This is a genomic window from Bradyrhizobium sp. 1 (genome assembly GCF_023073315.1).
In the GTDB taxonomy this organism is placed as follows: Bacteria; Pseudomonadota; Alphaproteobacteria; order Rhizobiales; family Xanthobacteraceae; genus Bradyrhizobium.
In genome coordinates, this window is the sequence record NZ_JADPJH010000011.1 from 405,994 (window position 1) to 462,353 (window position 56,360).

Consider the following 56,360-nt stretch of genomic DNA (forward strand, 5'->3'; position numbering starts at 1 on the left):
ATCAAGGTGGAAGGCAACCCACGTCATCCGGGCAGCCTTGGAGCCACTGACGTTTTCGCTGAAGCAGCGGTACTTTCGCTTTACGATCCCGATCGCTCGCGCACGATCCTGCACGATGGCGCGATTGCGCCGCGCGGAGGGTTGTACCGAGCGCTGGTGACCGAACTTTCCGAGGCCCGCAGCAGCCAGGGTAAAGGCCTGCGCTTGTTGACCGGGCGCAGCACCTCCCCGACTCTACTGCGCCAGATTGACGAATTGCTTGAGGCGTTCCCGACCGCATCGTGGCACGCGTACGATCCAACGGACGACGAGAACGCGCGCCAAGGCGCGCAGCTTGCTTATGGCCAGCCTGTGCGCGGCATTGCCGACTTCGCAAAGGCCCGGGTGATCGTCGCGCTCGATGCCGATCCGCTCGGGCATGGCCCCGATCAGATGCGCATTGGCCGCGGTTACGCAACCGGCCGCGGCGACGCGAATGCTTTTTCGCGTCTCTATTGCCTTGAGAGCGCGCTCACGATCACCGGAGCAAAGGCGGACGAACGTCTGGCGCTTCGTCCCGAGGCAATCGAGCGGTTCGCGGCGATCCTCGCGCGGGAGTTCGGCGCGACGACCGGCGCAACCGATCTTCCAGAGCGCGAGCGCCTGCTGCTTCAGAAGATCACGGTCGACTTGAACTCGCACAAGGGTGAGGCGCTCGTCGTCGCGGGCCCGGCAATGTCCAGGGAAGTCCACGCATTGGTGCATTGGATCAATGCCAAGCTCAATGCGCCCATTAGGCTCATCGATCCCGTTGATCGTACGCCTTCCGGCAAGCAGGCGGGATCGCTCGAACAGCTCGCAGGCGATCTGGACGCCGGTCGCGTGCGTCAGCTCGTCATGATCGGCGTCAATCCCGCCTATGACGCACCAGCCGATTTGCACTTCAAGGCCCGGGCGGAAAAGGCGCCATTCCGCCTGCATATGGGGGAGTATGCCGACGAGACGGCGGATATCGCCACCTGGCATGTTCCGCAAAGTCATCGGCTCGAAACGTGGTCGGATCTGCGGGCCAGCGACGGGACGGCAAGCATCGCCCAGCCTCTGATCAAGCCCCTCTACGAGAGCTTCAGCGAGCACGAGCTTCTCGCCTGGCTGACCGGCGCAGAGGACGCGCGCGCTTACGAATTGGTGCGGCAGACCTGGCGGAGCGCGGCCGCTGCGGATTTCGAGGCATGGTGGCAGCGCGTGCTGCACGAAGGGATCATCGCAGCAAGCGGCTCCACTGCTGTTTCTCTCACTGCTCCGCTCCTGCCGCCACTCTCGGTCGCCGAACCCCACGACAAGCCCGATGACGAGATCAGCCTGGTGCTGCGCCCTGATCCTTGCCTGTGGGACGGCTCCTACGCCAACAACGCCTGGCTCCAGGAGTGTCCGAAGCCGCTCAGCAAGCAGGTCTGGGGCAATGCGCTCGCGCTGCATCCGGATGAGGCAACGCGCCTCGGTCTCACATCCGGGGACGTCGCCACGGTCGGCGCGAACGGCCGATCGATCGAGGTGCCCGTGCTGACTGACCCCGGGACGGCCATGGGCGTCGGCGCGCTCACGCTCGGCGGGGGGCGGCAAAAGGCCGGCGCGATCGGCAACGGCGTCGGCGCCAGTGCCTACACGATCCGGACCTCCGACAGCAGCTGGCGCCTTTCGCAAATTGCGATCAAGCAAACAGGACGCCGGGAGCCGATTCTCACGACGCAGAACGTCGTTCGCACGCCAGAGGACGTCCGCGAGCTCTATCCACAATACCGGGTTGGGCAATCCCTGCCCCCGTCGGCGGCCATCACCGATCCTCCAAGCCTGATGCCCCCGGCCGTGAAGTCGGGCGACGGCCATGCCTGGGCGATGGTGATCGACACATCGGTTTGTATCGGTTGCAACGCCTGCGTGCTCTCTTGCCAGGCCGAGAACAACATTCCGGTAGTGGGGCCCGAGCAGGTGGCCATGGGACGCGACATGCACTGGATGCGTATCGACGCCTATGATCATGGCGCGCCGGACAGCCCGCAACTCGGCTTTCAGCCCGTGCCGTGCATGCATTGCGAGCACGCCCCTTGCGAGCCTGTTTGCCCTGTCGCCGCATCCGTCCACGACAGCGAAGGCCTGAACGCGCAGGTCTACAATCGCTGCATCGGGACCCGCTTCTGCGAAGCGAACTGCCCGTACAAGGTGCGGCGCTTCAACTTCTTCGGCTACGCGGACGGCGAGGAATACGGCAATCTCGGCGCGGAATCCTATCGCGGGCAGAAGAACCCTGAGGTAACCGTTCGCGCCCGCGGCGTGATGGAGAAGTGCACCTACTGTGTGCAAAGGATCAGCGGAGCCAGGCGTACCGCAGAACGTGAAAACCGTCCGCTCGGTCCCGACGAAGTCCGAACGGCTTGCCAGAATGCCTGTCCGACCCGCGCCATCAGCTTTGGAGATCTGAACCAGGCGGACGCTGAGATCAACCGCAGGAAGTCCGATGCGCGCCATTATGCCCTGCTTGGCCATCTCGGCACGCGTCCCCGCACCACTTATCTATCCGACGTCCGCAACCCGGCCCGGTCAGATTCGGAGCGGCGGATATGAGCGAGGTCCTCGCTGCAGAGCACCCAGCGGCGCATCGTTGGATTGCGTCCGAACGCGCCGATGACCTCGCGATGACGCAAGCCGTTGCGGATCCGCTCTTCACCGGATTCGGCCGACGATGGTGGGTTGCACTTTTGATAACCCTGCCATTCGTGCTCTGGCTGTTCGGAGCAATCGGCTGGCTGTTCTATCGCGGCATCGGCATATGGGGCATCAACTCCACCATCGTCTGGGGTGTCGCGATCGCCAACTACGTCTGGTGGATCGGCATCGGCAACGCCGGCACGCTGATTTCGGCGATGCTGCTGCTGACACGGCAGAAATGGCGGGCCTCGATCAACCGCTTCGCGGAGGCCATGACGCTGTTTGCGGTTGCGATTGCCGGACTGATGCCGATCATTCATCTGGGACGGCCAATATATGCCTATTGGCTGGCCCCATATCCGAACACGATGGCACTCTGGCCGCAATGGCGCAGCGCGCTGGTTTGGGACTTCTGGGCCATCATCAGCTACCTGCTGTTCTCCCTGTTGTTCTGGTACGTCAGCCTGATCCCTGACCTCGCCACCATGCGCGACCGCACGCCCCATCGGGCGGGCCAACTTCTCTATGGCGCCTTCGCACTGGGATGGCGCGGCTCGGCGCGAGAATGGTCTCGCCTGCAGACACTGCATACGACGATGGCTGCCTTGGGCGTCCCGCTGGTCTGCTCCGTGCACTCGATCGTCGGCCTGGATTTCGCAGCCAGCCTGATGCCGGGATGGCAGGAGAGTATCTTCCCGCCGTATTTCGTCGTCGGCGCGATGTATTCTGGATTTGCCATGGTCGTGGTGCTCGCGGCCGCAATCCGCTGGGGTCTCAGCCTTCAGGCTATCATCACTCACCGCCATTTCGACGTAATGGCCCGCATCCTGCTGATGGCCTCCATCGTCATGTTCTATTCCTATGCGACGGAGTGGTTCATGGGCTGGTACGGCGGTGAACATGCCGAGCGGGAGGCGGTGCGCTTCGAATTCACCGGCACCTACGCGCCGCTGTACTGGGCCTTGCTGGCCTGCAACTGCCTCATCCCGCAGCTGCTGTGGTGGCCCTTCGCGCGAAGGTCGCTGTTCATTCTGCTTCCTGTAGCCATCGCGATCAACATAGGCATGTGGCTCGAGCGCATTCTCATCGTCTGGAACACGCTTTCACACGGCTATATGCCCTCGCTCTGGCGCAATTTCCACTTCACTTTCTGGGATTGGACCTTCCTGATCGCGCCGCTCGGGCTTTTCGCCTTCCTGTTCCTGATCTTCATGAGGCTGATACCGAGCGTATCGATGTTCGACATGCGCGAACTCGCTCATGAGGAGGCCGCCGCATGACAGCGAAGCTTCTGGCAGAGTTCCTCGACAGCGAAGCGCTGCGAGCGGCCTTGGAGCCCATAAGAAGCACCGGACACACCGCGCTCGAGGCGTTCACGCCCTATCCCGTCGAGGGGTTGGCCGACCAACTCCGGCAGGAGCGCTCGCGACTCCGGGTGGTCATGCTGGCCGGTGGGCTCGCAACGGCCGCATTCGCGTTTGGTCTGCAATGGTACAGTGCGGTGATCGACTATCCCATCAACAGCGGCGGCCGACCGCTGAACTCCTGGCAGGTGTTCCTGCTGGTCCCCTTCGAGGTGGGCATCTTCGCTGCCGCATTGGCGGGAGTGATCGGCTTCCTTCGATCGTGCCGTCTGCCTCGACTGCATGATGCATTGTTCGAGATCCCGGGTTTCGAACGCGCAACGCAGGATCGCTATTTTCTGTTGGCCGCTTCCGAGACGGACACTGCGGGTCTGCGGAAGATCCTCGCCCGAGCCGGCGCAGTGACGGTGACGGAGTTGCACGCGCCATGACGCTGCGCTCGCTGTCATCTCTGCTGCTCCTGTCGCTCGCGCTCGCCGGCTGCGGCGATCATTCCATGTCCCAGCAGAACCGTTACAGTACGTTCTCCAAGGCCGGACTGTTCAGGGACGGCACGGAAGCACAGCCGCTGCCGCAAGGAACGGTCGCGCAGGGTGATCCTGAGCGTTCACGGCAGATCACCACGCCGCCTGCGGTTGACATGGCCCTGCTGTCCCGAGGCCGGGAGCGTTACGACATCTACTGTTCACCGTGTCACGGGTTCTCCGGCCACGGCGATGGCATGATCGTGCAGCGTGGCTTTCCTGCTCCGCCCTCCTACCATTCCGCCCGCCTCCGCTCGGCCGATGCTCAGCACTTCTTCGACGTGATCACCCATGGCTACGGCGCGATGTATTCCTACGCCGCACGCGTCGAGCCGCGCGACCGCTGGGCCATCATCGCCTATATCCGCGCGCTGCAGCAGTCGCAACATGCCGACGTCGCCGACGTCCCGGAGCTGAGGAGCAAGCTGCCGTGACCGCCGTGCTCCGCCGCCCTGCCCTGAGAGCAATTGGGACGCCGCGAATTACAGCGGGCCTCGTGTTGATCTTGCTCGCATCTGGCCTCGTGCTCGCGGCCGGGAAACTCCGCCCTTATCCGAGCCTGCTCCAGGGCTGGCTCTTGGGATTTGCGATCTGGAGCTGCGCCCCCATCGGCAGCATGACGCTCCTGCTGATTCATCGTTTGACCGGCGGCCGCTGGGGCTTTGCGGCCGGACCGGTGCTGCGACCCCTCGCGGTCATGATGCCCCTCGTCGCCATCGCCTTCGTCCCCGTTCTCGCCGGACTGACTTACATCTATCCCTGGGCCGCGGATGCCAGCCAGATCAAGCCCGACATTGCGCGCTGGTACCTCGGCCAACCAGGGTTTGTCCTGCGTGCCGTGATCGCACTGATCGGATGGTCCGTGCTCGGAGTGACTTTCGGTCTCGGACGGGGTGGGCGGCTATTGGCCGCGCTCGGGCTTGCGTTCTTCGGCTTCACCATCAGCATGGTTGCTGTCGATTGGTTCCTGTCGCTCGAACCGCATTACGTCTCCACCGCCTTCGCCTCCATGATCGCGATACAGCAGCTGCTGGCCGCGCTTGCAGTTGTCGCTGTGCTTGCAACGACCAATTTCGAAGGTAGAGCGCTGAGCGATATCGGAAACCTTTTGATCGCGACAGTGCTGGGCGTCGTCTACCTCGAATACATGACATATGTGGTGGCCTGGTACGGCGATCTGCCTCACAAGGCCGAGTGGTTCCTGAGGCACAGCACGGACGCATGGATGGGCATTCTGCTCGTGACATTCGTCACCGGAGCCGTTCTTCCATTCGCGATGTTGCTGTTCGAGGGCGTGCGCGGCAGCCCTGCAGGCTTGCGCATCGTCGGCCTTTTGCTGCTCTTCGGGACCGTCATGCATTTCGCTTGGCTGCTAGTGCCTGCATTTTCCGCGCAAGCTCCTGTTGCACTCACGGCTCTGGGCGCTCTCCTCACCTTGACGATTGCTTCTGTCCTCTCTGGGCAGGGCATCGCATCCCCGGAGGTGCGCCATGCCGCATGAGGAGATGGGCAGCCGCGCGCTTCCGCAGCCGGCCGGCGTCCACAACCGTGCCGTTCTCGTCGTCGTGGGTAGCTTCCTGCTCTTCGTGGGTGCCGCGATTGCGGGAATGCTACTATTCCTGAATACGCAAGCGCCGGGCGCATTCACCCCGCGCGCAGAGCGCCGGTTTCCCTCACCCGAACTCCAGACCTCTCCGGAGGCCGACCTGACCCGGTTCGAGGCCGCGCAGCGTGCCAGGCTCACCGCTTATGCCTGGGTCGATCGCGACCACAACATCGCCAGCATCCCGATCGACGAGGCGATGCAGCTCGTCTCTGGACGCGGCCAGCACGCCTACGATGCCCTCGAGGCCGCGCCCGCCTCGACGCCCGGTGCAAGTGGAGGCAATCCATGAGGCTGGCCATCGTTGTCTTGGCGCTTGCGCTCTGGCCGGGCCTCGCGCATGCCGGTTTGACCGAGCAGCAGATCGGGCGCGTCGGCTTCGATCCTCCTCAAGGCGCCCGCGTTCCGCTATCCCTGCAGTTTAGGGCAGTCGGCGGTGACACCGTCCGCCTTCGCGATGCGATCGACGGACGTCCGACCCTGCTTCTTCCGGCGGACTTCACCTGCAAGCAGATTTGCGGGCCTGCGCTGACGATCGCAAGCTCGGCGCTGCAGCAAACCGGGCTTGTCGCAGGACGCGACTACAGCCTCGTCGTTGTCGGCATCGATCCGCGCGACACCCTTGAAGATGCCCGCCGCTTTACCCAGGGGCAGATCGGGGGCGCGGGAACATCGGTCCTGACAGGAGCGCAGGAGACTGTTGCCGCGCTGCTCGGTGCAATCGGATACCATGCCGAAATCGACGACAACCATGACGCGATTGCGCATCCGGCAGCCTTCGTCACGCTCGCGTCCGACGGACGGGTCGTCCGCGCGCTGTCCAGCCTGGCGCTGCAGCCCGGTGACCTTCGCCTCGCTCTGTTGGAAGCCGGTGACGGTCGGATCGGCGGACTTGCCGGCCGCGTCGCGCTGCTCTGCTATGGATATGACGCTGTGCACGGCATCTACACCCGCAGGATCACCGCCATTCTGCAGATTGTCGGGGCCTCCACGGTTGCCATCATGGCCGCCTTCATCGGACTGATGCTGGTGCGCAGCAGAGGTCGCGGAGCGTCGGCATGAACTCGCTGTTCAGGCTGCCGGAAGCGAGTACGCACGCCGCCACGGTGGACCACATCTTCTATCTTCTGCTCGTCCTGTCCGGCGCGACCGTGGTCCTCGTCTTCGGCCTCATCCTGCTGTTTGCCGTCCGGTACCGCCGCGGATCGGCTGCCAAGCGCGGCCCGATGCCTGAGATCCTCAGTCGCGAGTTCGAAATCGGCTGGACGGTCGCGACGTTGCTGACGTTCGCCTTCCTATTCTGGTGGGCATCTTCTGCTGATCTCAGCAGCCTTGCCGCGCCCCCGGGCGCACTGGAAATTCACGTCGTCGCCAAGCAGTGGATGTGGAAGACGCAGCATTCAAACGGCGCGCGTGAGATCAATGCCCTGCACGTGCCGCTGGATAAACCAGTCCATCTCCTGATGAGCTCGCAGGACGTGATCCATTCCTTCTTCGTCCCCGCGTTCCGGGTCAAGAAGGACGTGCTGCCCGGACGGGACACCGATCTCTGGTTCCAGGCCAGCAAAACCGGCACCTTTCCACTGCTCTGCGCCGAGTATTGCGGCACCAACCATTCCATGATGCGCGGCAAGATCGTGGTCATGCGGCAGGATGACTATGCCAAATGGCTGGTGCAGCAGCCGGAGGGCGACGACCTTGCTCATGAGGGCGCCAGGCTGTTCGTATCGCGGGGATGCTCGGGTTGCCACGCGGGCTCCTCGAACGTCCACGCGCCGCGTCTGGCGGGTCTCTACGGCCGCGCGGTGCAGCTGGCGGATGGACGCACCGTTTCCGCGGACGATGCCTACATCCGCGATTCGATCCTGCAGCCGAAGCGCGACGTCGTGGCCGGGTTCGAGCCGATCATGCCGAGCTTCAAAGGGCTGCTCGACGACGGAGAGATCCAGAGCCTGACCGCCTATATCCGCTCGCTCAGGGAGGAGCAGCAAAATGACTGACGCCCTGCTCGCCGGAGAGCTGCCGCTGCCGCCGCGCCCCGACTATCTGCGCCACGGCTCGACGATCTCGTCCTGGCTTGCCACGACAGACCACAAGCGCATTGCAATCCTTTACGCGATCACCATCACGTTCTTCTTTTTTCTGGGAGGCGCCGCAATCACCGCCGTTCGGCTCGAGCTGTTCCAGCCGAACGGATGGCTGTTGACGTCGGACACTTACAACAAGCTGTTCTCGTTCCACGGGATCATCATGGTCTGGTTCTTCCTGGTGCCGTCGATCCCGAATACGTTGGGCAATTTCCTGCTGCCGCTGATGATCGGCGCGCCCGATGTCGCGTTTCCGCGCCTCAATCTCTTCAGCTGGTATTTGACCGTCGCTGCCGGCGCTTTCACCGTTTATGCCCTCGTCGCCGGAGGCGTCGACACCGGCTGGACGTTCTATACGCCTTATTCGTCGATGTTCTCCAACACCCACGTCTTCGCGGCTGCTGCCGGCGTGTTCGTGGTCGGCTTTGCCAGCATCGCCACGGGAGTGAACTTCATCGCGACCACCCATATGCTTCGTGCTCCCGGCATGACTTGGTTCCGGCTGCCGCTGTTCGTCTGGGCGATTTACGCGACGTCGCTGATCATGGTGCTTGCCACGCCGGTGCTCGCCATCTCGCTCCTGCTCGTGATCGCGGAGCGCGTGCTGGGCTTGCCGATCTTCGATCCGGCTCGCGGCGGCGATCCGATCCTGTTCCAGCACCTGTTCTGGTTCTACTCGCACCCGGCGGTTTACATCATGGTGCTGCCAGCAATGGGCGTCGTGTCCGAAATCATCCCGTGCTTCGCGAGGCGGCGCATTTTCGGATACGATTTCATGGTCTATGCCATGCTTGCGATTGCGGGCGTCGGGTTCTTCGTCTGGGGCCACCACATGTTCGTCTCCGGACAGTCGGCGCTGGCCAGCCTCGTGTTCTCCTTCCTGTCCTTCATCATCGCCGTGCCGTCGGCAATCAAAGTTTTCAACTGGACGGCTTCGCTGTATCGCGGCCAGATCAGCTTCGAATCGCCCATGCTGTATGCGCTTGGCTTCGTCGGTCTGTTTACGACCGGCGGGCTCTCCGGGCTGTTCCTCGCCTCGATCCCGGTGGATATCCATGTCACCGACACCTACTTCGTCGTCGCGCACTTCCACTACATCATGGTGGGCGGCTCCGTATCCGCCTTCTTCGCCGGGCTTCACTTCTGGTGGCCCAAGGTTACGGGCAAGCTCTATCCAGAGAGCTGGGCGAAGTTCGCGGCCATCCTGATGTATGCCGGCTTCAATATGACGTTCCTGCCGCAATTCTTTGCCGGGTACCTCGGCATGCCGCGCCGCTATCATACCTATCCAGCGGAGTTTCAGATCTACAATGTCATGTCGTCTGCCGGAGCAGCGGTCCTCGCCATCGCCTACTTGTTGCCTCTGGGATATCTCACCTGGTCCCTGTTCTACGGCGGAAAGGCCGCGAAAAACCCTTGGGGGGCGACAGGCCTGGAGTGGACCACGGGTTCTCCGCCTCCCCCGAAGAATTTTGACAGGCAGCCCCGCGTAGATCGCGGACCGTATGACTACCACGCCGAAGGCATGTCCGCCGGAACCGATCCTCCCGAAATGCAAAACGCAAGAGAAACGCGATGAGCGACCAAAGCGCACTACTGAGAGAACCCTGGTTGGATTTCGGCCGGCAGCGCGAGGCAGGCAAGTTCGGCATATGGGTCTTCCTCGCCAGCGAGACGCTGTTCTTTGGTGCACTGATGCTGACTTACACGGTTTGTCGGATCGAGCATCCGGAGGCGTTCGCTGCAGCCGGGCGGGAGACAAATGTCTGGTACGGCACGATCAACACCGCCGTGCTGTTGACCAGCAGCCTCACCATGGCGATCGCCGCGCAAGCGTCCGAAGCGTCTGCACAGCTGCGACGGCTCGTCCTCGCGTGCCTCATGCTCACCGCGATGCTCGGGCTCGCGTTCATCGTCATCAAGGGCTTCGAGTACAAGGAGGACATTGACAAGCAGCTCGTGCCGGGAGCCGGGTTTGCATTGTCTCATCCCGGAGCGCAGCTGTTTTACGGATTTTATTGGCTGGTCACGGGCGTCCACGCGATCCACCTTTCCATCGGGATTGCTCTCGTGAGCCGCTTGTTCTGGGTGCTGCTCCGGCGCCAACTTCCGGCCAAAGACAATCCCGAGATCGAGGTCACAGCCCTCTACTGGCATCTGGTCGATATCGTATGGATCTTCCTCTATCCGCTGATCTATTTGCCGGGGCGTGCATCATGAACAGGCAAGGTGAATCAGGTGGTGTTGTGCGCCACCTATGGGCGAGGAACCTCTTGATCTGGGCAGCGCTCCTCGCACTCCTCGTGCTCAGCCTCGTCGCCGCCTATGTTCCCATGGGCCGAATGACAACAGCCAGCGGCATCATCATTGCGGGGGTGAAATCGACCCTCGTCGTCTTGCTCTTCATGGAACTCGCCTCAGCGAAGCCGCTGGTCCGGATCGCGGCGATCTCGGGGCTTGTTTTCGTGATCGCGATGTTCGCATTGACCTTCGCTGATGTTCTCGCACGCATCTGACGCACGGGAGCAAAGCGCTCTGATGCAGCCACCTTCGAACGCAAGCTTCGGAGAGGAGAACTTTCGCTGCGTTCAAAGGCGTGACTGCACCAGTTCGCTCGTAAAGCCGCGCCGACCAACGCGCTGAAAACAGCATGACAAACAAGGGGGGCAACAAGGCGGACGCGGTCCAGTCCGACCCTGGTCAAGCGAGCACTCGGCAACAGATGGTCAACGACCTGCAACAGGCAGGTTTCACCGACGTCAAGGTACGGCCGCAGTCGTTCCTGGTGGGGGCCAGGGATCGATCAGGCAATCCGGTGACAATGTTCGTTGGTCCAAATACGTTCGCCGAGGTGAAAACGGTCGGCGCTAACGCGCAGAAGTCCTCTTCGAATTCAAACTCATCCAGCAACAGCGCCGACGCAACTTCGGATCGCCCGGGCGGAGTCTTCACTTCGGTGCCGCCGAAGGACGGCCTGAGCTCGCAGTTGATGGGTCTGCAGGTGTACAACAACGCCAAACAGGACATTGGCACGATCAAGGACGTCGCGCTAAACGAGAACGGCATCGACGGCTATATCCTCTCGGTGGGAGGGTTCCTGGGCCTTGGCGACCACTACGTTGCAGTGCGGCCTTCGGCAATCAATCTGAAGTTCGATCATGCGGCCAACAAGTGGACCGCGACCATGGACACCACGGCCGACCAGTTGAAGTCGGCGCCTGAATTCAAGTACCCCAGCAACGGGTAATCTTCTGAGGTGGAGCGGTTGGGCGGAACCGCTCCACCTCCCGGCTGTTGGTTCCAGGTTCGATGTGGTTATGCGGCTCAAAATATGCTCGCCCGCGCTGAAAAACTGCTGGCTGACCTTGGCGAGACATTCTGGCTGTTGCCTATGGTCATGGTGCTTTGCAGCCTGATCGGCGCCTTCACCCTCGTTCATATTGACCAGAGCAACCCGGTCTCTCTCTCGAATCTACAGGGTTGGCTGTACGACGGCGGCGCGACCGGCGCTCGCACCCTGCTCGGCACCGTAGCTGGCGCGACGATCGGTGTCGCGGGAACGGTGTTCTCGATCACCATTGCCGCGTTGTCTCTCGCTGCAGGTCAGATGGGGCCGCGACTGCTGCGCAATTTCACGCGCGATCGCGGCAATCAACTCACGCTGGGGATGCTGCTCGGCACCTTCTGTTACGCTCTCGTCGTGCTGAGAAGCGTCCGGACAGAGCCGGAAGGCGGCTTCGTCCCTCATCTATCATTGAGCGCTGGAATTCTGCTCGCATTGGCCTGCGTGGCAACGCTCGTCTACTTCGTCGGTCACGTCGCCGGCCGGATCAACGTTGAAACTGTCGTCGAACTCGTCAGTGAAGACCTCCGCAGCGCTATGCGCCAACTAACGGTCCAGGATCCGCAGCCGAAGCCTCCACCGGGCGAGTACTGGATCGGCTCCCTGCCTCTGAAGGACTCGCGGCGCGGTTATCTGCAGCATCTGGACGAAGAGGGCCTGGCCACCTGGGCAGCCAAGCATAGAGCCACCATTCGGCTGTTGATCGGCCCCGGCGACTATGTTTTTCCGGGGGCGACCGTCGCTCTGGTTAATCCTCCCGTCGACGGTGCTGAAGCGGCTATCCGGAATGCGACGGCGCTGGGCGCAACAAGCAGCATCGCTTCCGATCTGCGCTTCGCCGTTCGGCAACTCGTTGAAGTCGCGGTGAGGGCGCTTTCGCCTGGCATCAACGATCCACACACCGCGCTCTCGGTCTTGGATCGGTTGGGTGCGGCGCTCTGCGATCTCGTCCCCCTGCATCTGCCATCAGGAGTGTCGATCAGAGGAAGTCGGCCGGTGCTGGTGGTGCCGCATGTGCAATACGATCAACTGCTCGGGACGATGTTTCATATGATCCGGCAAAGCGCAGGCGCCCAGCCTGCAATATCGATCCGAATGATCGAGGTGATGACCCAGGTCGCAAGCTGCGAGCGCGATGCCACCCGGCTCTCGGCGCTCTCTGACCACGCCGACCTCGTCCTTGCGGACGCTCGTCGCCTGATTGCCGCTCGCAGCGACAGGGAGGATGTCGAACGCCGACATCAGCTGTTTGCTCTAATGGTCCGGGCAGGTCCGATGGGGCAATTCACCGAACAGATCTTGCCTCTGCCGGGTGACGATGAGGCGCCCAAGGCTACCGCTGAGACAGTCGCCTTCCGATCTCAGCGTTAAGTTCAGCGCCCGCCAGGACGGAATAGGCGACCTAGAGCCATGTCATCGACACGGCAACTGGGCCGAGCGAGCCGCAGGTCCTTTGATAGCCAGCGGACGTGTTCTCATACGTTGAGAATGAGCATGAACCCGAAATCAAGATAGCCGACCGAGCGGGCTGCTGAGGGTCGCTTGAGCTCATCGCCTCCCCGAGCCAACGGCGCTCCGTGGTCCGGAAGCGTACCCGCAAATGCAGGAACCAAAGCGGCGGACGCACTTTGGATCTGGAGCAAAGTAATCAACAGATGACGAGTAACCGGCATGGCTCAGAGACATCGCGCAGCAGATTGGGCGGCATTCATTCTCGGAGGAATCATGATTCTCATCGGCCTCGTGCTCGGAGCCGGCGGAGCATGGCTGCTTTGGTTGGGAGGCTCCTTCTATTATCTGCCCAGCGGAATCGTCCTGATCCTCTCGGGTCTCCTGTTGGCCCGCCGGCGCGTTGAAGGCGCATGGCTTTACCTTGTTCTCTTCCTGCTCACCCTCGCCTGGGCGTTCTGGGAAGTTGGCGCTAACGGTTGGGCCTTGGTGCCCCGGACCGTTGGACCGGCCATCTTGCTGATCGCCGTCCTGGCGCTCACGCCGAAGCTTCGCCCCATTCGGCACCAGTATGAAGCTGCGGCCACGATCGCCGCGGGGCTTGTCCTGCTGGTAGCCACAACTGTGTTGATGACCGGTGCTTTTCGGCCGGCAAGCGCCGCTCCTCGCGTCATGCCGTCTCCGACCGTCGCGATGGCCGACCCTTCGCCTCTGAAGACAGGCGCAGATTGGCCTGCCTATGGCGGCAGCTACAGTGCGCGCCGCTATTCGCCGCTCGACGAGATCAACTCGACGAACGTCGCCAAGCTCACCAAGGTCTGGACCTTTCATACCGGCGACTTGCCCACCAAGAACACAAAGGGCACATACGGCGCAGAGAACACCCCGCTCAAGGTGGGGGATAACCTCTACGTCTGCACGCCCAAGAACATCGTTATCGCCGTCGACGCCAAGACCGGCAAGCAGATCTGGCGATTTGACCCGCGCGTCCCGGACGAGTTCATCCCGTACACCGCAGCTTGCAGAGGCCTTGCATATTACGAACTGTCCAATGCCGATCAGGGCGCGGCCTGTGCCAGCCGCATCATCGAAGGCACGCTCGACGCACGCCTGATCGCAATCGATGCGAAAACCGGCAAGCGCTGCGAAGCATTCGGATATGACGGACAGGTCGACACCGCGACGGGCGTTGGCCGGCACGATCCCGGCATGTTCGCGATTACCTCGGCGCCGACGATTGTTCGCGGCGTCATCGTCATCGGGCACGAAGTACTCGACGGGCAAAAACGGGACGCGCCCTCGGGTGTGATCCAGGGCTACGACGTGCAGACGGGGGCGTTGCGTTGGGCTTGGGACATGGTCAAGCCGGATGCAAGCGCGCCACCGCCGGTTGGACAAACCTACACCAGGGGCACGCCCAACATGTGGACGACCGCCTCCGGCGACGAGGAGCTGGGACTTGTCTATCTGCCGCTTGGGCTTTCGGCCGTCGACTACTGGAGCAGCAGCCGCTCTGACCGGGAGAAGGAGTTCGCGACATCGCTGGTCGCGCTCGATGTTACGACCGGCAAGCCCGCCTGGCATTTCCAGACCGTGCACAATGACGTCTGGGACTACGATCTCGGCTCTCAAGCGACACTGGTCGACTTCCCGACGGACAATGGTGCGCCGGTGCCGGCGCTGCTGCTGCCGAGCAAGCGCGGCGACATTTTCGTGCTCGACCGCCGCACGGGCAAGCCGCTCGTCGGCGTTGAAGAGCGACCGGTGCCGCAAGGCGGCGTTGAGCCGGCGCAGCGCGCCAAGACGCAGCCATTCTCGCTTTATCATACCTTGCGAAAGGCCGATCTCACCGAGCAGGATATGTGGGGTATGTCGCCAATCGACCAGATGATCTGCCGTATCCAGTTTCGTCAGGCGAGCTACAAGGGCATCTTCACGCCCCCCACCGCCAGCCCGCACTGGATTGAATATCCAGGCTATAATGGCGGCTCCGATTGGGGCGGCATCGCCATCGATCCCGTACGCGACATCATCGTTGCCAATTACAATGACATGCCGAACTATAATCGACTGGTGCCGCACGACGAGGCCAATCGTCTTGGTTGGGCGCCGCGGGACCAGGCGCGCGGCGAAATCGGCGGGCAAGAAGGCGCCGGCGATCCGCAGCTCGGTTCCCCATATGCGATCAACGTCAATGCCGGCTGGCGGCTGCCGGGCACCGGATTGTTGTGCAAGCAGCCGCCGTACGGCGGAATTCGCGCCATCGATCTGAAGACCGGCAGGACGCTGTGGGATCGTCCGTTGGGTGAAGCCCGGACGAACGGCCCGTTCGGGATCCCTTCGATGCTGCCGATCAGGATCGGGACGCCAAATAATGGAGGTGCCGTCGTGACCGCCGGCGGCCTGATCTTCATCGCAGCGACGACCGACAATCTGATCCGCGCCATCGACATCAAGACCGGAAAGACCGTGTGGGAGGACGTGCTTCCGGCCGGCGGCCAAGCCACGCCGATCACCTATGAGGCCGGCGGCCGCCAGTATCTCGTCATCATGGCCGGCGGTCACCATTTCATGGAAACGCCGATCGGCGATTCCATGGTGGCGTACGCCTTGCCGGCTAAATAATGCTACTACCCTAGTTCACAATCCGCGGCGCTGCAGGGAGGCAAGATCGCGCTCGTTGTGAGCTTTCAGAAAGACGTGGGGACACGCAGCGGCGTTCCGAGCGTGTGAGCCGGCGCTTGGAAACGAAAGCGCGCTCTTGGGAGCGATATCCGATTTGTTCGCCGGGGTACTCTATCCTACGATGACGGCGTAGCCGATCTGCGCCGGCCCGTCTCCCGAGTATATATGTTGGGATGGAAGCGACGGAGGTCATCGTGCTGTACGACGCGATCTAGTTCGGACCGGACCGAGCTCAGAATCCGTATCTCCAAACGGCCCTGAAAACCTTGGCGGAAATGGGCTGCTTAGAAGCGAACTCAACAGCTTACGTGCTGGCTGGGGCGGGAGGGATCGAACCTCCGAATGGCGGAATCAAAATCCGCTGCCTTACCGCTTGGCTACGCCCCATCAGGCGACCGGGTCCGGCGGAAGAATTGGCACCCGCAGATTCCCGATGGTCGCAGCCGGTCTATAGGGAGCGGCGCAGCATTTCAACCGCCTGGAGGGCAAAATACCACAGCCCCAGGGGCGCCCACACCACACCTTATTATGGGTCCGGGCGAACCCGTTCCGGACCGGACCGTCCCGACAGTTGAGACCTCCCCCGTTTCATGGGAATACGGCGCCAATGATGTCCACGGGAGTGAGCCATGACCTACCGCGCGCCGATCTCTGACATGCTGCTGTCGCTCAACCATGGCGCCGGCCTGAAGGCGGCCATGGAGGCCGGCCATTACGGCGATTTCGACGCCGACATCGTCGCAGCGGTGCTGGAAGAGGCCGGCAAGTTCGCAACCGACGTGCTGGCGCCGCTCAACAAGGTCGGCGACGAGCACGGCATCAAGCTTAGCGATGGCAAGGTCACGACCGCGCCGGGCTGGCCCGATGCCTACAAGCGCTGGACCGAGGGCGGCTGGAACGCAGTGTCCGGCCCCGAAGATTTCGGCGGCCAGGGCCTGCCGATCGCGATCAACGCTGCCTGCACCGAAATCTGGAGTGCCTCCAACGTCGCCTTTGGCCTCTGCCCGCTGCTGACGGCATCCGCAATGGAGGCACTTGATGCGCATGGCAGCGACGAGCTGAAAAAGATCTATCTCGAAAAGCTCGTCTCCGGCGAATGGACCGGCACGATGCAGCTGACCGAGCCGCAGGCCGGCTCCGACGTCGGTGCGCTACGCACGCGTGCGGAGAAGCAGGCCGACGGCACCTATCGCATCAAGGGGACGAAGATCTTCATCACCTATGGCGAGCACGATATGACCGACAATATCGTGCATTTCGTGCTGGCGCGCCTGCCCGATGCGCCCGCCGGCACCAAGGGGATTTCGCTGTTCCTCGTGCCGAAATTCATGGTCAATGAAGACGGCTCGCTGGGGCAGCGCAACGACATCTTCGCCTCCGGCGTCGAGCACAAGCTCGGCATGCATGCTTCGCCGACCTGCACCATGACCATGGGCGATCATGGCGGCGCGATCGGCTTCCTCGTCGGCGAAGAGAACCAGGGCATGCGCTGCATGTTCACGATGATGAACCAGGCCCGCCTCGGCGTCGGCCTGGAGGGCGTCGGCGTCGCCGATCGCGCCTATCAGCAGGCGCTGGCCTATGCGCAGGAGCGCAAGCAGGGCCGCGCCATCGGCAAGAAGGGCGACGGCTCGGACGCGATCTTCGTGCATCCCGACGTCAAGCGCATGCTGATGCGGATGCGGGCACAGACCGCCGCCGCGCGCACCATCTGCTATGCGACAGCCGTGGCGATCGACGTCTCGACGCGCGCCAGGGATCCCAAGGTCCGCGCTGATGCGGCCGCGCGCGCGGCGCTGCTGACGCCGATGGCAAAAGGCTATTCCACCGATATCGGCAACGAGGTCGCCTATCTCGGCGTGCAGGTGCATGGCGGCATGGGCTTCATCGAGGAGACCGGCGCCGCGCAGCATTACCGCGATGCCCGCATCACCGCGATCTACGAGGGCACCAACGGCATCCAGGCGATCGACCTCGTGACGCGCAAGCTTGCGGCGAACGGCGGAGCGTCGGTGTGGGCGCTGCTCGACGAGCTCGCGGCGACCGTCAGCCAAGTCGAAGCCTCCAACGATCCCGCATTCGGCACCACAGGCGTGAAATTACGCGAGGCGCTCGAGGCGCTGACGCGCACCAGCAAATGGCTGCTGGAGCGTGTTGCCTCCGCACCGAACGAGGCGCTCGCGGGTGCGACGCCGTATCTCCAGCAGTTCGGCGCGACGCTCGGCGGCTGCATGCTGGCCTCTGAAGCGCTCGCGGCGAAAGCCGACGGCAATACGGACGCCGCACGCTACGTCTCGCTCGCGCGCTTCTTCGCCGAGAACATCAGTGTGCAGGCCAGCGCGCTCGAGCGCACGGTGACGGAGAGTGCGGAGTCGGTCGCGGCGGCGGATGCGGTGTTGTTGTAGGCGGAGCGGGCTCCTAAATCTCCGCTGTCATTCCCCGCGAAGGCGGAGAATCCAGTACGCCGCGGCCTCTCGATAAACAACTGACGTCTCGGAATACTGGATCGCCCGCTCCAGTGCGCAAGTGCGCACAAGGCGGGCGATGACACCAAATGTGCTGGATGCAGCGCCCTTACGGCGCCGCGAGCTTCGCACGCCTTCCCGGCCGCCACAGCACGACGCCCGCGGCCACGAGATCCAGCACGACGCACATCGCGAACGCCGTCGTGTAGTCACCGGTCACGCTGCGCACGAGGCCGACGATGCCCGGGCCGAAGGCACTGACGACGCCGCTGATCGAGGTGCCCAATCCCATCGCGGCGGCGAAGGCGGCAGAGCCGATCTCGCGCTGGATGATCAAGGGCGGGAACGTGATCATGTTGCCGATCGAGAAGCCGTAGATGGCGCAGCACACCAGCAGCACCGTGGGGCTGGTGCTCTGGAGAAGCACGAAGAGCGCGGCCGCCTGGCTCGTCATCGACGCCGCGCAGGCGAGCCTGGGATCGAGCCGGTCGACGAACAGGCCGAGCGAGAGGCGCCCAACCACCGCCATCGCCGCCATGATGGTGACCGCAAGGCCTGCCGCGTAGCGCCCGATCAGCGGCTCGAGGAACGTCACCTGGTGGATGATGAATCCCATCTGCGCCAGCAGCGCGATCGCGATCGGCAGCACCATGGTCCAGAACGCCGCGTTGGCGAGCAGTGTCCTGCGGGATGTCCGCGAGGTCTGCCCGTCGGCGGACAAACGCCCGCCCGATGCCGCCGACATCTGCGTCGGCCAGCCGATGAAGATCACGACCACCGGCAGCACCAGCACCACCATCGCCATCGTCGCCGCCAGCATGGCGGAGCGGAAGCCGATGCTGTCAGACAGCGACAGCAGCAGCGGAACGAGGACGATGCCGCCGCAGGTCGCGCCGTTGAAGGCCAGGCTGAGCGCGAGGCCGCGGCGCCGCTCGAACCAGGCATTCAGCAGGGTCGCGATCACCACCGTGCCCATGCCGGTCCAGCCGACCGACATCAGGGCGTAGGCGAGATAGAGCTGCCAGGGCGTCTGCATCAGCGCCAGCAGCACCGTCGATGCACCGAGCGCCGACAGGCCGCACAGGATCAGCGACCGCAGCCCGATGCGGGCGAGCAGATCGTCGGTGAAGATGACGAGGACGGAGGTCAGGAGAAATGAGAAGGTGCTGGCTGCCGAGACCAGCGTGCCCGGCCAGCCATGCGCACGCTGGAGCTCGGCGAGATAGACGCCCTGGCCGTAGAGGCCGAAGCCGAACATGAAGAAGGCCATCAGGAAACAGGCCAGCACGATGCGCCAGCCGCGATAGTGCAGCGAAGATTCGTCAACGCTCGTTGCGGCAATCATCAATCGAGCAATCGGCCAAATGGAACGGCAGCGGCTGAGATCGTGCCCTACAACCACCGGTTTTTCAAATGAAACATTGTAGCCATTTGTTGCAATGCGCAACTGCATATGCGAAGCGATACAACCGGCATGATCAGGTGCGGCGGTTCCCGGACGAAAGAGGATCGTGACGGCGGCGTCACGCGCCGGGTTCACGGAATCGTCGCCGAAAAGGTCGTGCGGGCAGATTGGCACGCCTGCAAGATGATGTAGGCTGAAGCTTGCGAGACTCGCCAAAGTCAGGCGTCGCGGCGATCTCAGGGGATCTTTATGCCGAGTGGCAATATCGTCGTCACCGAAGAGCGTGGAACGCGCGTGATCACCTTGCGCCGCCCCGGCAAGAAGAACGCGATCACGCAAGACATGTATCGGGAGATGAGCCACGCGATCGACACCGCACAGAACAACCCTGACATCCGCTGCATGATCATCACCGGCGGCTCCGGCGTGTTCACGGCGGGCGACGACATCGACGATTTTCTCCAGGCCGACACGGCGCGCCCGGAGACGCTGTCGAACGGTGCCAAGTTTCTCTATTCGCTCGCCCTCAATGGCAAACCGATCATCGCAGCCGTGGATGGCGCGTCGATCGGCATGGGCACCGTGATGCTGTTCCATTGCGATTACGTGCTGGCCTCGACCGCTGCGACCTTCTCCGCGCCCTACATCCATCTCGGCCTGGTGCCAGTCGGCGCCGCCAGCCTATTGATGCCGAACACGATGGGTTATCAGCGTGCCTTTGCGATGCTGATCATGGGGCGGAGCTTCACCGCCGCGGAGGCGCACGCGGCCGGCTTCGTCAACACCGTGGTCTCGCCGGGACACACCGAGGTCGAGGCGCGCAAGGTGGCGCGCGAGATCTGCCGGCTGCCGGCCGAGGCGGTGGCGACCTCGCGCAAGCTGCTGCGCGCCGCGCCGGAGGAACTCACCCGGCGCATCGACCAGGAGGCGCACCTGTTCGGCGAACGCTTGAAGTCGGACGACGCCATGGCCGCGTTCAACGCATTCGCGAACCGGAAGAAGCGGTAAGGATCTTCCCCTCTCCCCCTGTGTGTTCAGACCGGGGAGAGGTGGCTCGCCGCAAAGCGGCGAGACGGGTGAGGGATATCTCTCCTCGAACTCACACTTTACTTCGCTGAGACAACCCCTCATCCGGCGATTCGCGCCACCTTCTCCCACAAGGGGAGAAGGAAGAGAACTGCGCATTCACGACAATGCTTCGTGAATTCTTCGCGCGGAACGACTAATCTTGTTCCATGCGACATCTGCTTCCCCTGACCGCCCTCACATTCGCGCTCGCCATCCTCCCCGCTGCGGCCCAGACCGCCGCGCCCGTCGAGCTGCGCATTCTCGCCATCAATGATTTCCATGGCAATCTGCGGCCGCCGCCCGGCGGCATCCGCATCAATGATCCCGAGGACAAGGCCAAAAAGGTCATGGTCGCCGCCGGCGGCGCCGAGTACATGGCGACACTGGTCAAGCAGCTGCGCGAAGGACACAAGAACACGATCTTCGTGGCCGCCGGCGACCTGATCGGCGCAAGCCCATTCCTGTCGGCAATGTTTCACGACGAGCCGTCGGTCGAGTCGCTCTCGATGATGGGGCTCGCGATCACCTCGGTCGGCAATCACGAATTCGACGAGGGCAAGACCGAGCTGCTGCGGATGCAGAACGGCGGCTGCCATCCGGTCGACGGCTGCCAGGGGCCGCATCCCTTCACCGGCGCCAAATTCCATTATCTCGCGGCCTCCACCGTAGAGACCGCGACCGGCAAAAGCGTGCTGCCGCCCTATGAAATCCGGGAGTTCGAGGGCATCCCCGTCGCCTTCATCGGGCTGACCTTGAAAGAGACCGCGGGCATCGTCTCGCCATCAGGCATTGCCGGGCTCGAATTCCGCGACGAGGCCGAGACGGTGAACGCGCTCGTGCCGCAGCTGAAGGCGCGCGGTGTGGAAGCAATCGTCGTGCTGATTCACCAGGGCGGCGAGCCCGCCGGCGATTACAATGAATGCCCTGCCATTACCGGGCCGATCGTCGATATCGTCAAGAAATTCGACCGCGCCGTCGACGTCGTCGTCAGCGGCCACACACACCGTGCCTACATTTGTCAAATCGACGGCCGGCTCGTCACCAGCGGCGATAAATACGGCACGCTGGTCACCGCGATCGATCTCAAGCTCGATCCTGTTACGCGTGATATCGTCGGCGCCAAGGGCGAGAACGTCATCGTCGCCAATGCCTCGCTGGCGAAAGATCCCGAGCAGACCGCGCTGATCGATGCCTATGACAAGCTGTCGGCACCCATCGCCAATCGCCCGGCCGGATCGGTAACGCAGACACTGTCGCGCGTACCGAACGAGGCCGGCGAGAGCGCACTCGGCGACGTCGTCGCGGACGCACAGCTCGCCGCGACCAAGGCGGCCCAGGATGGCAGCGCTGTCATCGCGCTCACCAATCCCGGCGGCATCCGCACCGACATTATCCCGAAGGAGAACGGCGCGGTGTCGTTCGGCGAGTTGTTCGCGAGCCAGCCGTTCCGCAACCGCCTCGTCACCATGACGCTGACAGGCAGCCAACTCAAGGACATGCTGGAGCAGCAATGGCTCGATCCGAAGCGCCCGCGGATCCTCCAGGTCTCGAACGGATTCAGCTACAGCTGGGATGCGTCAAAGCCGTTCGGCGAGCGCGTCGCGCTCGAGAAGATGACGCTCAATGGCAGGCCGATCGAAGCCGGGAGCGGCTACCGCGTCACCGTCAACGATTATCTCGCGGTCGGCGGCGACGGCTTTACGGTCGCCAAGCAAGGCACATCGCCGCAATATGGCGGCTACGACGCGGACGCGCTGTTTGCCTTCTTTAGAGCACACGGGCCGATCGGTCCGCTGCCGCCCACGCGCATTCTCCGCGTGAATTGATCTGGCGCAAACGGGCCGGAGCAGGACCACCCTTTGCCATTCCCTAGGGAACGCATAGATTGGGTTTTGCATTGCGTTTTGACGGCGGATGCGCCAACGACGCCAAGAGCCCGTATCCTGTGAGGCCGACCTGATGAGCACGCTTCTCCTCTCCCACAAGGCCTGCCTCGACCACGTCACGCCGCCGGGGCATCCTGAAAGGCCCGACCGCCTGCGGGCGGTAGAGGAAGCGCTGTCGGTTGAGCGTTTTCAGTATCTGGTGCGCGACCAGGCGCCGGAAGGCGATCTCGATCTCGTGACGCTGTGCCACAACGAGCATTACGTCACTGAGCTGCGCCACATCGCGCCGACCAGCGGACAGGTCTATATCGACGGCGATACCTCGATGTCGCCGGGCACGTGGGAAGCGGTGATGCGCGGCGTCGGCGGCGCGGTGGCGGCAACCGAAGCGGTGATGAACGGCGAGCATCGCAATGCCTTCGTCGCGGTGCGCCCGCCCGGCCATCATGCCGAGATCGGCAAGCCGATGGGCTTCTGCTTCTTCGACAACGTCGCGATCGCGGCACGCCACGCGCAGCGCAAATACGGCATCAAGCGCGCGGCGATCGTCGATTTCGACGTCCATCACGGCAACGGCACGCAGGACATCTTCTGGTCGGACCCGACCGTGATGTACTGCTCGACGCATCAGATGCCGCTGTTTCCGGGCACCGGCGCGAAAGGCGAACGCGGCGACCACGACACTATCGTCAACGCGCCGCTGGCCTCCGAGGACGGCGGCCCCGAATTCCGTTCCGCGTTCGAGAATTTGATCCTGCCGCAACTCGAAAAATTCAGCCCCGAGCTTCTGATCATCTCCGCGGGCTTCGATGCGCATTACCGCGACCCGCTGGCCTCGCTGAATTTGCGCGCCGAGGACTATACCTGGGTCACACGCAAGCTGATGGACCTCGCCGACAAGTCCGCTGGTGGCCGCGTTGTGTCCGTGCTCGAAGGCGGCTATGACCTGCAAGGATTGAAAGAATCTGTTACGGCGCATGTCGGCGCCCTGATGGGCGCCTGACGACGCCCGCCACATTAAGCCCGCAAAAACCGCCTTCTCTCCACGGAATGCGAATCGGGCAATCGGAAACGGATATGGCCGAAAATACCCAAGTCGACGTTGGCAAGCTCACGTTCGAACGTGCGATCGAGGAACTCGAAACGATCGTGAAGCGGCTCGAGGACGGCAAGGTGCCGCTCGAGGAATCCGTGACGATCTACGAGCGCGGCGAGGCGCTGAAGCGCCGCTGCGAGGAATTGCTGCGTCAGGCCGAGGCCCGCGTCGACAAGATCACCACCGATGCCAGCGGCCAGGCCACCGGCACCGCGCCGCTCGACGTCCAGTAAGCGTCCGGTCAAAGCCGTCCGTCTCAAGCATCGGCCGCCTGCATTTTTTTCATGATCGCACGCCGCTGATCCCGCTCACAGGCCAAGTGGCCGGGCACGACGATCGTGGAACTCCCTCGCGAGGGCGTCTCGCCCACCCGAATCCGTCCAAAAAGGCCTTGCTCTCGCCCAAAATCCTGCCGAGGAACCGGGCAAGGCTGGAACCTGCGCTCCGGCACCACGGTTAACCAATCTGGCCCGCTGGTTGCACCTGCATACCCGTAATCGGCCCGGCGGGTTGGCTTTGGCCCAAGCTTTGGTGTAAAGCTGCCCGGAGCGTGGCTTTTTGTTAGCCTTGCGTGGGCACCAATTACCAACGACAAGCGCTTCAAATTGCTGATGAAATTAGCTGGGACGGACGAAGCCGATCTAAGTGACAGGGATCACAGAGACTGAACCGGAGCGCACTTAAGCTCACCTAAGCTTGAAGACGGGGCTTTGCCCCATGCAGGTGGCTCCGACGGTTTTAGGACTCGCGCTGCGCCGACATTGTGCAAACCCATCGCGCACCGGAACGATCTTCCGGCGCTGACAAATTGGAAATCGCTGTGAACGAATACAGTAAAACGCCGCTTCTCGACACCATCCGGACGCCGGACGACCTGCGCAAGCTCAAGGTCGAGCAGGTTCGCCAGGTCGCCGACGAGCTGCGTCAGGAGACCATCGATGCCGTCTCGGTGACCGGCGGTCACTTCGGCGCGGGCCTCGGCGTGGTCGAACTCACCACCGCGATCCATTACGTCTTCGACACGCCGCGCGACCGGCTGATCTGGGACGTCGGCCATCAGGCCTACCCGCACAAGATCCTCACCGGCCGGCGCGACCGCATCCGCACGCTGCGCACCGGCGGCGGCCTGTCCGGCTTCACCAAGCGCAGCGAGAGCGATTACGATCCGTTCGGCGCCGCGCATTCCTCGACCTCGATCTCCGCCGGCCTCGGCATGGCGGTCGCACGCGACCTCGCCGGCGGCAAGAACAACGTTATTGCAGTGATCGGTGACGGCGCGATGTCGGCAGGCATGGCCTATGAGGCCATGAACAATGCCGGCGCCATGAACTCGCGCCTGATCGTCATCCTCAACGACAACGACATGTCGATCGCCCCGCCGGTCGGCGCCATGAGCGCCTATCTGTCGCGCCTCTACTCGGGCAAGACCTATCGCACGCTGCGCGATGCGGCCAAGCAGATCAACAAGCGCCTGCCCAAGATCCTCGCCAACCGCGCCAACCGCGTCGAGGAGTATTCCCGCGGCTTCATGATGGACGGCGGCACGCTGTTCGAGGAGCTCGGCTTCTACTACGTCGGCCCGATCGACGGTCACAACCTCGACCATCTCCTGCCCGTGCTGAAAAACGTGCGCGACATGGAGACCGGCCCGATCCTGGTCCACGTCGTGACGCAGAAGGGGAAGGGCTACGGCCCGGCGGAAGCCTCCGCCGACAAGTACCATGCCGTCGTCAAGTTCGACGTCGCCACCGGCACCCAGGCGAAAGCCAAGCCGAACGCACCGGCCTACCAGAACGTGTTCGGCCAGAGCCTCGTCAAGGAAGCCGAGAAGGACGACAAGATCGTCGCCATCACCGCGGCGATGCCGTCCGGCACCGGCGTCGACATCTTCAACAAGGCCTTCCCGGACCGCACCTTCGACGTCGGCATCGCCGAGCAGCACGCGGTGACCTTTGCCGCCGGTCTTGCGACCGAAGGCTACAAGCCGTTCTGCGCGATCTACTCGACGTTCCTGCAGCGCGGCTACGACCAGATCGTGCACGACGTCGCGATCCAGAACCTGCCCGTCCGCTTCGCCATCGACCGCGCCGGCCTCGTCGGCGCCGACGGCGCGACGCATGCCGGCTCGTTCGACAACGCCTATCTCGGCTGTTTACCGAACTTCGTGATCATGGCGGCGGCCGACGAAGCCGACATGGTGCACATGGTCGCGACCCAGGTCGCGATCAACGACCGCCCGAGCGCGCTGCGCTATCCGCGCGGCGAAGGCCGCGGCATCGAGATGCCCGACGTCGGCGTCCCGCTCGAGATCGGCAAGGGTCGCATGATCCGCCAAGGCAGCAAGATCGCCCTGCTCTCCTTCGGCACGCGCCTCGCCGAATGCGAGAAGGCGGCCGACGAACTCGCCGCCCACGGCCTCTCCACCTCGATTGCCGACGCGCGCTTCATGAAGCCGCTCGACACCGAGCTGGTGCTCAAGCTCGCCCGTGACCACGACGTCCTGATCACGGTCGAGGAAGGCTCGATCGGCGGTTTCGGCTCGCATGTCGCGCAGTACCTGACCGACCAGGGCGTGCTCGACACCGGCATGGTGCGCTTCCGCTCGCTGGTGCTGCCCGACGTGTTCCAGGACCACGACACGCCGAGCGCGATGTACGGCCGCGCCGGCCTCGACGCCAAGGGCATCGTCGCCAAGGTGTTCGAGGCGCTCGGCAAGGACGTCAAGACCGAGACGGTCAAGCTCGCTTAATTGCCGAACGGATGCTGCCCCTTACCTCTCCCGCTAGCGGGAGAGGGAGCACAGCTTTCGCCGCGGTTCGCAGCTCGCCTGAATTTCTCCGAAGCAGTCACCCATGAAAATCTATCTGGCAGGTCCCGACGTGTTCCTGCCGGATGCGGTTGAGATCGGCCGCCAGAAGGCCGCGATCTGTGCCGCGCATGGCCTCGCCGGCCTTTATCCTCTCGACAACGCGATCGACCTCGCCGCTCCCGACGCCTCGCGGCAGATCTTTGCTGCCAACGAAGCCATGATGGACCAGGCCGACGCTATCATCGCCAATCTCACGCCGTTCCGCGGCGCAGGCGCCGATCCCGGCACCGTCTACGAGCTCGGCTATATGGCCGGCTGCCGCAAGTTCTGCCTCGCCTATTCCAACGACGGCGCCGTCTATGCCGACCGCGTCCGCCGCTTCACGGACGTGACGTCCGAGGGCGGGCGGCTGGTCGACGCGCAGGGGCTCACGGTCGAGGATTTTAGCCTCGTCGACAATCTCATGATGATCCACGCGCTGGAGCTGCACGGCTGCCCATTGGTGACGCCGGCCACGACGCCAATCGACGTCTGGCACGATCTCGCCGCGTTCGAGGCTTGCGTCCGGATGGCGGCCGCGCGATTGATCGCTACATAAGCGCTAGTCCCTGTTGAGAGAAACGATGCCCCCTGCCCGCAAGCGCGCGGATATATTGCTGGTCGAGCGCGGCCTGTTCGAGAGCCGGGCGCGGGCGCGCGCGGCCATCGAGGCCGGCCTCGTCACGGCCGACGACAGGCAGGTCGCAAAGCCGTCGGAGACGATCGCCGAGGACGCGGTGATCCAGGCCGAGCCGGCGCATCCTTACGTCTCGCGTGGCGGCGTCAAGCTCGCCGGCGCGCTGGAGCGCTATCCGATCGAGATCGAGGACCATGTCTGCCTCGATGTCGGCGCTTCCACCGGTGGCTTCACCGAAGTGCTGCTGGCGAACGGCGCGAGCCTGGTGTTCGCCATCGATGTCGGCACCAGCCAGTTGCACGCCTCGCTGCGCGGTCATCCCAAGATCATGTCGATGGAGGAAACCGACATCCGCGCCTATGACGGCAAGCGGCTGCCGGCGCGGCCCGATGTCGTCGTCATCGATGTCAGCTTCATCTCGCTGAAGATCGTGCTGCCCGTGGCGCTGTCGCTGGCGGCAGCACCCATGAGCCTGCTGGCGCTGATCAAGCCGCAATTCGAGGCCGATCGAAAGCACAACAAGAAGGGCATCATTCGCGACGCCGCCGTGCACAAGGAGATCTGCGAGGACATCGCGGCTTTCGCGACCTCGCTCGGCTGCACCGAGATCGAGGTGTTTCCCTCGCCGATTGCTGGCGGCGACGGCAACATCGAATTTTTCCTGGGCGCGCGCCGTGGTTGAGCGCGTCACGATCGATCATGTCGGCCATCGCGGCGATGGCGTATCGCTTGCTGCGGGCGATGCGATCTATGTGCCCTACACGCTTGGCGGCGAGACCGTCGAGGTTGATCGCGTCGCGGGCAACCATCCCGACCGCCGCAAGCTGCTCGCGGTGGACGTCGCAAGCCCGGAACGCGTCACACCGTTCTGCCCGCATTTCGGCGTCTGCGGCGGCTGCGCGATCCAGCACTGGGCCGCAGAACCCTATCACGCGTGGAAGCGCGGCATCGTGGCCGAAGCGCTGGCGCAGGCCGGCATCGATTGCGAGGTTGCGCCGCTGGTCGATGCCCATGGCGCAGGGCGCAGGCGCGTCACGCTGCATGGCCGGTTCGGCACGCACGACGTGCTCAAGGTCGGCTTCTCGGCGGCGGGCTCGCACGATGTCATTCCCATTCATCGCTGCCCGATCCTCGATCCCGCGCTCGAAGGTGCGCTCGATGCTGCCTGGGCGCTTGCCGAGCCGCTGACGTCGAAGATGCCGGTGACGAAGCCGCTGGACATCCAGGTCACCGCCACCGCCACCGGCCTCGATGTCGATGTGCGCGGCTCCGGCCCGCTGCCGACGCGGCTCGTCACCGCGCTGTCGCGCGTCGCCGAGCAGCATCGGCTGGCGCGGCTGACGCGGCACGGCGAACTGGTGCTGCAACGCCTGCCGCCGACGGTGCAGATGGGACGTGCCGAGGTGACGCTGCCGCCGGGCTCGTTCCTGCAGGCAACCGTCGCCGGCGAAGGGACGCTGTCCGCCCTCGTCGCCGAGCGCGTCGGCAAGGCCAAGGAGGTGCTCGACCTCTTCTGCGGCGTCGGGCCGTTCGCGCTACGGCTTGCCGAGAAGGCCCGTGTCACCGCTTACGACAACGACGCCGGCGCAGTCGCGGCGCTGGCGAAAGCTGCACGCACGCCGGGGCTCAAGCCGATCAAGGCCGAACCGCGCGACCTGTTTCGTCGTCCGCTGGTGCCGCCGGAGCTGCGCGATTTCGATGCCGTGGTGTTCGATCCGCCGCGTCAGGGCGCGCAGGCACAAGCGCTGAAACTCGCGGCCAGCAAAGTGCCTGTGGTGGTCGCGGTGTCCTGCAACGTCGCGACATTCGCCCGCGATGCGCGGCTGCTGATCGACGGCGGGTACAAGATCGAGACCGTCGTGCCGGTCGACCAGTTCCGCCACACGCCGCATGTCGAGCTTGTCGCGAAGTTCACGCGCTAGTCTCTTGTTTGAGCATGACCTCTTCGGGAAACCGCTGCACACTTTCCCGGATCATGCTCAGCGCCGAAGGCCGCTCAGCGCCGGCGACTCGCCGGGCAGCATGTTCGATTTGATATCGCTGTCCATGCGGCCCGAGTCCTGCTGGGTGAATCCGGCACCGAACGACAGGCTGAGGTTGGACGTCGGCTTGAACTCGACACCTGCGAACGCGCCGTAGCCGGGCGCGGCGCCGGAGGTGAGCGGCGCGAGCGAACTGCCGATGCCGTCACCGTATTTCTGTGAGTTGAAACCGGCAAAAAACGAGACGGGCATCCCGCCCGCGGTCTTGGTGTTGTAACCGAACTGCGTACTGTCATAAGAGAGCGCGCTGAAAATTCCAGCTGGCGCGGGCTGGCTGAGCCCGCTCAAACCAAGATTGCCGTGTTGGCTTCCGACAAAGAAGCCGGGACGAAAATCGTAGCCTCCATTGGCATCGCCGGCCCTGAAGCTTGGAAAATTACCGTAGCTGCCGGAGCTCTGGACGGCGCTTCCGCCAAAGCCGAAGGGCCCGCCCGGAACCCAATATTGCAGGGGCGAGACCTGCGCATGCGCCGGCGCTCCGCCGAGGCAGAGCAGCGCCAAGAGAGTTGCGAGACCGCAGAAACGTGCAAGGTTGGGCATTCGGCTGACCGTCAAAAAAGCTCGTAAATTATACGCCGGGGATCGTGCGAATGCCAGCGACGCGATGGCTTTGACCGCGCCATCCAGTTCCCCGATCACCTCTTCCTGACGCGTTGAACCTCCTCCGCGTCGGATTGACCCAATTACAGGACGCGCGAGCCCTCGCCTTGATCGCGAAGACCTGACGCAGTCCGGCAACGCGCAATTGCGCAGACCCTTGAAAATGCCCAACGTTAGTATGGAGGCTGTCATGGAGGTCAATTCCGACAGGTTGAATGCCTTTATGGGCAAGATGGTCACCGAGCTCGGCGCGGCGATGAATGCGTCGCTGGTCCTGCTCGGGGACAAGCTCGGTCTCTACCGGGCCCTCGCCGCCAAGGGACCGATGAGCTCTTCCGAGCTCGCAAGCGCCACCGGAACGAAGGAGCGTTACGTCCGCGAGTGGCTTGCGAGCCAGGCGGCGTCCGGTTACGTCGAATACGACCCCGCTTCCGGAAATTTCTCGATGCTGCCGGAGCAGGCCATGGCGCTTGCCGACGAGGACAGCCCGGTCTTCCTCGGTGCGTTCGGCAATGTCATTGCCTCGACGTTTCTCGACGAGCCGAAGATCACGGACGCGTTCAAGTCCGGCAACGGCGTCGGCTGGAACCGGCGCAGCGAGTGCCTGTTCTGCGGCACCGCCCGCTTTTTCCGCACCGGCTACATGCACAATCTGGTGCAGGCGTGGCTGCCCGCGCTGGACGGCGTCGTGGACAAGCTGAAGCGTGGCGCCAAGGTCGCCGACGTCGGCTGCGGGCACGGTGTCTCGACGCGGCTGATGGCAGAAGCTTTTCCGAACTCCCGCTTCTACGGCTTCGACTATCACGAGGGCTCGATCGAGGCCGCGCGAAAGGTGGCCATCGAGGCGAAGCTTTCCGATCGCGTCAGCTTCGCTGTTCATTCCGCCAAAACCTACCCGGCCGAGGGCTATGATCTCGTCTGCTTCTTCGATTGCCTGCACGACATGGGCGATCCCGTCGGTGCCATCAGCCACGTGCGCGAGAGCATGGCGAAGGACGGCACCTGCATGCTGGTCGAACCGTTCGCTGGCGACCGCCTCGAAGACAATCTCAACCCGGTCGGCCGGATCTATTATGCGGCATCGACCATGATCTGCACGCCGGCCTCGCTCGATCAGGAGGTTGGCCTGGCGCTTGGCGCGCAAGCCGGCGAGGCCAGGCTGCGCAAGGTTGCCAGCGAGGGCGGCTTGTCGCGCTTCCGCCGCGCGGCTGAAACGCCGTTCAACCTGATCCTGGAGGCACGGATCTGACTTCCATCACGGCGGACGCGTGGAGGCGGCGTACGGCCATGCCGATGCCGCAGCCTCGCCCAGTGCCGACATCCTTGCCTCGCTCGCGCCACCACGTAAGCTGGCGATCGAGCAAGGCGGCGTGAGTCCGCCGGAATGGGAGGATGACGATGCGATATGTGGGCCTGCTGCTGATTGCGCTGTTCGCCGTGACGATCTCGGGGGCTGGCCGCGCAGCCGAGCCGACCCGCTTCACACCGCTGAAGCCGGACGAACTTACCCCACCGCAGAAGGAATGGGCGGATGCGATCGCGGTGCCGCCGCGCAACGCCAAATTCGTCAACCCGCCCTATCGCGCCTATATCCGCAATCCGGAGCTCGCCCCAAAGCTCTCGGCGATGTCGGACTATCTGCGCTGGAATTCGTCGCTGCCGGCGCGCCTCAGCGAATTCGCGATCCTGATCACGGCACGGCAATGGACGGCGCAATATGAATGGTTTGCGCATTATCCGCTGGCGATGAAGGCCGGACTCGATCCGCAGGTCGCCAAGGATGTCGCGAGCGGCGTGCGGCCGCAGGCGATGAAGGATGACGAAGCCGCGCTCTATGATCTCGCGATGGCGCTCTATCGCGACAAGAAGGTGTCCGACGACATCTACCGCGCGGCGCAGCAAAAATTCGGCGAGCGCGGCATCATGGATATCATCGGCCTGATCGGCTATTACGATCTGGTCTCGATGACGCTGATCACGATGCAGGCCGAGGCGCCGAACGACAGTGTGCCGCCGATGCCGCCACTGGCTAGCAAGTAGCGGCAGCACACTTACTCTTTGTGTACCGTCACCCCCGCCCAATGGCGCAGCCATTGCCGCTGGAGGTGGCCGCTTCTTCAGCGGCCCTCGAAGGGCGACGGAATTAACAGCAGGCATGGAGACCCCGGTGACATCCGACAACCCCGTCGCCTACGAACGCGCAGGCGATATCGCCCGCATCACGCTGCGCCGTCCGCCGGTCAACGCGCTGAGCCTCGAGGTGATCCGCGCGGTGGTCGCGGCGCTGCGTCGTGCGGCTGAGGATTCGGAGGCGCGCGTTGTCGTGCTGGCGAGCGCAATTCCAAAACGCTTTTCGGCGGGCCTCGACCTCGACATCCTGCTCGGCAAATCCGGTGCCCAGATCCGCGAATTCCTCCAGGCGCTCTATATCGACCTCTAATGCCCAATACGGGCTCGGAAAACCGTCGATCGCCGCGGTCGGCGGCGCGGCCCGCGGCGGCGGCATGACCATGGCAGTGTCGTGCGACGTGGTGCTGGCGTCCGAGAGCGCGACGTTCGGCTATCCCGAGATCGACGTCGGCGTCATTCCCGCGATCCACTACGCCCATCTACCGCGCATCGTCGGGCGCCACCGCGCCTTCGAGCTGCTGTTCACCGGCCGGGTCTTCAGCGCCGTGGAGGCGCGCGAGCTCGGCGTGGTGAACCGCGTTGTCGCAGATGCAGAACTCGAAGCAGAGGGCGAGGGGCTCGCGGCGCAATTCGCCGCGAAATCGGCCGCGGTGCTGCGGATGGGCCGCGCCGCCTTCATGCGCCAGATCGATCTCGACTATCGGCGCAGTATCGCCAGCGCAATGGACGATTTCTGCAACGTCGCGACCTCGGACGAGGCGCAGGAGGGGTTGAGAGCGTTCGTGGAGAAGCGGGCGCCGAACTGGTGAGGGATCTGCCCAGCCGCGCTCAGGCGGTCCGGTCCACCGACGACGACGAATCCGCGGGCGGGTATTTCGTCACGGGCACCGAGAAGGACTTGGTGCCAACCTGGTAGATGATCTTGCCGTTCTGGCCGTCGTCGGTCGCGATCTGCGACTGCCCGAACATGATGACGTTCTTGTAGACGTAGCCGGTGCCTTGGCGGGTGATGCCATCGGTGGTGACGCTGACCGTGGCTTCCTTGCCGTTGATGGCCAGGACGCGGAAGCTCGCGCTCTTGCCGTTGTCGCTGGAGTAGCCTCCCCAGCTTCCCATCAGGTTGCTGTCGGAGGCCGGCAGGGCCTGCTTCTCCAGGGACGCGGTCTGCTTGCCAGCGCCCGCGGAGGACAAGAGCACCAGGTTCTTGCCGTCCTTGGTGCCAACCGTGATGTTGCCGAAGGTGATAAGCGAGCCACTGACCTGGCCAAAACCGCGCTCTGTATGCCCGTTATGGGTGTACTCGACCTGCGCCCGGGCACCGCGGATGTTCACGACCTTGAAGCCGACGGGCTGATTGTTGCCTGCCCAATTGCCCTTCCAGTCACCGACCAGAGTGCTCTGGTGATACATTCGCTCGTTGGCGGGCGAAATCTGGCTGGTGCTCGACGAGATGACGGCCATTGGATTGCTCAGCGGACGGGTCTGATCAACCCGCCTTCGTTCGCTTCCCGATCAGCAATTTAGAGTGGCTGACCGGAAACAGACAGAAACAATCGGATTAGGACCACGCCGTGGTTAACGAGCGGTTAAATTCAACCGCCAGGCGAGCCGAGAACCGGTATCCATTTCGCGCGAAAACGCTTCAGCGCCCCCAGCGGTCCGACCAGATCTTCTCGCCGATCATGCAACTGACCCGCGGCTCTTTGTCCTTGTCGGCGACCCGCATCACGGGACGCTCAGGCATGCGGCCCGCGACCTCCATCAGCAGCTTGGTGCGGATCGCTTCCTTGAACTTGTCGCGGTCCTTGATCGTGATGACGAAGGAGCCGGGTCCGCCGACGACGCAGTCTTCGTAGTAATAGTCGAGATTGTCGATATCCATGGTCGAATAGGACGGCTCCTTGACCATGATCGGCAGGCCGTTGATGACGATGCCCTTCTCGAGCGCGGCGTCGCGCGCCACGGTGACCGGCCCGCCATTGTTGTTGGGACCGTCGCCGGAAATGTCGATCACGCGGCGCAAGCCGCGATAGGGATCTTCGTCGAACAGCGGCATCGCGAAATTGATCGCGCCGGAGATCGACGTGCGCGAGGCGCGCCGGATCGGCGTCTTCATGATCTCGGCGGCGACCGCATCCGCAGTCTCGGGTCCGTCGATCAGCCGCCAGGGGATGATGATCTTCTGGTCGGTGGAAGCGGCCCATTCGAAATAGGTCACTGCGATCCGGCCGTTCGGGCCGAGCTTGAGCGCCTGCAGGAACTCCTTCGACTGAAGCGCCTGCGCATAGCCTTCGCGCTGGATTGCGAGCTCGTCCATATCCATGGAGTAGGACACGTCGACGGCGAGGACGAGTTCGACATCGACCGTCTGCGCGTCCCTGTCGACCGCCAGCCGCTGCGGCTGATTTTTGGGTGACTCAAATTTGGGCCCTGGTGCCGCGATGCCCGCGACGTCCCCTCCGGCAAACATGCCGGCCACAAGCACAGCCCCGATCGAGAACAGCATGCGCATCGCAGTCTCCCGTCGTATGACGCGATGGTGACATGCAATCGCCTTGCCGCAAAGTACGAAGATCGCTTGCGCTTCACATTCGAGTGCATCGCTTCAACCGTATCGCCGCGCTCACGCGGCTGGAACACGCGCCATGTGGAGACGCTCCTCCGCCCACTTGTCCGCCGCGATTTCCATGCTACGCTGGAGGAACAGATGGGGATGGAGTCCCCCGAGAACCGCCCGGCGGCTTTGTGACCGTAATGGGCTGATGACTCCTGCTTGAGGTCGGGCAATCTTGGAGCCTCTACCTTTGGCGGGAGCATGGACAAACCCGCCGATGGCGGGTTTTTTGTTGTCTGAAAACGAAGGACAGGACGTGACGACGACAACACCGAAAGCTGCACGCAGCGGATTGCCCAGGGGGATCTGGGTGCTCGGCTTCGTCTCGATGCTGATGGACGTCTCCTCCGAGATGATCCACGCATTGCTGCCGGTCTATCTCGTCACCGTGCTCGGCGCGTCCACGCTCACAGTCGGCTTCATCGAAGGCATCGCGGAGGCCACGGCCTCGATCACAAAAATCTTCTCCGGTGCATTGTCGGACTGGCTCGGTCGCCGCAAGCTGCTCGCAGCGCTCGGCTACGGGCTCGCTGCCTTCACCAAACCGCTATTCCCGCTCGCGCCCAGTGTCGGATGGCTGGTGGCGGCGCGCTTCATCGACCGCGTCGGCAAGGGCATCCGCGGCGCACCGCGCGATGCGCTGATCGCCGATATCGCCCCGGTCGGCTTGCGCGGCGCCAGCTTCGGCCTGCGGCAATCGCTCGACACCATCGGCGCCTTCATCGGGCCGCTCGTGGCGATCGGTCTGATGTGGTGGACGGCGGATAATTTTACCGCGGTATTCTGGGTGGCGGTGCTGCCGGCGTTCCTGTCGTTCGGCCTGATCGCCTTCGCGGTGAGCGAGCCGGAGCCGGACCCAGGCCGGGAGCCTACGAAAAACCCGCTGAACAGCGCCGCGATGCGGCAGCTCGGATCGGTGTACTGGCGCGTCGTCGCCGTTGGCGTCGTCTTCACGCTCGCGCGCTTCAGCGAAGCGTTCTTGATCCTGCGCGCGCAGAATATCGGCCTCAACGCGATGTGGGTGCCGGCGGTGCTGGTGCTGATGAACATCACTTACGCGCTGTCGGCCTATCCGGCCGGCGTGCTGTCGGATCGGATCAACCGGAGCGGCCTGCTCGCGCTCGGCCTCGTCTTTCTCGCCGGCGCCGATCTCGCGCTCGCGCTGCTGCCGAGCCTTGGCGGCCTTGCGCTCGGCGTCGTGTTGTGGGGGCTGCATATGGGATTGACGCAGGGCCTGCTCTCGGCCCTGGTCGCCGATGCCGCGCCGCCGAACCTGCGCGGCACCGCCTTCGGCTATTTCAACCTGTTCACGGGCCTCGCCTTGCTGGCTGCGAGCGTGATCGCCGGCGCGCTATGGGATAGCTATGGCCCGGCCGGCACGTTCCTGGCCGGGCTCGGCTTCGCGCTGGTTGCGCTAGTGGGGCTACTCACCGTCGGCAACGGGCTGGCAGCGGAGGACAAGTGATGCACGTTGCAAACCGGGGGACGAAACGTTGAACATCCAATTTATTCTAGCTGTAGCCGCCGGTGGCGCACTCGGCGCGGTCGTTCGCTATCTCGTTGCGATCGGCTCGGGCCGGGCCTTCGGCACCGATTTCCCTTGGGGCACGCTGATCATCAACATAACAGGATCGTTCCTGATCGGAATTTTCACCGCGATGTTCGCGACGCGATGGAACCTGCCGCAGGCCGCCCGGATATTTCTGACGGTCGGGATTTGTGGCGGGTATACGACATTCTCGACCTTCTCGCTGGATGCCTGGTATCTGATCGAACGCGGCCAAACCTGGGCGTCGGCCGCCTATATGATAGGATCGGTGGTGTTATCCGTCGGTGCTCTCATCGCAGCCATGCAGCTTGTTCGAGCTATTCCGTAGCACGCGCAGGCGCCCCTGACGCATCCCTGCCCATCCGCAACGGCATGATGGCGAGCGCGCCATCGCCTTGGAGAAACGCTGCGTCGTGCAATATAATGGGCGGGCTGGAATTTCATCAGCACCGGGGCGCTCCAGGACACGATGGCCGACACCGTCACCACACCGAAAACCAGAACGAAGATCAAGGTCGAGCGGCCGAAGCTGCACAAGGTCATCCTGATCAACGACGACTTCACGCCGCGTGAATTCGTCACCATGATCCTCAAGGGCGAGTTCCGCATGACCGAGGATCAGGCCTACAAGGTGATGATCACCGCGCACAAGCTGGGCGCCTGCGTGGTCGCGGTGTTCACCAGGGACGTCGCCGAGACCAAGGCAACGCGCGCCACCGACGCCGGCCGCGCCAAGGGCTACCCGCTGCTGTTCACGACGGAGCCGGAGGAATAGGGCTTCATCGTGCGACGATGAATGACCTTCAGCTCATTGCGCGTCACGCCATCACCACCGGCGTCTCTTCAGCGGGTCCGTACACGCGCTGCGCCCTGGAAAATCCCGCGATCGGAAACTCGCCGAGTTCGCGCCAGTCGTGCCGGCAGGCGTTCGCGAAGACTTCCGAGACCACGACGGTGCGACCGAGACGCCCCGCGATCTTCTCCAACCGCGCCGCGAGATTGACGGCGGGGCCGATGCAGGTGAAGTCGAGCCGGTTGCCACCGCCGATATTGCCGTAGAGGATGTTGCCGACATGCAGCGCGACACCGAAGCGGAAACGCTCGATGATGTCGCCGACAGGATAAGCCAGCGCCTCGACGCTGGCGCGGGATTCGCGTGCGGCCTCCAGCACGCGCGCACAAACATGGGCGGCATCGCCGACATACTCGTCGATCGGGAACACCGCGAGCAGGCCGTCGCCCATGAACTTCAGCACCTCGCCGCCATGGCCGCGGATCGCGGTGACCTGGCAGTCGAAATACTGGTTGAGGATCTCGACCACGGTCTCGGGCGGCAGCCGGTCGGACAGCGCGGTGAAGCCGCGCAGATCCGAGAGCCAGATCGCGGCCTGCATGGTGTCGTTATGGCCGCGGCGGATCTGGCCGCCGAGGATGCGCGCACCGGCGCGGTTGCCGACGTAGGTGTCGAGCAGCATCTCGGCGGTGCGGCGCAGGCTGATGATCTCGCTGACACGCGCCAGCGGCGTCACGATGGAGCGGATCGCCGCGATGTCGTCGTTGCTGAAGCCGCCGGGATGCCGCGTGATCCAGCTCGTGGCGTGGATCGAGCCGTCGAGATAGTGCATCGGCATCGCGAGATAGTCCGTCACGCCTTCGGCTCGCATGTCGTCGAGGAACGGAAACCGCTTGCTGTCGGGATCGTCCATCCGTCCCCGAACCTCGAGCCCCTCCTCGAATACGATCCGCAGCGGACTCTTGGCGAATTCAGGCGTCTGCAGAATCTCGAAATCAGCGGTGCCGATCTCGACCTGCCCGCCTTCCCGCCAGATGAAGTTGCGACCGAAGATTTCAGGATGCAGCGTGCGGATGAAGACGCCGAACCGCGACAGCGGCAGGCCGGCTGCGACCAGATGCTCGCAGACGTCGGCGATCATCTCGGACGGCGTCCCCGACGACCTCGCGCCGTCGATCAGCCAGTTGGTGATGCGCTGAATCTCGGAGTTTTGCATGTCCGCATTTGCGGACGAAGTTTTGGGGACGTCAAGCTGCGCGGTGGGCTAGTACCGCGACACGAAGCCTTTGCCCTAGCGCCCGACCTGCCCGCGATCCCGAATAAAATGATCGGCCAGCACGCAGGCCATCATGGCTTCGCCGACGGGGACGGCGCGGATGCCGACGCAGGGGTCGTGGCGGCCTTTTGTCATGATCTCGGTGTCGGCGCCATTGCGGTCCACCGTTAGACGCGGCTGAAGGATCGACGAGGTCGGCTTCACCGCGAAACGCACCACGACCGGCTGTCCGGTGGAGATACCGCCCAGCACGCCGCCGGCATGGTTGGACAAAAAGCGCGTGCCGTCATTGCCGGTGCGCATCTCGTCGGCGTTCTCTTCGCCGGTGAGTTCGGCCGCGCCGAAACCGGCGCCGATCTCGACGCCCTTCACCGCGTTGATGGTCATCATTGCGCCCGCCAGATCAGAATCGAGCTTGGCGTAGATCGGCGCGCCGAGGCCTGCCGGCACGCCTTCGGCCACGACTTCGACCACCGCGCCGATCGAGGAGCCGCTCTTGCGAATGCCGTCGAGATAGGTCTCGAAGAACGCGGCCTTGTCCTTGTCGGGACAGAAGAACGGATTCTTGGCGATCTCGTCCCAGTCCCATTTCTCGCGGTCGATCTTGTGCGGGCCGATCTGCACCAGCGCGCCGCGCACCTTCACGTCGGGCAGCACTTTTCGCGCAATGGCGCCGGCGGCGACTCGCATCGCGGTCTCGCGCGCCGAGGAGCGGCCGCCGCCACGATAGTCGCGCAAGCCGTATTTTGCCTCATAGGTGAAGTCGGCATGGCCCGGACGAAACTTGTCCTTGATCTCGGAATAGTCCTTCGAGCGCTGGTCGGTGTTCTCGATCAGAAGCCCGATCGGGGTGCCCGTCGTCACCTGCACGCCGGTCTCCGGATGCGCCATCACGCCGGACAGGATTTTCACCTGGTCCAGCTCCTGGCGTTGGGTGGTGAAGCGCGACTGGCCCGGCCGGCGGCGGTCGAGATCGGTCTGGATATCGGCCTCGGTGAGCGGGATCATCGGCGGGCAGCCGTCGACCACGCAGCCGATCGCCACCCCGTGGCTCTCGCCGAAGGTGGTGACACGGAACATGTGGCCGAAGGTGTTGAAGGACATCGCTGCTCGCTCGGTTCCGGCGTGTGGTAACGCGCGGGCGCCCGGGGGTCAAACCCGCAGCGGCCCGGAATGGCCGCGTAACGGCTTAGCTAAACTTCTCCAGCCGCCCGTCGCGGAACACGTAGACGGCGCCCTGCTCGATATAGAGCTCGGCGGCGCTGGCGGGGGTCTCGATGCCGAGGGACACCATCAGGGCCCGGCAGGTGCCACCATGGGCGACCGCAACGGTGTCGGTCCGGAGCTGGTCGTACCAGGCGCGAACGCGGACCTGCACGTCGGCGTAGGTCTCCCCGCCCGCAGGGCCCACCGTCCATTTGTCGGCGAGGCGCCGGGCGTAAACATCAGGATCGGTTGCCTCGCTCTCAGCCAGCGTCAGCCCTTCCCAGCTGCCGTAGCCGATCTCGCGCAGGCGGTCATCGAGCACGTAATCTGCCACCGGCAGTTCGAGCTTGCCGCGTGCGAGCTCCATGGTCTGGCGTGCACGGCCTAGCGGGCTCGACACGTAGGGCATCGCCGCCTTGTCCTTGCCGTCGCGCTTGAAGAGGTCCACCAGCACGCCGCCGGCCTGCACGGCCTGGCTGCGGCCGCGCGCGTTCAGCGGAATGTCCTTGGTGCCCTGAAGCCTGCCGAGCGCATTCCACTCGGTCTCGCCGTGGCGAAGGTAATAAATCGTGGGCACGGGCATTCCGAGTGAGATGTCAGTCCTTGCTGCCGAACGAGATGTCCGGCGCGTCGGGACGCTTCATGCCGAGCACGTGATAGCCGGAATCGACGTGATGCACCTCGCCGGTGACGCCGCGCGAGAGGTCGGAGAGGAAATACAGCGCACTGCCGCCGACGTCTTCGGTCGAGACGTTGCGCCGCATCGGTGCGTTGTTCTCGTTCCACTTCAGGATATAGCGGAAGTCGCCGATACCGGACGCGGCGAGCGTCTTGATGGGGCCCGCCGAGATCGCATTGACGCGGATGTTCTTCTCGCCGAGGTCGGCGGCGAGATAGCGCACGCTGGCCTCTAACGCCGCCTTCGCCACGCCCATCACGTTGTAATGCGGCATCCACTTCTCGGCGCCGTAATAGCTGAGCGTGATCAGCGAGCCGCCGTCAGGCATCAGCTTCTCGGCGCGCTGCGCCACGGCCGTGAACGAGTAGCAGGAGATCAGCATCGACTTGGAAAAATTCTCCGGCGTTGTGTCGACGTAGCGGCCGTCGAGCTGCTCGCCATAGGCGATCGCATGCACCAGGAAATCGATCTTGCCCCACTTCTCCTTCAGCACCGCGAAGGCGGCATCGATCGTCGCTTCGTCCGTGACGTCGCAATGGCCGAGCACGAGGCCGCCGATCTCCGCGGCGAGCGGCTCGACGCGCTTCTTCAACGCATCGCCCTGATAGGTGAAGGCGAGTTCTGCGCCGGCCGCGTGGCATGCCTTGGCGATGCCCCAGGCGATCGAGCGGTTGTTGGCAAGACCGAGGATGATCCCGCGCTTACCCTGCATCAGACCTGAATTCTGCGCCATTTTGCTAACGTCCCGTCGAGCTCTCGTTGAGGTCTGGAGGTACACCAGCCCTCCCCTGCGGTACAGTCCTAATACGCGGCGTTAACGCTGTTTCGAGCGCCGGAATAGCCGTTCCATTCGGGTGTTATGATCATTGTGGCGCTTGCGCCGAACGGCAGGACATCAAAGACGGCATGAGTGCGTTTCGCCAAAGTGTGGAAGCCATGATCCCGGCGTTGCGCCGCTACGCCCGCGCGCTCACGCGCGACGCGGATGCGGCCGACGATCTGGTGCAGGATACGCTGGTGCGTGCGCTACGTTCGGAGCGATTGTTTCTCGGAGGCGACGTCAGGAGCTGGCTCTATACGATCCTGACCAACCTGAACAAGAACCGGCGGCGGTCGCTCGCAAGGCGCCCGCAATTCATGCAGCTGACGGAGAACAACCCGGATGCCAGCGGGACCGAAGCCGAGGGACGCGACATCGAGAGGGCGCTCTCGACGCTGGTCGAGGAGCAGCGCTCGGTGCTGCTGCTGGTGATGCTGGAGGGCATGAGCTACCGCGAGGTCGCGGACATCCAGGGCGTGCCGATCGGCACCGTGATGTCGCGCCTGGCACGGGCGAGAGCCCACGTTAAAGCCTCGCTGGAAGGTGAGCGCCCGGCGCTCAAACGGGTGAAATGATGGCAGGGTTGATGCATCGCGCGTGCTGCATCCACTGCACGGAGAGAGAAGCAGCGCAGTTGAACCGCGTCAGACTTTTTGGGCCACAGAGCCAGAGACGACCGATATGAACGACCGCAATATTCCCATTACCGAAGACGAGCTGCACGCCTATGTCGACGGCGAGCTGCCGGCCGAGCGCCGCGCCGACGTCGAGGCCTGGCTCGCCGCCCACCCCGAGGATGCCGAGCGGGTACAGTCCTGGCGCGCCATGGCCGAGATGCTGCATGCGCGCTACGACAGCGTCGCTCAGGAGCCGGTGCCAGCCCGGCTGGAGTTGGAGCGGCTGGAGCGCCGCCCGCGGCAATGGCTCTATGGCGCCGCTGCGGCTGTGCTGGTCGCCTTCGTCGCCGGTGGCACCGCTGGCTGGGTGGCGCATGGCGCCGCCAACGCCCCCTCCACCTTCCAGAGCTTTACGACGGACGCGCTCGACGCCCACCGCCTCTACGTCGTCGAGGTCCGCCACCCCGTCGAGGTCGGCGGCAACGAGCGCGACCATCTCCAGGCCTGGCTGACCCGGCGCTGCGGCTGGACCGTGTTCGCGCCGAATTTGGAGGCGAGCGGGCTGAAGCTGGTCGGCGGCCGGCTGTTGCCGGGGCCGAGCGGGCCGGCGTCCTTCCTGATGTATGAGGGCGCCTCGGGCGAGCGGTACACGATCTACACCGCCAAGACCGAGAATGGTGCAACGCAGATGCGGTACGCGAAAACGGACAAGGACGGCGCACTGTTCTGGGCCGAGCGCGGCGTCGGCTACGTCGTCAGCGGCAGCGACCGCGAGCGGCTGACCAAGGTGGCGCAGGCGGTGTACGACCAGGCAGAGAAAAACGGCGGCTAAACAACCGCACACAACGCGGTGCCTCGATTCCGTCATTGAAAATTTGGAATCAAGACATGGGCGCGTCTCATTATCGCACCGGGTGATCACGCGATTATGAGCGGCGTTCGATCCGCCGATCGACGCGGGCGGCCTCGATTGGGGTTTTTGGTACCGCGCTGGTCCCCCTCTCGAGGCCGCACCTTTTTATCGGCTGCCCCGCCGGACAGCCGATACGCCGAGCGTCGAAGCGCTACCACGCTTCACGTGTATGATGAGCATCATCCTGCTGGGAGAATGCTCAGCCTTTAGGAGAAACCCCTTCAGTTCGATCTCGCCCTAACCGAGCCCACTACGTGGATTGTAGGGGTGCTGGTCCCGCCACTTCTCCATCAATGCCTCAAGCTCGGCGTCGTTCCCGTCCGGTAGCATAATCCTGATGGTGACGAAGAGATCCCCGGTTCCGCCGATTTTCGGCAAGCCCTTACCTTTGAGGCGGAAGGTCCGGCCGCTGGAGGTGTTTTTCGGGACCGACAGCTCGACAGCGTTGCCGAGGGTCGGCACGCGGACCTTGCCGCCAAGCACCGCCTCATAGAGCGTCACCGGCAGGTCGATCCTGAGATCGGCGCCCTCAATCTTGAAGAAGGCGTGCGGTGCGACGGTGATGGTGATCAGGAGATCGCCCGGCGGATGGCCTGGCGCGGTTTCGCCCTGGCCCTTCAGCCGGATCTGCTGGCCGCTGACGACGCCGGCCGGAATCTTGACGTTGAGTTCCTTGCCTGTCGGCAGCCGGACCCGCTTCTCGCCGCCCTTGACCGACTCTTCCAGCGACACCGACATGGCGACGTTGACGTCGAGATCGAGCCCAATCCCGCCGGTGTCGAATTCGAACTGTCCGGCACCGCCGGCTCCGGGCCGCGCACCGCGCGTACCGCCGAACATGCTGTTGAGGATGTCCTCGAACCCGCCTGTGCCCTGGCCAGGGCCCGCGCCGCCGCCGGAGCGGAACGTATAGTTTTCGAACCCGCCGGGACCCGCGCGCCCACGCGGCCCGCCCCCGCCACCTGGAAAGCCCTGGAAGCGCGGCTTGCCGTCGGCACCGATCTCGCCGCGGTCGAACTGCTTGCGCTTGTCCTCGTCGCCGATGATCTCGTTCGCCGAATTGATCTCGGAGAAGCGGTCGGCGGCCTTCGGGTCGTCCTTGTTGCTGTCGGGATGGTGCTTCTTGGCGAGCTTGCGATAGGCGCTCTTGATCGCGGCAGCGTTGGCGCTCCGCGGCACCCCCAAGACCTCATAGGGGTCGCGCATCCGTCACGTCTCCTTCAAGGAATCAAATCGTTCAAAAGGGCTCCCCGCCCCACCTGCAGACCATGTGGGGTTGGAGTGGCATTTTTGCAACTAGTCGGGTGAAGCGATTCTCTACGTTTTGGAGCATGATCTTATCGGAAAGCCGGTTCCACTTTTCCGGATCATGCTCAGCTCCGCCACGGCTTTAGCGTATGAATCTCCCAACGGCCACGGCTGCTTTGGCATCCGGCGCCCTGGAGCCAGCTTTCCGTGCTCCCGTTGACATAGCTCGCCAGGAAATCGCGGCACTTGCGGCCGTCCTCGGCCGCATAGGATTGCGCGATCGGCGTGACCGAGCCCCGCGCGCCGGTTTCCGGATTCTCCCAGTGCTGGCTGGAATCCTTGTCGCCCTTGCTCAGCACGTCGGAGGCGGCGTTGCGGGCAAAGGCAAGATCGGTCTCGGTCGGTGCGGCCTCCTTGGCCGGTCGCGCGATCGAACCGGTCAAGTCGCTGTCGTCGGCCTTGGCATAGGCGTTGGTGTCGTTGCGGGAAAAGCTGCAACCGCCGGTGCCAAGCCCGATCAGAATCATCGTCATGACAAAGCCGGACGGGCGGATCGCCGATAGGCCAATGCATCCCCATGCCCTATATAGGGCGGTAGCGGACAACAATGCGTTTTGGGCCGCGGGACGCAACTCGGACTCCAGACATGACCGACACGACCTCGATGAAACACCAGACACCCTTAACATCCGGTGATTTCACCACCGCCGACGAGCCTTTTGCGCTGTTCGAGGCCTGGCTGAACGAGGCGATCAAGAGCGAGCCGAACGATCCGAACGCCATGGCGCTCGCAACGGTCGATGCGGACGGACTGCCTGACGTGCGCATGGTGCTGATGAAAGGCTTCGATACCGAGGGTTTTGTCTTCTACAGCCACATCGCCAGCCAGAAAGGCCGCGAACTCGCCGCAAATCCTAAGGCAGCGTTACTTTTTCACTGGAAGTCGCTGCGCCGTCAGGTCCGCATCCGCGGCAACGTGACGCCGGTGACCGACACTGAAGCCGACGCCTATTTCGCGACGCGACCGAAGCAGGCGCAGATCGGCGCCTGGGCCAGCAAGCAGTCGCAGGAGCTGGAGAGCCGCTTCGCCTTCGAGCAGGCCATCGCCAAGGTCGCGGCCAGGCACGTCATCGGCGAGGTCCCGCGCCCGCCGGGCTGGAGCGGCTGGCGCATCACGCCCTTGCGTATCGAGTTCTGGCACGACCGCCCATTCCGCCTGCATGATCGCATCGAATTTCGCCGTGACGCGGCCGGCCAACCGTGGTCCAAGACGCGGATGTATCCCTGAGCTTTGGGCCGACCTGAAAGATGTCCATGCCGCATTCGTCCAATGCGCCGCGTCGCACGCTGCTCCTGACCGGAGCGAGCCGCGGCATCGGCCATGCCACCGTGATCCGCTTCTCGTCGGCAGGGTGGCGTGTCATCACGTGCTCGCGGCATCCGTTCCCCGAGGACTGCCCGTGGGACGCTGGTCCTGAGGACCACATTCAGGTCGATCTCGGCAATCCCACGGACACCGCGCGCGCGATCAACGACATCCGCGACCGCCTCGAAGGCGGCATGCTGCATGCGCTCGTCAACAACGCCGCGATCTCGCCGAAGGGACCCGGCGGCTCGAGGCTCGGCTCGATCGACACTGATCTCGACACCTGGACGCATGTCTTCCACGTCAACTTCTTCGCGCCCATCATGATCGCGCGGGGATTGATCGAGGAATTGAAGGCGGCCAAGGGATCGGTCGTGAACGTCACCTCGATCGCGGGCTCGCGCGTGCATCCATTCGCGGGCGCGGCGTATGCCACCTCCAAGGCCGCACTTGCATCCCTGACGCGCGAGATGGCCTCGGACTTCGGCCGGGTCGGCGTACGCGTCAACGCGATCGCGCCGGGCGAGATCGATACCTCGATCCTGTCGCCCGGCACCGAGAAGATCGTCGAGCAGCAGATCCCGCTGCACCGTCTCGGTACGCCCGACGAGGTCGCCAAGATCATCTACGTGCTGTGCACGGATACCAGCTCCTACGTCAACGGCGCCGAGATCCACATCAACGGCGGTCAGCACGTGTAGGCAAGGCGCGCAAGGCATGGGCCGGTTCGCAAGCACAGCCTCACTCTACGAACATTTGCGGCCGCTTTACCCGGGCGAATTCTTTCGCAGCGTCGCGGAAAAGCTCGGCCTCTCCAAACAGAGCCGCTTGATCGACCTCGGCACCGGACCCGGACTGCTGGCGCTCGGCTTTGCGCCCTATGTCGGCCGCATCGTCGGCGTCGACCCTGAACCTGCAATGCTCGATGCGGCGCGACGCGCGGGTGCGAGCGCGGGCCACGCGCTGACGCTGATCGAAGGCAAGGCCGAGACGCTTAACCCCGGCATCGGTACATTCGACGTCGTGACGATCGGCCGCGCGCTGCACTGGATGGATCGTGAGCCGACTCTGGCGCGGCTTGAGGAGCTGGTCGCGCGCGACGGCGCAGTTCTGATCTGCGCCTCGTTCTCGGCCACCGATGGCAGCAATCCGTGGCTCGATGGCTACAACGAGATCCGCCGCCGCTGGTCACCCACAAAACTCTGGGAGGAAGCTGGCAAAGGCACGCGCGCCCATCGCGACCTGCCGGCGTTCTTTCGCGGCAGTGCCTTTCAGCCCACCGAGCTCATCACCGTCGAGACCAGCCACACTGTCAGTTTGCAGGACCTGACACGCCGCACTCTCACCTACTCTTCGTCCTCGCCGGATGCGTTGGGCGAGAATGTCGAGGCGATGCTGCGCGACGTCGAAGGCCACCTCGCCTCCTTCAGCCGCGACGGCCTCATCGCCGAGACCATCGCCTCGACGGCGCAGATCGTGATGCGCTAGGTGATTTGTCGCCGATAGACGGGAAGCAAGGCGATCCAGACAACGCCGCCGCAAGACCTGGATCGCCCGCCCTTCCTTCCGTGCCTCAATCGACTCGAATCCGACGCGACCGATCGCGCAGCCTTAGCGGGGCCGCGTCGATTGCAGTCGAGCAGTCGTCGTCGTTCTCGCCGTCGAGCAGCGGAGCACCACAGTGCCGGCACATGCGTGCCGACATCGACGCCGCCTTGCCGCTCGCCAGGACCTGACGATAGTTCGCCAGATCGATGACGTTGCGGAGCGACGTTATGTGTTTTTCAACCATGGCTGTTCCTCGCGGCTAACCCACTGCTTATCGCAGACAAGCTTCGCGTAAACGTTCAGCCCACCGCTCAAATTTTACCGGAGGAATTGGGGCGGCGGGCACACATCACCGCGCGGACGCAATCCCGCTCTATTCTGCGACACCAACCGCGGTGTCTCTGCGACCGGCGTAAGGTCTCGGTAGCTATTACAGCCACTTCTTCCACTTGAAGATCCAGTACGGAACGATCGCGGCGCACAGCATCAGCACGAGCGCAAACGGATAACCATGCGCCCATTCGAGCTCCGGCATCGCCTTGAAGTTCATGCCGTAGATCGAGGCGATCAGCGTCGGCGGCATCAGGACAACGGCCATGACCGAAAACAGCTTGATGATGTTGTTCTGCTCGAGATTGACGACGCCGAGCATGGCGTCGAGCACGAAGGTGATCTTGCTGGAGAGATAGGAGGCGTGGTCGGTCAGCGATGAGACGTCGCGCTGCATGGTCTTGAGCTGCTCGCGCATGTCCTTCGACCATTTCACGCCCTCGACGATGGCCGAGAGGAAGGTGACAACGCGGCCGATCGACACCAGGCTTTCGCGGACCTTGGAGGTCAAATCGCCCTTGCGGCCGATCGAGATCAGGATTTGCGAGTATTGCTTGGCGTGGCCGTGGCGCTCGCTCTCCGGCTCGAAGATGTCATGGGAGACCTGGTCGATGTCGGCACCGCAGCGCTCCAGGATGTCGGCGCAGCGGTCGATCACCGCGTCCAGCAGTTCCATCAGCACCATCTCGCCGGTGATCGCCGGCGTGCAGGAGCGGGCAAGCTTGGCTTCCACCAGTGCGAAGGGCTTTGGCTGGTCGTAGCGCACCGTCACCAGGCGATGGTCGCCGAGGATGAAGGTGACCGCCGTGGTCCGCGGCATGTCGGTGTCGGATTGGCACATCAGCGTCGCGGTCATGTAGCGCGCACCGTTCTCGATATAGAGGCGGCTGGAGATCTCGATCTCCTGCATGTCCTCCCGGGTCGGGATTGCGATGCCCGAGAGCCGCTCCACCGCCTTGTCCTCGGCCGCGGTCGGGTTGACCAGGTCGATCCACACCGCATGCTCCGGAATTGCCGCGAGATCCTCGACGACGGCCTTCTTGAGGGAGGACTCGGAGGGAACGAACACAGAAAACATGCACAACTCCAGCAAGGGCCTGCGACAGAATGACGAGCCCTTAGCGCGATTCTGACAAGTTCATGATGACAAGCACATTAACGGAGCGTTTGCATTTGTGGCGGCACCGTGGCCCAGAATCGACAGTTCGGCATCCTTTGCCCAGAAACCGACTTCGGGACGCAAAACTTGCGGCAAAAAAGCCACAGGTAAGGTCTCGCATTGCGGGAAAAGGTCCGAAAGGCTGGAATTGTGGCAGATTTCAACGATAATAGGGGCAACGGAGTCGTGGTCCTTGGGCTTGGCTCAAGCTCCACGCAAGTTTGTTGTTTTCGATTGGAACCAAATCATGTCGTCGCTGAAAGTTATGCTGGGTATCTTGGCCGCTGGCGTGATGCTGTCGGGCTGCATGCAGGCCACACATTTCGAGGCGACTGACACCAAGGCCTTCAAGCCGAAGGACAAGGAACTCCTTGCCAAGGTTCGGTACGAGAACACTCCGGTCGCCGAGCCGTTCCGCCGCGCCATCGTGGATTACCACCGCAAGGAATCGCCGGGCTCGATCGTGGTCGATTCCGATAACCACTACCTCTATTGGGTGATGGATGGCGGCAAGGCGATCCGCTACGGCATCACCGTCGGCGAAGAGGCCATGGCCTGGTCGGGCATCGCCAAGGTCGGCAGCATGACCGAGTGGCCGGCATGGCATCCGACCCCGGGCGAGATTTCGCGTCTGGGCGTGCCGACGTTCGTTGCGCCCGGTCCGGACAATCCGATGGGCTCCCGCGCGATGTATCTCTATTCGGGCGGCAAGGACACGCTGTTCCGCATCCACGGTACCAACCAGCCGGAATATATCGGCGCCTCGATCTCGTCGGGCTGCATCCGCATGACCAATGAGGACGCGATCGATCTCTACGGCCGCGTCAAGCTCGGCACTATCGTGGTCGTGCTCGAGCCCAAGCATGGCGACTCGCCCTACAATTCGCGCCTTGCACTGCAAGGCGGCGGAACCGGCCAGGCAGGTAGCAACTGATCGTCTTTTGATCTGAGGACATACAAAAGCGCCGGTTTCACCGGCGCTTTTTTGTTGCCGGCTTAGACGGCTGTCGCTTCTCGGGCACCGACTTGTCCGAAGGCGCAGGGGACTTCTCCGCCGCCGCGTCATCAGCTTCGTCCTTTGCTTCAGGCTTGGCCGCGACCTCGCGCGGTGGTGCCTCCTCGGGGCGTTCCGCGGGCAAGAGCGGTGCGACCTGCGGCAGGGGATCCCAGACATTCCACTGGCAGATCCGGTAATCGTTGCGCCGTTGCGCGAGATCGAGATGGATGTGGTCCTCGTGGTACCAGTCCGAGCCCGGTCCGAGCACGGTCGAAAAGCGCGAGCAGACCGAATGCAGGACGCGCTCGCGCACGTCGCGCGACAGGGTCCGGTCGGTCAGGCCGATCGATTGCCCGTTGGTGAGCTTGATGGCGCGGACGTCGAGGGCGTTGGCCTTGCCGTGCTCGGACAGCATGGCGCCAACGATGCGGTTGCGGCCGCGGCACTCGAAGCTGTCGAAATTGTCGAGATCGCTGATGGTCGAGCCGAGGCTGGCGGCCAGCGGCACCATGTCCTTGCGCACCCAATCGGCGATCGCCGATGCCATGGGGCAGCGGAGGATCGCCGCCGGCTTGACCGCCACCTTGCGCTTGTCCGGCAGCACGATGGCCTCGAGCCGCACCAGATCCTCGCCGCCGCAGGCGCCCGGGCCGCGGATGTCAGGTATGGAGGGGGCGATCGCGATTTCCTCGGTCAGCGCGAGGCGGCAGGCCGAGAGTTGCTTTTCGGGCGGCGGTGCGGCCTCGGCGGGTTTGTTGCCGCCGGGCTTATCGGAGGAAGGCTTCCCGTCGGCCTCCGGAGCGGCCTCCTCCGCCGCTTTGGGGGCCTCCTCTGGGCGAGGTTTTGGTAGCGGTATCCTGGCGGAATGAACTGTCGCGCGCGGCCGTGGTGTACCAAGACCAAAGATATCGAGCGGCGCAGCATATTTTCGCGCCTCCGCCCGATCCGCGAGCACAAGCGACAGCCCCAGCGCAGCGGTAACCATTGCCGCGCCGGCGGACATATAGCCGCGACAAGACCATTTGCGGCGAAACTCCGGCAGGCTAAGACTCATGACAATTCTTTGGCCCAGCGCTGAGAGCGACAACCCGCCCAGCGAATTCTCGGAGGAACGACGGAATGCTTGGTTTGATGCAAGATTGGCCCCTGCTCTGCCACCGGATCATCGAACACGCTGCCAGGATTCATGGCAAGCAGGAGGTCGTCACGCGATCGGTCGAGGGACCGATCCATCGCACCACCTATGGCGAAATCCACAAGCGCGCGCTCAAGGTCTCGCAAGTGCTGGATCGCGACGGCATCAAGCTCGGCGACCGCGTCGCAACGATCGCCTGGAACACCTGGCGCCATCTCGAAGTCTGGTACGGCATCATGGGGATCGGCGCCATCTGCCATACCGTCAATCCCCGCCTTTTCCCCGAACAGATCGCCTGGATCATCAACCATGCGCAGGACCGCATCGTGATGACCGACATCACCTTCGTTCCGGTCCTGGAGAAGATCGCCGACAAGCTCACGAGCGTGGAGCGCTACGTCGTACTCACCGACAAGGCGCATATGCCTGAGACCACGCTGAAGAATGTGGTGGCCTACGAGGACTGGATCGCGGAGGCCGACGGCCAATTCAAATGGAAGGACTTTGACGAGAACACGGCAGCCGCAATGTGCTACACATCAGGCACCACGGGCGATCCGAAGGGTGTGCTGTACTCGCATCGCTCCAACGTGCTGCACGCGCTGATGGCCAACAATGTCGATGCGCTCGGCACCAGTGCCTCCGAAACGATGCTGCCGGTAGTTCCGCTGTTCCACGCCAATAGCTGGGGCATCGCCTTCTCCGCGCCCTCACAGGGCACCAAGCTGGTGATGCCCGGCGCCAAGCTCGACGGCGCCTCGGTCTACGAACTGCTCTCGGCCGAGAAGGTGACGCACACGGCCGGCGTGCCGACGGTGTGGCTGATGCTGCTCCAGCACATGACCGCCAACAATCTGAAGCTGCCGGACCTGAAGATGGTGATCTGCGGCGGCTCGGCGATGCCGCGCTCGATGATCAAGGCCTTCCTCGACATGGGCTCGAACGTGCGCCACGCGTGGGGCATGACCGAGATGAGCCCGATCGGCAGCGTCGCGGCGCTGAAGCCGCCGTTCCAGAATGCGACCGGCGATGCCAGGCTCGACGTGCTCCAGATGCAGGGCTATGCGCCCTTCGCCGTGGAGATGAAGATCACCGACGATGCCGGCAAGGAGCTGCCGTGGGACGGCACGACATTCGGCCGCCTCAAGGTCTCCGGGCCCGCCGTCGCCAAGGCCTACTTCCGCATCGACACTGACATCCTCGACGAGGACGGCTTCTTCGACACCGGCGACGTCGCGACCATCGACGAGGCCGGCTACATGCGGATCACCGACCGCTCCAAGGACGTGATCAAGTCCGGCGGCGAGTGGATCTCCTCGATCGACCTCGAAAACCTCGCGGTCGGCCATCCCGCCGTGGCGGAGGCCGCCGTGATCGGCGTGTTCCATCCCAAATGGGACGAACGGCCGCTGCTGATCGTGCAGCTCAAGCAGGGCCAGCAGGCTAGCCGCGAGGACATCCTGAAATACATGGATGGCAAGATCGCGAAATGGTGGATGCCCGACGACGTCGCCTTCGTCGACGGCATTCCGCACACCGCCACCGGCAAGATCCTGAAGACGGCGCTGCGCGACCAATTTAGGGATTATCGCTTCCCGAACGCGGCGGCGTAAGGCCAGCGTATGAACGTCATTCCGGGCGGCTCGATGAGCCGACCCCGGGATGACGGGCCGTAACAACCCGGGAACTCTTGAATTTGCCCCCGGGCCGTGGTCTCAACGGCCCATCGTCGCGCCAGATCGGCCGGCATCGTCCCAAACCCCCGGCAGCACCCACCCGATGGCCCGCAGGTTTTCCGCTCCCTATCAGACGGAGCCCGTGTCCAGCCTCGCGAGCTGGGCGCGCAATCTGGCGGTGTTCGCGGTGGTGGCGGTGGTGGTGTCGATCCTCATCGTCCGCTTCGGCTTTCTGGAGCCGAAGCCGGCGCTAGCCACCTTCTTCGGGGGGCTCGCGGTCGCCGCTCTATCGATCCTGTTCGGCCTCGCCGGCTTTGCTGCGATCTGGCAGAACGGCTCGCGTGGCATGGCCCGCATCCTGCTCGCCTTCCTGATCGACGGTGCGATCCTCGCCTATCCCGCCTATCAGGCCCTGCTGTACAACAAGCTGCCTCATATCTACGACATCACCACCGATCCGATCGACCCGCCGCGCTTTGATGCGCTGTCGCGCCTGCGCACCGGCGACGGCACCAACACCGCCTTCTACGCCGGTCTCCGTTCGGCCGAGCAGCAGCGCGAGCTCTATCCTGACATCGAGCCGATCGAGCTCGAGATTCCGGTCGACCGCGCCTATGCGATCGCGCTCCAGCTCGTCAACAAGCGCAAATGGCTTGTTATCGACGAGCGCGCGCCGCAGCCGCCGCGCCGCATCGGCCGCATCGAGGCGGTGGCGCGCACGCCGATCATGGGTTTCCGCGAGGACGTCTCGATCAGGGTCGTGCCTGACGGCGACGATTCCCGCGTCGATATCCGCTCCGCCTCGCGCTATTTCGACAGCGACCTCGGCAGCAACGCCGCGCGTGTGACCAAGTTCATCGACGATCTCAACACGGCCGCGGACGCTGATGCGCTGAAGCCGGTGAAGAAGACCCCGGTGACACCGCCAAAGGCGCCGGCGAAGACTGTGAAGAAGTGAAATTGGCGAATAGGGAGTAGCGAATGGCGAGTGGAAAAGCCGCCAATTCGCCACTCCCCATTCGCCGTCACGCCATCCTGTACGTCCCGCCAATCACGGGATCGCCATCCGTCGCAACCACGCCGCGCGCAACCAGATCTTCCAGATGCGCCAGCACGGAATAGCCGGCGGCCGTCGTCAGGCGCGGGTCGATGCCGATATAGATCGCGCGGACCATGGTCGGAATGTCAGTCTCGCCCTTGGCGAGGCGGTGCAGGATCGAGGCCTCGCGGGCCTTGCGGTGACGGATCAGGAAGCGCACGAAGCGCGGGCCGTCCGGGATCTCGGGGCCGTGGCCGGAGAAATACAGATCCTCCTCGCGCGCGGCGAGCCGGTCGAGCGAGTCCATGTAGTCGATCATCGAGCCGTCGGGCGGCGCCACGATCGAGGTCGACCAGCCCATCACGTGATCGCCGACGAAGTTGAACTTTCGCTCGGGCCAGGCGAACGCGAGATGGTTGGCGGTGTGGCCGGGCGTGGCCACGGCCTCGAGCCGCCAGCCGGCACCCTCGACGACGTCGCCATGGGCGATCCTGATATCGGGCACGAAGTCGCGGTCGGAGCCGGATTCCGGATTGTGCTTCTCGCTCTCGAAGCGCGGGCGCGAGGCGCGGTGCGGGCCCTCGGCATAAACCGGCGCGCCGGTCGCCTGCTTGATCCGCGCGGTGTTCGGCGAATGGTCGCGGTGAGTGTGGGTGACGAAGATATGGCTCACCGCCTCACCGCTGACGGCATCGAGCAGCGCCTTCGCATGCGCCTCGTCGTCAGGACCGGGATCGATGATCGCGACCTTGCCGGTGCCTACGATGTAGCTGACCGTGCCGGTGAAGGTGAACGGGCTCGGATTGTTACAGAGCACGCGCCGCACGCCGGGGCGGACTTCCTCGACGACGCCTGCTTTGAGCGGAAAATTGCGGTTGAACGGGACGTCGTCGTTGTCGGACATGGGACTTCCTGTGCACTACAGCCCCAACTCTCGCCGTCATACCCCGCGAAGGCGGGGTATCCAGTACGCCGTGGCGCCGGTGGCGAAGGCGAGGTCTCTGGGATACTGGATCGTCCGCTCCAGTGCGCAAGTGCGCACAAGGCGGACGATGACAGCTGAGCAAGGCAACCAGCACCGAAGCCGGATCAGAAAAACGCCTGAATGCCTGTGATCGCACGTCCGAGGATCAGGGCGTGGACGTCGTGGGTGCCCTCGTAGGTGTTGACCGTCTCGAGGTTATGGACGTGGCGCATCACGTGGTACTCGGCCGAGATGCCGTTGCCGCCGTGCATGTCACGGGCGACGCGGGCGATGTCGAGCGCCTTGCCGCAATTGTTGCGCTTCATGATCGAGATCATCTCGGGCGCGAACTTGCCCTCGTCCATCAGGCGGCCGACGCGAAGCGAGCCCTGAAGGCCGAGCGCGATCTCGGTCTCCATGTCGGCGAGCTTCTTCTGCACGAGTTGGGTCGCGGCGAGCGGCTTGCCGAACTGCTTGCGGTCGAGCGTGTACTGGCGGGCGCGGTGCATGCAGTCCTCGGCCGCGCCGAGCGCGCCCCAGGAGATCCCGTAGCGGGCGCGGTTGAGGCAACCGAACGGGCCCTTGAGGCCGGAGACGTTGGGCAGCAGCGCGTCCTCGGGAACGACGACGCCGTCCATCACGACTTCGCCGGTGATCGAGGCGCGGAGCGAGAGCTTGCCGCCGATCTTCGGCGCGGAGAGGCCTTTCATGCCCTTCTCCAGCACGAAGCCGCGGATCTGGTTGTCGTGCTCGGCCGACTTGGCCCAGACCACGAACACGTCCGCGATCGGCGCGTTCGAGATCCACATCTTGCTGCCGGTGAGGCGATAGCCGTCGGAGACCTTCTCGGCACGGGTCTTCATGCCGCCCGGGTCGGAGCCGGCGTCCGGCTCGGTCAGACCGAAGCAGCCGACCCACTCGCCGCTCGCGAGCTTCGGCAGGTACTTCTTGCGCTGGTTCTCATCGCCATAGGCGTAGATCGGATACATCACCAGCGAGGACTGTACCGAGTTCATCGAGCGATAGCCGGAATCGACCCGCTCGATCTCGCGCGCGACGAGGCCATAGGCGACATAGCTCGCGTTGGCACAGCCATATTCCTCCGGCAGCGTGATGCCGATCAGGCCGAGCTCGCCCATCTCGTTGAAGATCTCGCGATCCGTCGTCTCTTCGAGATAGGCCTTGGTGATGCGCGGCAGCAGCTTGTCCTGGGCGTAGGCGCGGGCGGTGTCACGCACCATGCGCTCGTCTTCGGTCAGCTGCTCGTCGAGCAGGAACGGATCGTCCCACTGGAAAGAAGCCGCAGCCGGCTTGTCCTTGGCCTGAGGGCGCACGCTCATGAAAACGTCCTTTCGTCTGGTTCCGTCAAATTTGCCCGACAAACTAAAGCGCCGCGGCAACAAGTGCAATTGCGTTGCAGATGGATGGGTCTGCCTGAATCCCGGGGACGCGCGTCGCGCACCCCGAGGGATGCTGGCGCACCCTGGGATCACAGCGCTAGCTTTCGAGCTGCTCGTTGGCGACGATCTCGATGCCGAAGCCCGACAGGCCCTTGTAGTCATGCACCGAGGAGGTGAGATGGCGGATCGAGGTGACGCCGAGATCGCGCAGGATCTGCGCGCCGACGCCGACTTCGCGCCACTGGCGGTTGCGGTCGGCCTCGGTCGCGCTCTCGTCGGGCAGCGGGGCCACGGGGACGCCGGCTGCGCCGTCGCGCAGGTAAACCAGCACGCCGCGGCCGGATTTCTTGAAGTGCTCGAGCACGGCCGCCATGCGCTTATGGCCGGTGAAGATGTCCTTGACGATGTTCGGCTTGTGGAAGCGCGTCAGCACGTTCTTGCCGTCGCCGACGCCGTTATAGACGAACGCGACGTGGGCGATGGAATCGAACGGCGAGCGGTAGGCATAGCCCTGAAGTGGCCCGATCGGGCTTTCGGTGACGAAGGTCGAGACCCGCTCGATCAGCTTCTCGCGCACCTGGCGGTAGGCGATCATGTCGGCGATGGTGACGTGCTTCAGCTTGTGCCTGGCAGCGAACTGCGAGACCTGCTCGCCCTTCATCACGCTGCCATCGTCGTTCATCAGCTCGCTGATGACGCCGACCGGCGGCAGGCCGGAGAGCTTGCAGAGATCGACCGCGGCCTCGGTATGGCCGGAGCGCAAGAGCACGCCGCCGTCCTTGGCGATCAGCGGGAAGATGTGGCCCGGGCGGGCAAAATCGTTGGCGCCGGCATTGGGATTGGACAGCGCGCGGCAGCACGAGGCGCGCTCCTCGGCGGAGATGCCGGTGCCGCCGTCGGGCTTGTAGTCGATCGAGACCGTAAACGCGGTGGTGTGCGCGGAGTCGTTGTGGGCCACCATCGGATCGAGCCGCAGGCGGCGTGCGTCCTCGGTGGTCACAGGTGCGCAGACGATGCCGGAGGTGTGGCGAATGATGAATGCCATCTTCTCCGCGGTGCAAAGCGAGGCGGCGACGATCAGATCGCCCTCGCCCTCACGATCGTCGTCGTCGGT

At 64.0% G+C, this 56,360-nt stretch carries 54 protein-coding genes, 1 tRNA gene and 1 riboswitch (2 of these 56 only partly in view); of the genes, 38 read left to right on the forward strand and 17 right to left on the reverse strand.

Annotated features, from left to right (window positions below; genetic code table 11):
* The 14 genes from IVB29_RS07225 to IVB29_RS07290 form a co-directional block, all read left to right on the forward strand.
* On the forward strand, positions 1-2,601 hold the 3' portion of the coding sequence (locus tag IVB29_RS07225) for a 4Fe-4S dicluster domain-containing protein (RefSeq protein WP_247502702.1). It extends 258 nt beyond the left edge of the window; only the last 2,601 of its 2,859 coding nucleotides appear in the window; the start codon falls outside the window, past its left edge; the stop codon is at positions 2,599-2,601.
* Complete coding sequence (nrfD, locus tag IVB29_RS07230; RefSeq protein ID WP_247502703.1) at positions 2,598-3,965, forward strand: NrfD/PsrC family molybdoenzyme membrane anchor subunit; 1,368 nt, start codon at positions 2,598-2,600, stop codon at positions 3,963-3,965. Before IVB29_RS07225 ends, nrfD begins: the two co-directional genes overlap by 4 nt.
* Positions 3,962-4,480: a DUF3341 domain-containing protein gene (locus IVB29_RS07235; RefSeq protein WP_247502704.1), complete on the forward strand. Its 519-nt coding sequence runs from the start codon at positions 3,962-3,964 to the stop codon at positions 4,478-4,480. Before nrfD ends, IVB29_RS07235 begins: the two co-directional genes overlap by 4 nt.
* Positions 4,477-5,007, forward strand: coding sequence for a cytochrome c (locus IVB29_RS07240; protein WP_247502705.1), 531 nt, complete (start codon positions 4,477-4,479; stop codon positions 5,005-5,007). The genes IVB29_RS07235 and IVB29_RS07240 overlap by 4 nt, the downstream gene beginning before the upstream one ends.
* Before the next feature lie 182 nt (positions 5,008-5,189).
* Positions 5,190-6,074, forward strand: coding sequence for a hypothetical protein (locus tag IVB29_RS07245; RefSeq protein WP_247502706.1), 885 nt, complete (start codon positions 5,190-5,192; stop codon positions 6,072-6,074).
* The gene (locus tag IVB29_RS07250; protein WP_247502707.1) at positions 6,064-6,468 is read left to right on the forward strand and encodes a hypothetical protein; all 405 of its coding nucleotides are present in this window, start codon (positions 6,064-6,066) and stop codon (positions 6,466-6,468) included. Before IVB29_RS07245 ends, IVB29_RS07250 begins: the two co-directional genes overlap by 11 nt.
* On the forward strand, positions 6,465-7,238 hold the full coding sequence (locus IVB29_RS07255) for an SCO family protein (protein WP_247502708.1): 774 nt from the start codon (positions 6,465-6,467) through the stop codon (positions 7,236-7,238). Before IVB29_RS07250 ends, IVB29_RS07255 begins: the two co-directional genes overlap by 4 nt.
* Positions 7,235-8,176: a cytochrome c oxidase subunit II gene (coxB, locus tag IVB29_RS07260; protein WP_247502709.1), complete on the forward strand. Its 942-nt coding sequence runs from the start codon at positions 7,235-7,237 to the stop codon at positions 8,174-8,176. Before IVB29_RS07255 ends, coxB begins: the two co-directional genes overlap by 4 nt.
* Positions 8,169-9,842, forward strand: a complete 1,674-nt coding sequence (locus tag IVB29_RS07265) for a cbb3-type cytochrome c oxidase subunit I (RefSeq protein ID WP_247502710.1) — start codon at positions 8,169-8,171, stop codon at positions 9,840-9,842. Before coxB ends, IVB29_RS07265 begins: the two co-directional genes overlap by 8 nt.
* Positions 9,839-10,483 carry a cytochrome c oxidase subunit 3 gene (locus IVB29_RS07270; RefSeq protein ID WP_247502711.1) on the forward strand — a complete coding sequence of 215 codons (645 nt, stop codon included), beginning with the start codon at positions 9,839-9,841 and terminating at the stop codon, positions 10,481-10,483. The genes IVB29_RS07265 and IVB29_RS07270 overlap by 4 nt, the downstream gene beginning before the upstream one ends.
* Positions 10,480-10,779, forward strand: a complete 300-nt coding sequence (locus tag IVB29_RS07275; RefSeq protein ID WP_249806277.1) for a cytochrome C oxidase subunit IV family protein — start codon at positions 10,480-10,482, stop codon at positions 10,777-10,779. Before IVB29_RS07270 ends, IVB29_RS07275 begins: the two co-directional genes overlap by 4 nt.
* A 134-nt stretch (positions 10,780-10,913) precedes the next feature.
* Entirely contained in the window at positions 10,914-11,510 is a 597-nt protein-coding gene (locus IVB29_RS07280; RefSeq protein WP_247502713.1) for a PRC-barrel domain-containing protein, read from the forward strand.
* Between the two features lie 84 nt (positions 11,511-11,594).
* Positions 11,595-12,977, forward strand: coding sequence for a DUF2254 domain-containing protein (locus tag IVB29_RS07285; RefSeq protein ID WP_247502714.1), 1,383 nt, complete (start codon positions 11,595-11,597; stop codon positions 12,975-12,977).
* A gap of 300 nt (positions 12,978-13,277) precedes the next feature.
* Positions 13,278-15,680, forward strand: coding sequence for a membrane-bound PQQ-dependent dehydrogenase, glucose/quinate/shikimate family (locus IVB29_RS07290; RefSeq protein ID WP_256466874.1), 2,403 nt, complete (start codon positions 13,278-13,280; stop codon positions 15,678-15,680).
* A 372-nt stretch (positions 15,681-16,052) separates the two neighbouring features.
* On the opposite strand, the gene IVB29_RS07295 is transcribed toward IVB29_RS07290, so the two are convergent.
* Positions 16,053-16,127, reverse strand: a tRNA-Gln gene (locus IVB29_RS07295).
* Between the two features lie 242 nt (positions 16,128-16,369).
* Here IVB29_RS07295 and IVB29_RS07300 point away from each other — a divergent pair.
* Complete coding sequence (locus IVB29_RS07300; RefSeq protein WP_247502716.1) at positions 16,370-18,145, forward strand: acyl-CoA dehydrogenase; 1,776 nt, start codon at positions 16,370-16,372, stop codon at positions 18,143-18,145.
* Positions 18,146-18,314: 169 nt separating this feature from the next.
* On the opposite strand, the gene IVB29_RS07305 is transcribed toward IVB29_RS07300, so the two are convergent.
* Positions 18,315-19,550 carry an MFS transporter gene (locus IVB29_RS07305; protein WP_247502717.1) on the reverse strand — a complete coding sequence of 412 codons (1,236 nt, stop codon included), beginning with the start codon at positions 19,548-19,550 and terminating at the stop codon, positions 18,315-18,317.
* A 309-nt stretch (positions 19,551-19,859) separates the two neighbouring features.
* Here IVB29_RS07305 and IVB29_RS07310 point away from each other — a divergent pair, with 309 nt between their 5' ends.
* The 8 genes from IVB29_RS07310 to IVB29_RS07345 all read left to right on the forward strand — a co-directional run bounded on the left by IVB29_RS07310 (position 19,860) and on the right by IVB29_RS07345 (position 29,067).
* Complete coding sequence (locus tag IVB29_RS07310; RefSeq protein WP_247502718.1) at positions 19,860-20,618, forward strand: enoyl-CoA hydratase-related protein; 759 nt, start codon at positions 19,860-19,862, stop codon at positions 20,616-20,618.
* 227 nt (positions 20,619-20,845) lie between these two features.
* On the forward strand, positions 20,846-22,504 hold the full coding sequence (locus IVB29_RS07315) for a bifunctional metallophosphatase/5'-nucleotidase (protein WP_247502719.1): 1,659 nt from the start codon (positions 20,846-20,848) through the stop codon (positions 22,502-22,504).
* A gap of 133 nt (positions 22,505-22,637) precedes the next feature.
* Positions 22,638-23,567, forward strand: a complete 930-nt coding sequence (locus IVB29_RS07320; protein ID WP_247502720.1) for a histone deacetylase family protein — start codon at positions 22,638-22,640, stop codon at positions 23,565-23,567.
* Positions 23,568-23,641: 74 nt separating this feature from the next.
* Positions 23,642-23,893: an exodeoxyribonuclease VII small subunit gene (locus IVB29_RS07325; RefSeq protein WP_092029222.1), complete on the forward strand. Its 252-nt coding sequence runs from the start codon at positions 23,642-23,644 to the stop codon at positions 23,891-23,893.
* A 587-nt stretch (positions 23,894-24,480) separates the two neighbouring features.
* Positions 24,481-26,409 (forward strand): 1-deoxy-D-xylulose-5-phosphate synthase, encoded by a 1,929-nt coding sequence (gene dxs, locus IVB29_RS07330; protein WP_247502721.1) that lies wholly within the window; start codon positions 24,481-24,483, stop codon positions 26,407-26,409.
* A gap of 103 nt (positions 26,410-26,512) precedes the next feature.
* Entirely contained in the window at positions 26,513-27,067 is a 555-nt protein-coding gene (locus IVB29_RS07335; protein WP_247502722.1) for a nucleoside 2-deoxyribosyltransferase, read from the forward strand.
* 25 nt (positions 27,068-27,092) lie between these two features.
* The gene (locus IVB29_RS07340; protein ID WP_247502723.1) at positions 27,093-27,827 is read left to right on the forward strand and encodes a TlyA family RNA methyltransferase; all 735 of its coding nucleotides are present in this window, start codon (positions 27,093-27,095) and stop codon (positions 27,825-27,827) included.
* Positions 27,820-29,067, forward strand: a complete 1,248-nt coding sequence (locus IVB29_RS07345) for a methyltransferase (protein ID WP_247502724.1) — start codon at positions 27,820-27,822, stop codon at positions 29,065-29,067. The genes IVB29_RS07340 and IVB29_RS07345 overlap by 8 nt, the downstream gene beginning before the upstream one ends.
* 57 nt (positions 29,068-29,124) lie before the next feature.
* Here the strand turns inward: IVB29_RS07345 and IVB29_RS07350 are convergent, their stop codons facing one another.
* The gene (locus IVB29_RS07350) at positions 29,125-29,727 is read right to left on the reverse strand and encodes a hypothetical protein (protein ID WP_247502967.1); all 603 of its coding nucleotides are present in this window, start codon (positions 29,725-29,727) and stop codon (positions 29,125-29,127) included.
* Between the two features lie 250 nt (positions 29,728-29,977).
* On the opposite strand from IVB29_RS07350, the gene IVB29_RS07355 reads away from it, so the two are divergent.
* From IVB29_RS07355 to IVB29_RS38360, 4 genes are all read left to right on the forward strand, one after another.
* Positions 29,978-31,036, forward strand: a complete 1,059-nt coding sequence (locus IVB29_RS07355) for a class I SAM-dependent methyltransferase (protein WP_247502725.1) — start codon at positions 29,978-29,980, stop codon at positions 31,034-31,036.
* Between the two features lie 143 nt (positions 31,037-31,179).
* Positions 31,180-31,827 (forward strand): carboxymuconolactone decarboxylase, encoded by a 648-nt coding sequence (locus tag IVB29_RS07360; protein ID WP_247502726.1) that lies wholly within the window; start codon positions 31,180-31,182, stop codon positions 31,825-31,827.
* 127 nt (positions 31,828-31,954) lie between these two features.
* The gene (locus tag IVB29_RS38355; RefSeq protein WP_346731269.1) at positions 31,955-32,227 is read left to right on the forward strand and encodes an enoyl-CoA hydratase-related protein; all 273 of its coding nucleotides are present in this window, start codon (positions 31,955-31,957) and stop codon (positions 32,225-32,227) included.
* Positions 32,228-32,291: 64 nt separating this feature from the next.
* A complete protein-coding gene (locus IVB29_RS38360) occupies positions 32,292-32,726 on the forward strand; it encodes an enoyl-CoA hydratase-related protein (RefSeq protein ID WP_253075709.1) in 435 nt (144 codons plus the stop codon).
* 19 nt (positions 32,727-32,745) lie between these two features.
* Here the strand turns inward: IVB29_RS38360 and IVB29_RS07370 are convergent, their stop codons facing one another.
* Positions 32,746-33,378, reverse strand: coding sequence for a hypothetical protein (locus IVB29_RS07370; protein WP_247502727.1), 633 nt, complete (start codon positions 33,376-33,378; stop codon positions 32,746-32,748).
* A gap of 181 nt (positions 33,379-33,559) precedes the next feature.
* Positions 33,560-34,429, reverse strand: a complete 870-nt coding sequence (locus IVB29_RS07375; RefSeq protein ID WP_247502728.1) for a DUF1194 domain-containing protein — start codon at positions 34,427-34,429, stop codon at positions 33,560-33,562.
* 188 nt (positions 34,430-34,617) lie between these two features.
* Positions 34,618-34,696: riboswitch (Fluoride riboswitch) on the forward strand.
* Positions 34,697-34,787: 91 nt separating this feature from the next.
* Here IVB29_RS07375 and IVB29_RS07380 point away from each other — a divergent pair.
* From IVB29_RS07380 to clpS, 3 genes are all read left to right on the forward strand, one after another.
* Entirely contained in the window at positions 34,788-35,996 is a 1,209-nt protein-coding gene (locus IVB29_RS07380) for an MFS transporter (protein ID WP_247502729.1), read from the forward strand.
* 28 nt (positions 35,997-36,024) lie between these two features.
* A complete protein-coding gene (gene crcB / locus IVB29_RS07385; protein ID WP_247502730.1) occupies positions 36,025-36,408 on the forward strand; it encodes a fluoride efflux transporter CrcB in 384 nt (127 codons plus the stop codon).
* Between the two features lie 141 nt (positions 36,409-36,549).
* Complete coding sequence (clpS, locus tag IVB29_RS07390; RefSeq protein WP_247502731.1) at positions 36,550-36,855, forward strand: ATP-dependent Clp protease adapter ClpS; 306 nt, start codon at positions 36,550-36,552, stop codon at positions 36,853-36,855.
* 43 nt (positions 36,856-36,898) lie between these two features.
* Here the strand turns inward: clpS and IVB29_RS07395 are convergent, their stop codons facing one another.
* The 4 genes from IVB29_RS07395 to fabI all read right to left on the reverse strand — a co-directional run bounded on the left by IVB29_RS07395 (position 36,899) and on the right by fabI (position 40,767).
* Complete coding sequence (locus tag IVB29_RS07395; RefSeq protein WP_247502732.1) at positions 36,899-38,089, reverse strand: adenylate/guanylate cyclase domain-containing protein; 1,191 nt, start codon at positions 38,087-38,089, stop codon at positions 36,899-36,901.
* Between the two features lie 75 nt (positions 38,090-38,164).
* The gene (gene aroC, locus IVB29_RS07400) at positions 38,165-39,253 is read right to left on the reverse strand and encodes a chorismate synthase (protein ID WP_247502733.1); all 1,089 of its coding nucleotides are present in this window, start codon (positions 39,251-39,253) and stop codon (positions 38,165-38,167) included.
* An 85-nt stretch (positions 39,254-39,338) separates the two neighbouring features.
* A complete protein-coding gene (locus IVB29_RS07405; protein ID WP_247502734.1) occupies positions 39,339-39,938 on the reverse strand; it encodes a histidine phosphatase family protein in 600 nt (199 codons plus the stop codon).
* Positions 39,939-39,951: 13 nt separating this feature from the next.
* A complete protein-coding gene (gene fabI / locus IVB29_RS07410; protein WP_247502735.1) occupies positions 39,952-40,767 on the reverse strand; it encodes an enoyl-ACP reductase FabI in 816 nt (271 codons plus the stop codon).
* 173 nt (positions 40,768-40,940) lie between these two features.
* Between fabI and IVB29_RS07415 the strand changes: the two genes are divergently transcribed.
* Both IVB29_RS07415 and IVB29_RS07420 read left to right on the forward strand, forming a co-directional pair.
* A complete protein-coding gene (locus tag IVB29_RS07415) occupies positions 40,941-41,429 on the forward strand; it encodes a sigma-70 family RNA polymerase sigma factor (RefSeq protein WP_092029204.1) in 489 nt (162 codons plus the stop codon).
* A gap of 106 nt (positions 41,430-41,535) precedes the next feature.
* The gene (locus tag IVB29_RS07420) at positions 41,536-42,303 is read left to right on the forward strand and encodes an anti-sigma factor (protein ID WP_247502736.1); all 768 of its coding nucleotides are present in this window, start codon (positions 41,536-41,538) and stop codon (positions 42,301-42,303) included.
* A 318-nt stretch (positions 42,304-42,621) separates the two neighbouring features.
* Here IVB29_RS07420 and IVB29_RS07425 read toward each other — a convergent pair whose 3' ends face one another.
* Positions 42,622-43,590, reverse strand: coding sequence for a DnaJ C-terminal domain-containing protein (locus tag IVB29_RS07425; RefSeq protein ID WP_247502737.1), 969 nt, complete (start codon positions 43,588-43,590; stop codon positions 42,622-42,624).
* A gap of 167 nt (positions 43,591-43,757) precedes the next feature.
* The gene (locus IVB29_RS07430) at positions 43,758-44,165 is read right to left on the reverse strand and encodes an RT0821/Lpp0805 family surface protein (RefSeq protein ID WP_247502738.1); all 408 of its coding nucleotides are present in this window, start codon (positions 44,163-44,165) and stop codon (positions 43,758-43,760) included.
* A gap of 113 nt (positions 44,166-44,278) precedes the next feature.
* Between IVB29_RS07430 and pdxH the strand changes: the two genes are divergently transcribed.
* Genes pdxH through IVB29_RS07445 form a run of 3 tightly spaced genes read left to right on the forward strand, consistent with a single transcriptional unit; the run spans position 44,279 to position 46,486 of the window.
* Complete coding sequence (pdxH, locus tag IVB29_RS07435; protein ID WP_247502739.1) at positions 44,279-44,920, forward strand: pyridoxamine 5'-phosphate oxidase; 642 nt, start codon at positions 44,279-44,281, stop codon at positions 44,918-44,920.
* Between the two features lie 26 nt (positions 44,921-44,946).
* On the forward strand, positions 44,947-45,699 hold the full coding sequence (locus IVB29_RS07440; protein ID WP_247502740.1) for an SDR family oxidoreductase: 753 nt from the start codon (positions 44,947-44,949) through the stop codon (positions 45,697-45,699).
* A 16-nt stretch (positions 45,700-45,715) separates the two neighbouring features.
* On the forward strand, positions 45,716-46,486 hold the full coding sequence (locus IVB29_RS07445) for a methyltransferase domain-containing protein (protein WP_247502741.1): 771 nt from the start codon (positions 45,716-45,718) through the stop codon (positions 46,484-46,486).
* An 85-nt stretch (positions 46,487-46,571) separates the two neighbouring features.
* Here the strand turns inward: IVB29_RS07445 and IVB29_RS07450 are convergent, their stop codons facing one another.
* On the reverse strand, positions 46,572-46,790 hold the full coding sequence (locus IVB29_RS07450) for a hypothetical protein (RefSeq protein ID WP_247502742.1): 219 nt from the start codon (positions 46,788-46,790) through the stop codon (positions 46,572-46,574).
* Positions 46,791-46,976: 186 nt separating this feature from the next.
* Positions 46,977-47,954 (reverse strand): magnesium transporter CorA family protein, encoded by a 978-nt coding sequence (locus IVB29_RS07455; RefSeq protein WP_247502743.1) that lies wholly within the window; start codon positions 47,952-47,954, stop codon positions 46,977-46,979.
* 328 nt (positions 47,955-48,282) lie between these two features.
* Here IVB29_RS07455 and IVB29_RS07460 point away from each other — a divergent pair, with 328 nt between their 5' ends.
* Positions 48,283-48,969, forward strand: a complete 687-nt coding sequence (locus IVB29_RS07460; RefSeq protein WP_247502744.1) for a L,D-transpeptidase — start codon at positions 48,283-48,285, stop codon at positions 48,967-48,969.
* Between the two features lie 37 nt (positions 48,970-49,006).
* Here IVB29_RS07460 and IVB29_RS07465 read toward each other — a convergent pair whose 3' ends face one another.
* Positions 49,007-50,086: an extensin family protein gene (locus IVB29_RS07465; protein WP_247502745.1), complete on the reverse strand. Its 1,080-nt coding sequence runs from the start codon at positions 50,084-50,086 to the stop codon at positions 49,007-49,009.
* 65 nt (positions 50,087-50,151) lie between these two features.
* Here IVB29_RS07465 and IVB29_RS07470 point away from each other — a divergent pair, with 65 nt between their 5' ends.
* Entirely contained in the window at positions 50,152-51,780 is a 1,629-nt protein-coding gene (locus tag IVB29_RS07470) for a fatty-acid--CoA ligase (RefSeq protein WP_247502746.1), read from the forward strand.
* A 166-nt stretch (positions 51,781-51,946) separates the two neighbouring features.
* Complete coding sequence (locus tag IVB29_RS07475) at positions 51,947-52,801, forward strand: DUF1499 domain-containing protein (protein WP_247502747.1); 855 nt, start codon at positions 51,947-51,949, stop codon at positions 52,799-52,801.
* A 67-nt stretch (positions 52,802-52,868) separates the two neighbouring features.
* Here the strand turns inward: IVB29_RS07475 and IVB29_RS07480 are convergent, their stop codons facing one another.
* From IVB29_RS07480 to ribB, 3 genes are all read right to left on the reverse strand, one after another.
* The gene (locus tag IVB29_RS07480) at positions 52,869-53,786 is read right to left on the reverse strand and encodes an MBL fold metallo-hydrolase (RefSeq protein WP_247502748.1); all 918 of its coding nucleotides are present in this window, start codon (positions 53,784-53,786) and stop codon (positions 52,869-52,871) included.
* 185 nt (positions 53,787-53,971) lie between these two features.
* Complete coding sequence (locus tag IVB29_RS07485) at positions 53,972-55,186, reverse strand: acyl-CoA dehydrogenase (protein ID WP_247502749.1); 1,215 nt, start codon at positions 55,184-55,186, stop codon at positions 53,972-53,974.
* Between the two features lie 157 nt (positions 55,187-55,343).
* Positions 55,344-56,360: the 3' portion of a 3,4-dihydroxy-2-butanone-4-phosphate synthase gene (ribB, locus tag IVB29_RS07490; protein WP_247502750.1), read on the reverse strand. The gene runs 60 nt beyond the window's last position; the window shows 1,017 of its 1,077 coding nt (coding positions 61-1,077); its start codon lies off the right edge, out of view; the stop codon is at positions 55,344-55,346.

Coding starts and splice junctions, on each gene's coding strand:
- IVB29_RS07405 (WP_247502734.1), bottom strand. CDS start 39,938: ATGCCCGTGCCCACGATTTATTACCTTCGCCACGGCGAGACCGAGTGG.
- IVB29_RS07415 (WP_092029204.1), top strand. CDS start 40,941: ATGAGTGCGTTTCGCCAAAGTGTGGAAGCCATGATCCCGGCGTTGCGC.
- IVB29_RS07465 (WP_247502745.1), bottom strand. CDS start 50,086: ATGAGTCTTAGCCTGCCGGAGTTTCGCCGCAAATGGTCTTGTCGCGGC.
- IVB29_RS07340 (WP_247502723.1), top strand. CDS start 27,093: ATGCCCCCTGCCCGCAAGCGCGCGGATATATTGCTGGTCGAGCGCGGC.
- IVB29_RS07315 (WP_247502719.1), top strand. CDS start 20,846: ATGCGACATCTGCTTCCCCTGACCGCCCTCACATTCGCGCTCGCCATC.
- IVB29_RS07320 (WP_247502720.1), top strand. CDS start 22,638: ATGAGCACGCTTCTCCTCTCCCACAAGGCCTGCCTCGACCACGTCACG.
- IVB29_RS07290 (WP_256466874.1), top strand. CDS start 13,278: ATGGCTCAGAGACATCGCGCAGCAGATTGGGCGGCATTCATTCTCGGA.
- IVB29_RS07250 (WP_247502707.1), top strand. CDS start 6,064: ATGCCGCATGAGGAGATGGGCAGCCGCGCGCTTCCGCAGCCGGCCGGC.
- IVB29_RS07240 (WP_247502705.1), top strand. CDS start 4,477: ATGACGCTGCGCTCGCTGTCATCTCTGCTGCTCCTGTCGCTCGCGCTC.
- IVB29_RS07355 (WP_247502725.1), top strand. CDS start 29,978: ATGGAGGTCAATTCCGACAGGTTGAATGCCTTTATGGGCAAGATGGTC.
- IVB29_RS07350 (WP_247502967.1), bottom strand. CDS start 29,727: ATGCCCAACCTTGCACGTTTCTGCGGTCTCGCAACTCTCTTGGCGCTG.
- IVB29_RS07265 (WP_247502710.1), top strand. CDS start 8,169: ATGACTGACGCCCTGCTCGCCGGAGAGCTGCCGCTGCCGCCGCGCCCC.
- IVB29_RS07245 (WP_247502706.1), top strand. CDS start 5,190: ATGACGCTCCTGCTGATTCATCGTTTGACCGGCGGCCGCTGGGGCTTT.
- IVB29_RS07475 (WP_247502747.1), top strand. CDS start 51,947: ATGGCCCGCAGGTTTTCCGCTCCCTATCAGACGGAGCCCGTGTCCAGC.
- IVB29_RS07395 (WP_247502732.1), bottom strand. CDS start 38,089: ATGCAAAACTCCGAGATTCAGCGCATCACCAACTGGCTGATCGACGGC.
- nrfD (WP_247502703.1), top strand. CDS start 2,598: ATGAGCGAGGTCCTCGCTGCAGAGCACCCAGCGGCGCATCGTTGGATT.
- coxB (WP_247502709.1), top strand. CDS start 7,235: ATGAACTCGCTGTTCAGGCTGCCGGAAGCGAGTACGCACGCCGCCACG.
- IVB29_RS07450 (WP_247502742.1), bottom strand. CDS start 46,790: ATGGTTGAAAAACACATAACGTCGCTCCGCAACGTCATCGATCTGGCG.
- IVB29_RS07375 (WP_247502728.1), bottom strand. CDS start 34,429: ATGCGCATGCTGTTCTCGATCGGGGCTGTGCTTGTGGCCGGCATGTTT.
- IVB29_RS07360 (WP_247502726.1), top strand. CDS start 31,180: ATGACGATGCGATATGTGGGCCTGCTGCTGATTGCGCTGTTCGCCGTG.
- IVB29_RS07370 (WP_247502727.1), bottom strand. CDS start 33,378: ATGGCCGTCATCTCGTCGAGCACCAGCCAGATTTCGCCCGCCAACGAG.
- IVB29_RS07430 (WP_247502738.1), bottom strand. CDS start 44,165: ATGACGATGATTCTGATCGGGCTTGGCACCGGCGGTTGCAGCTTTTCC.
- IVB29_RS07420 (WP_247502736.1), top strand. CDS start 41,536: ATGAACGACCGCAATATTCCCATTACCGAAGACGAGCTGCACGCCTAT.
- IVB29_RS07305 (WP_247502717.1), bottom strand. CDS start 19,550: ATGATTGCCGCAACGAGCGTTGACGAATCTTCGCTGCACTATCGCGGC.
- IVB29_RS07270 (WP_247502711.1), top strand. CDS start 9,839: ATGAGCGACCAAAGCGCACTACTGAGAGAACCCTGGTTGGATTTCGGC.
- IVB29_RS07480 (WP_247502748.1), bottom strand. CDS start 53,786: ATGTCCGACAACGACGACGTCCCGTTCAACCGCAATTTTCCGCTCAAA.
- IVB29_RS07325 (WP_092029222.1), top strand. CDS start 23,642: ATGGCCGAAAATACCCAAGTCGACGTTGGCAAGCTCACGTTCGAACGT.
- aroC (WP_247502733.1), bottom strand. CDS start 39,253: ATGTCCTTCAACACCTTCGGCCACATGTTCCGTGTCACCACCTTCGGC.
- IVB29_RS07235 (WP_247502704.1), top strand. CDS start 3,962: ATGACAGCGAAGCTTCTGGCAGAGTTCCTCGACAGCGAAGCGCTGCGA.
- IVB29_RS07300 (WP_247502716.1), top strand. CDS start 16,370: ATGACCTACCGCGCGCCGATCTCTGACATGCTGCTGTCGCTCAACCAT.
- IVB29_RS07255 (WP_247502708.1), top strand. CDS start 6,465: ATGAGGCTGGCCATCGTTGTCTTGGCGCTTGCGCTCTGGCCGGGCCTC.
- IVB29_RS07425 (WP_247502737.1), bottom strand. CDS start 43,590: ATGCGCGACCCCTATGAGGTCTTGGGGGTGCCGCGGAGCGCCAACGCT.
- IVB29_RS07280 (WP_247502713.1), top strand. CDS start 10,914: ATGACAAACAAGGGGGGCAACAAGGCGGACGCGGTCCAGTCCGACCCT.
- IVB29_RS07460 (WP_247502744.1), top strand. CDS start 48,283: ATGTCGTCGCTGAAAGTTATGCTGGGTATCTTGGCCGCTGGCGTGATG.
- IVB29_RS07470 (WP_247502746.1), top strand. CDS start 50,152: ATGCTTGGTTTGATGCAAGATTGGCCCCTGCTCTGCCACCGGATCATC.
- IVB29_RS07445 (WP_247502741.1), top strand. CDS start 45,716: ATGGGCCGGTTCGCAAGCACAGCCTCACTCTACGAACATTTGCGGCCG.
- IVB29_RS07285 (WP_247502714.1), top strand. CDS start 11,595: ATGCTCGCCCGCGCTGAAAAACTGCTGGCTGACCTTGGCGAGACATTC.
- IVB29_RS07485 (WP_247502749.1), bottom strand. CDS start 55,186: ATGAGCGTGCGCCCTCAGGCCAAGGACAAGCCGGCTGCGGCTTCTTTC.
- IVB29_RS07275 (WP_249806277.1), top strand. CDS start 10,480: ATGAACAGGCAAGGTGAATCAGGTGGTGTTGTGCGCCACCTATGGGCG.
- fabI (WP_247502735.1), bottom strand. CDS start 40,767: ATGGCGCAGAATTCAGGTCTGATGCAGGGTAAGCGCGGGATCATCCTC.
- IVB29_RS07455 (WP_247502743.1), bottom strand. CDS start 47,954: ATGTTTTCTGTGTTCGTTCCCTCCGAGTCCTCCCTCAAGAAGGCCGTC.
- IVB29_RS38360 (WP_253075709.1), top strand. CDS start 32,292: ATGACCATGGCAGTGTCGTGCGACGTGGTGCTGGCGTCCGAGAGCGCG.
- IVB29_RS07440 (WP_247502740.1), top strand. CDS start 44,947: ATGCCGCATTCGTCCAATGCGCCGCGTCGCACGCTGCTCCTGACCGGA.
- IVB29_RS07335 (WP_247502722.1), top strand. CDS start 26,513: ATGAAAATCTATCTGGCAGGTCCCGACGTGTTCCTGCCGGATGCGGTT.
- IVB29_RS07310 (WP_247502718.1), top strand. CDS start 19,860: ATGCCGAGTGGCAATATCGTCGTCACCGAAGAGCGTGGAACGCGCGTG.
- pdxH (WP_247502739.1), top strand. CDS start 44,279: ATGACCGACACGACCTCGATGAAACACCAGACACCCTTAACATCCGGT.
- clpS (WP_247502731.1), top strand. CDS start 36,550: ATGGCCGACACCGTCACCACACCGAAAACCAGAACGAAGATCAAGGTC.